The sequence below is a fragment of the Halopolyspora algeriensis genome, from assembly GCF_003337235.1.
GTDB lineage: Bacteria > Actinomycetota > Actinomycetes > Mycobacteriales > Pseudonocardiaceae > Haloactinomyces > Haloactinomyces algeriensis.
Genome location: NZ_QPJC01000012.1, coordinates 98,743 through 154,879, shown reverse-complemented (window position 1 = coordinate 154,879; position 56,137 = coordinate 98,743). Strand labels below are relative to the sequence as shown.

Genomic DNA, 56,137 nt, shown 5'->3' with positions numbered 1-56,137 from the left:
CCGACCTATGTGGGCCGGGTGCGGCAGGCGCTGGACTTCCCGAACACGCTGGAGTTCTTCGTCTGCGGCGACAACCTGCGCAAGGGGGCGGCGCTGAACACCTACGAGATCGCCGAGACGCTCGTGCAGGACTGAACTTTCCGCGAAGGGGTGCTTGCCTTCGGAGGGCAAGCCCCTTCACTTGCACCGAACGGACGTTCGTGGCGCAGGGCACTGGGAAATCGGGCGTGGTCCGGGCATACTGCACTCATGACGGTGATTCCCGATGATCAGCGCCCGCTCTCGGAGGTGGTGGCCGAACTTCCCTCTTCCGAGGGGCGTATCGACGTGACCCACAACGGTGAGCCGGTGGCCACCGTGGTTTCGACCGAATATCTGGAGTCCCTGGAGGAGACGCTGGCCGTCGCCTCGGATCCTGAACTTGTGACAGCCATTGCCGAGGGGACAGCCGAGCTGGACCGTGGCGAAACGGTTCCTCTGGACGAGGTTATGGCCGAGTTCGGGGTCGAACGGCGGTGATCCGGCGCTACGAGGTCGTGCTGACAAAGCGTGCCCGGAAAGATCCGAGTTCGGCTCCGGAGAAGATCGCGCACGCCTGATGCCTGTTTTCCTCGGCGCCCATCCGCACTGCGGGTGGGCGCCGAGTCTTTTTCGTGCTCGGGCCTTGCCAGCACTGCTAATGGTGCTAGTATCACTATCACCATGTTGATGACGTTGGACCTGAACGATCCGCGAGCCCTGCACGTGCAGGTCGCCGACGCGATCCGCCGCGCGGTCGCGTCCGGCGAGATGGGGCCGGGGGATCGACTGCCTCCGGCCAAGGAGATCGCCGGAGCGCTGGAGGTCAACGTGAACACCGTGCTGCGGGCACTGCGCGAACTGCGCGACGAGCAGCTGCTGGAGTTCCGCCGGGGGCGTGGCGTGTCCGTGCGGGCGCGTCCCGACATGCGCGGCGCATTGCAGGGCAGGGTGCGGGAGCTGCTGGACGAGGCCCGGAGGTACGGCTACCGGCCCGAGGACGTCATCGAGCTGATCAAGGAGTCGTCATGACCTTCCGGACGCGGTTCTTCCTGTTCGCCGGCCTGTGGACGACTCTGGTGACAGGGTTTCTGGCGGGGCTTCCCCTGGCGCTGCGGGAACGGTTGCCCGCACCGATCGCAGTCCACTGGGGGGTCTCCGGCGAGCCCGACAATGCGATGCCCCTGTGGGGACTGATCCTGCTGAGCGTGGCCCTGTGGCTGCTGCTCGCCGGGGCGGCGGTGGCCGCGGTGCGTGGCGGAGTGCGGCAGCGGCAGCGGCGAGCATGGCTGGGTGCCTCCCTGGTCTGGGGTGGGGTGTTCGTCGCCTGCCTGATGCTGCTGACCGTGTGGGCCAATCTCGATGCCGGTTCCTGGTCGCAGGCGCGGTCGGTGACGTGGCAGGCGGCCCCGCTCATCGCGACGCCGTTGCTTGCGGGCTGGCTCGGCTGGTTGCTGGCGCGGCGGGGACCGGACGAGAGTTCCGAGAGCGACCGCCCTGCTCCGACGTTGCGGCTTCGCCCCGATGAGAAGGCAGTGTGGGTGTCCTCGTCGGGAACGGGCACAGGTCTCGTGTCGGCGGCCCTGGCGTGCCTGTCGGTGGCCGTGGTCGTGGCCGTGCTGATGGGACTGGGGATGGTCTCTTCGTGGGCCACCCTGCTCGTCTTCGCGCTGGTCGGCCTGGTTTGCCTGGCCGTGTCCACGGTGCGCGTGCGGATCACCGAGCAGGGACTGAGCATCGCCTTCGGCCCGCTGGGTCGGCCGGTCCGACGGATTCCGCTGCACAAGATCGACAGTGCCCGGATGGAGACCCGGCGGCCCTCCGAGGTCGGTGGTTGGGGCATTCGGGGGTTGCCCGGTCGCTCGACGATCATGATCCGCGCCGGTGAATGCCTCGTGGTGCGCTACACCTCCGGCGGCGAGCTCGGTATCAGCGTGGACGACGCCGAGCGGGGTGCCGCCCTGCTCAACACCCTGGTCGGTCGCACCCGTACCACCGAGCCGCAGGAGAACGCATGATCCGCCGGGACGCCGACGTGGTCGTGTTCTTCGCCGCCGCGCTCGGCAATGCGGTTCCGGTAGTCGAAAACGTGTGCGGGGAAGGCTCTCATGGAGTACGTCACGTGTCCGGCCTCCCGGCCAGATAGGTTGGAGGTATGACTGCAGGTGCAAGCGAGGCGGTCGTACTCGGTATCGACCTGGGAACCACGGCGACGAAGGTGGTGGCCGCGACTCGTGAGGGTGCGGTACTGCACTGGACGGAACGCGACAACGAGCTGCGTACCGACGAGCCGAGCGAGGCCGTGCAGGATGCCGAGGCCGTGCGCGACGCGGCGATCGCGGCGGTGACCGAGTGCGTCTCGTGGGCACGGGACAACGGGTGCCGTGTCGAGGCTCTGTCGTTCAGTGCCGCCATGCACACCCTGCTGGGGTTGGATTCGACCGGCAAACCCGCGACCCCCGCCTTCAACTGGGCCGACACCCGCGCGGCCGATGTGGCCCGGCACCTGCGCAGCGACGGGGACACGGCGGCGAGATTGCACCGCACGACCGGAACACCGGTGCACACGCAGTCGGTGATGGTCAAGCTGGCCTGGCTGACGTCCGAACGCGCGGACCTCGCGCACGACGTCGTCTCCTGGTGCGCGCTCAAGGATTTCGTGGTCGGTGCCTTCGTGGGTGAGTTCGTCACCGAGCACTCGATGGCATCGGGCAGCGGCCTGCAGGACATGCAGCGCCTGGAGTGGTGCGACGAGGCGTTGCAGGTGGCGGGCGTTCGTGCCGATCAGCTTCCCGGCATCAGGGCACCGACCGACATCCTGCCGTTGACCGGCCGGGCGGCTGCGACCACGGGTCTGCCCGAGGGACTGCCGGTGGTGCTCGGTGGCGGAGACGGGCCGCTCGGCAATCTGGGCGTGGGAGCGGTCAAACCGGGTGTGGCCGGCTTGTCCCTGGGGACCAGTGGTGCGCTGCGCGTGGTTTCCGAACAGCCGAGTATCGACAAGCGCTGCCGGACCTTCAGCTATGCGCTCGGTGACGGTCTCTGGGTCATCGGTGGTGCGGTGAGCAATGGTGCCGTGGTCGGGCAGTGGGCGGCCGAGACGTTCGGCATGGATCTGTCGACGCTGCTGGACGAGGCGCTGCAGGTGGCACCGGGCGCTGACGGTCTGCTCGCGCTCCCGTACCTGCTCGGGGAGCGTGCCCCGTGGTGGGAGCCCGGGCTGACGGCCTCGCTGATCGGTTTGCGCAAGTTCCACGGCCGGGCCGAGATCACCCGGGCCATCGTGGAGGGTGTGGCTCAGCAGCTCGCGCTCGTGCGGGACGCGGTGCAGGACACGGGTGCGCAGGTGCATGCGGTGCGCGCCACCGGTGGAGGCTTCCGCAGTCGCGTGTGGTCCGAGGTCGTTGCCGCAGCGCTGGACATCGATCTGGAGCTCGCCGAGGACAGGAACGGTTCCGGTCTCGGTGCGGTCCTGCTGGGCTGGCGTGCTCTGGGCGAAATGGACTCGCTCGGTGATGCCGCTTCCCTGGTGCAGCCCAGCCGTACCGTGTCGCCGGACCATGCTGCCGCCCGGCTGATGGCGCAGCGACGTCCCCGAATCGAACAGGTACACGAGGCCCTGCGTGATCTGGAGTAGGTCGCCACTCGTGCGGGTGTTGTGCCGGGTTCCGGTGCGAGTGGCTCATGCCGGAGCCGCCGAGGAACCGTAGTGTCCTCCCCGCGGGTGGATTTCTCGCGTTTTCTTGACTGGTTCCAGATTATGCGTGGCATACTGGTTCTCGCTATGGCACCCAGCACGACTTCCGACAGCACCAGCCTGCGCCAGGGCGAACCGAGCTTCCCCGACCCGGGCGGGCAACTGCGTGATGTCGGGCTTCGAGCCACCCGACCACGGATCGCCGTGCTCAGGTGGCTGTGGGACAACCCGCACTCGACCGCCGAGGCGGTGGCCGGTGCGGTACGGGACGAGCTCGGCTCGGTGTCCACGCAGGCCATCTACGACGTGCTGCACGCGTGCACCGCCGCAGGGCTGCTGCGCCGAATCGAGCCGGCCGGGCACCCGGCTCGTTTCGAGACTCGTATCGACGACAACCATCATCATCTGGTGTGCCGGGCATGCGGACGGGCCGAGGACGTGGACTGCGTCCACGGCACCGCTCCGTGCCTGGCCCCCTCGTCCACAGCGGGCTACGTCGTGGACGAGGCGGAGGTCGTTTTCTGGGGCCTGTGCCCAGATTGCCGGTCCGCCCACACCCAGGACCGGAGCCACCATCACGAGGAGGGACGATCGTGAGTTCGCCACGACCCACGACCACGAACGCCGGTATCCCGGTCGCCAGCGATGATCACTCGCTGACCGCCGGGAGCAACGGGCCGATCCTGCTGCAGGATCACTACCTGATCGAGAAGAACGCGCAGTTCAACCGTGAGCGCGTGCCCGAACGCGTCGTGCACGCCAAGGGTGGCGGCGCTTTCGGCTTCTTCGAGGTCACCGAGGACGTCAGCCAGTACACCAAGGCCGCGGTGTTCCAGCCGGGCGCCAAGACCGAGACCCTCATCCGGTTCTCCTCGGTCGCGGGCGAGCTGGGGTCCCCCGACACCTGGCGCGACCCGCGCGGCACGGCGATCAAGTTCTACACCTCCGAGGGCAACTACGACCTCGTGGGCAACAACACCCCGGTGTTCTTCATCCGCGACGCGATCAAGTTCCCGGACTTCATCCACTCGCAGAAGCGCCGCGCCGACAACCACCTGCGCGACAACGACATGCAGTGGGACTTCTGGTCGCTGACTCCCGAGTCGGCGCACCAGGTGACCTGGTTGATGGGTGACCGCGGTATCCCCAAGACCTGGCGCCACATGAACCTCTACGGTTCGCACACCTTCATGTGGACCAACGCCGCCGGCGAGAAGTTCTGGGTGAAGTACCACTTCAAGACCGACCAGGGCCACGACTACCTGCCGCAGGACGAGGCCGACCGGCTGGCCGGTGCCGACGGTGACTACTACATCCGCGACCTGTGGAACACCATCAAGGGCGGCGAGCACCCGAGCTGGACGCTCTACGTGCAGGTCATGCCGTTCACCGACGCCGCGGACTACCGGTTCAACCCGTTCGACCTGACCAAGGTGTGGCCGCACGCCGACTACCCGCTGATCAAGGTCGGCCGGTTCGTGCTCAACCGCAACCCGGAGAACTACTTCGCGCAGATCGAGCAGGCCGCGTTCGAGCCCGCCAACATGCCCCCCGGCATCGGTGCCTCGCCGGACAAGATGCTGCAGGGCCGCCTGTTCGCCTACCCGGACGCGCACCGCTACCGGATCGGCGCGAACTACATGGACCTGCCGGTCAACCGTCCGATCAACGAGGTGAACTCGTACTCCAAGGACGGGCAGATGCGCTACAGCTTCGGCGGGCAGGACCCGGTGTACGCGCCGAACTCCAAGGGCGGCCCGCACGCCGACCGTGCGAAGTCCGGTGAGGACGACGCGGCCACCGGCATCGAGCAGGAGGTCATCCGCTCGGCCTACCAGCTGCACTCCGAGGACGACGACTTCGGGCAGCCGGGCACGCTGGTGCGCGAGGTGTTCGACGACGCCGAGCGCGCCCGGTTCGTCGACAACGTCGCCGGACACCTGCTCGGCGGCGTGCAGCAGCCGGTGCTGGACCGCGCGCTGGACTACTGGCGCAACGTCGACAAGGACACCGGCGACAAGATCGCCGAGAAGGTCAAGGGCAGCGGTAACTGACGACGGTCTTGTTCGGGCTGAGGTCCGTCCGGAACGGATCCGGCCCGAAGCCGCCGACCGCGGCTTCCACCACACCGCCGGGCCTGGGAACGTGCTTCCCGGGCCCGGCGGTTTTTCGCCGGAGTCGGGTGGTTTTCGCGCGAACCGTCCTCAGCCCGCGGTGTCGCGCACCGACGTGTCCGCGATGAGGCGCTCGCAGCTGCGCAGTACCGTCCGCGCCGCTTCCCGGTGCACGTGGTCCCGCATCGGGTCCATCGCCAGAGTTCGCCATTGGAGCAGGGCGTCGCTGGCCCGGTTGGACAATTCGGACTCCGGGGCGTCCGGCCGCCGGCCGAGTCGGATGTGCCGCTGATTGCCGAACGCCCCCAGCAGCCGTTCCGCCGCCTCCCGCTCATGCGGTGGCAGACGCACCTGTCCGGAACGCAGCGCCGACAGCAGGCGCAGCTCGTCCCATTCGTGCGCATTCGCCAGCAGCCGCTCGAACTCCCCCCGCAACTGGCGTCCACCGGAACGTGGATTGGCCCGAAGCACCATCTCCACGGCCATCAGCACGGACCGCGCCCGCAGGGCCTCCTGGCGTTCGACGAACTGCTGATGTAAGGATTCCTGCAGGTCGTTGAGGCGGCTGTCGGCCAGCAGCGCCGAGCGGAGTTTCTTGAGATCTCCCGCGCCCCGGGTGATCAGCGTGACCGCGTGCTCGACACCGAAGCGGCCGAACCGCTGGAGCAGGTCCTGGCGGGTGGTGGTGGACACGGTCTCCGGTGTTGTGCTGTTGACGAATCGGTCTGCGGACAGCAGCAGGTTCTCGAACTCCGCCGAGGACAGGCGTGCCAGGGCGGCCAGCGCATCGAAATCGTCCGCGTCGAGTGTCGCCGCGGCCTGGCCGAGCAGACCGATCACCGGCAGCACGTATTGCGCGAAGGACCGTACTCGTGGCTCGTTCCGATACAGTTCCGCGACCCTGTCCGCCGAGGGCATGGCATCACTGCCGCCGCTGCCGACCTCGTCGGCGCGGGAGAACGCGAGAATCGTGTTGATCGGTGCGCGGCGGGCGACCTCGAGTTCGTGTGCCGACTGCAGGAACTGTATGTCGGTCTGGTGCGGATGCCGCGTGAGGTAGAGCATGGCATCGGCTTCGGACAGGATCTGCGCCAGTGCCGAGCGGCCGGTTTCCTTCACCGCCGAGGAGGACACTCCGGGCGTTTCGATCAGCGTGATGGCCTGCAGTCCCGGTGACGGGGAGTCGATCACCAGCCGAGAGATCTCGTCGGGCCGCCAGCGCTGCAGGTCCCGGATCGTGCCGGGGTCCAGTGTGGTGACGGGGACGTTCTGCGCCGCACCGTGCGGGGTGTAGGCGGTGATTCTCGGCTCCGGCCCGTACTGGTAGACGGTGTTGACCTGGGTGCGCTCCTCGGCATCGGTCGGGGCGAGTTCCGCGCCCACCAGCGCGTTGATGAGCGTCGACTTGCCCGACTTGACCCGCCCGGTGACGGCGATCCGCAGCGGTGCCTCGATCCGCTCGAGACGCTCGCGCAGCCAGCTTGCCGTTCTGGGATCGTCCCGGTAGAAGGTCATCGTCCGGATCAGCAGGGCACGAGCCTGCTGGAGCAGACCGGCGGGCGCCTCGGCGGTGCTGGTGGAGGCGGTCATGCGGCGGCGATGCGGTTCGAGGCCAGCATGGCGGCACGCTTGCGTAGAACGGTCAGTTCCTCCAGCTTCCGCTTGATCTCCCGCGCGCGTTCGTCACGGTCGACGGCACTGCGCTCGGCTTCCCGCTTGATGTCCTGAATGGTTCGGCTGACCTGGGCCTGGGCCTGCTCGGTGACTCGGTTGCAGTGGTCGTACAACTGCTGGTGCAGGTTCCGAATGGTATCCCGGCCTTCCTTGTTCACCTGGAACGTTACGTGGTCCACGTAGCGGTGGACGGCCGCGCGTGCCTCGGCCTGCCTGCGCTTGAGCCGCGAGTCCTTTTCCTCGTTGAGGCTCTTGGTGCCCAGCAGCAAGCCGGCCGAGATCGACACGACGTTCATCAGGGGAAGACCGGCCATGCTGGTGATCAGCCCGAACATGAGCACGCCGGCGTAGGAGCCCCGCAGCCCGGTCAGGATCTGGTCCTTGCGGGGGTAGTTCGCGTTCTTCGGCGGGGTCGGCTCCGGCACGCGGTCCAGCGGGTCGGGTGCTTGGATCCGTTCCACGTTGGGCAGTGTCCGGATGTGCTCGCGCAGAAGCTCGTCACAGACCTGCTCGGTGAGTCGCTCGCGGCGCTCGTCCAGCCATCCGAAGGTGTCGGCGATGGATTCGGAGAGACTGGTCGACAGCCACTCGGCGAACTCCTCCCACGTCGTGTTCGGGTCCGCCTCGTCGAAGATCTCGCCGACCTGGTGCTGAATCGTCCAGCTGCGTTCCCGGAAGTCGTGCTCGATGTCGGAATACAGCTCCTGGATGCCCTCGGACAGCGTTTTCTGCCACCGGCCGACGGCCCGCTTGAGGTCCTCGGCCCGGCGCTGGGCGCTTTCCAGCTCGAGCAGTGTCTCGGTGGCGGTGCGGGGGTTCTGGTTGCTGAGTTCCTCCCGCAGAGCCGTCATGAGCTGATCGACGACGTCGGTGATGTTGTGGGACACCAGCTTGCGCGTGAATTCCTCGTGCTTGCCCGCCAGCTCGTTGCGCAGGTAGTCCAGCAGCGGGGGGAAGCCGGACTCGGTGTTGAGGTCGGGATCCTTGGCGCTGGTCGCGCGGACCCGGATCTTCGCCGAGACCGGAAAGATCTTGGCCGAGATGCCTGCGTTCGACAGGTGCTTGCGGTTGAGCTCGACGACCTGCCGCCACTGCGGGACGATGTCGGTTTTGGGCTGCACGAGCGCCACGTTCGGGCACAGCGCGGTGGCCTGGCGCAGGAAGCTGATCTCGTTGGTGGTCAGTTCCTGTGTGGCGTCGGAGACCATGAGCAGCGCGTCGGCTTCGGCCACCACTGCCTGTGTGGTGGCGGTCAGTGAGGCGGAGACGCTGCCGACTCCGGGCGTGTCCATGAGCACCAGGCCGTTTTTGAGGATCGCCCGCGGCAGGCTGATTTCGGTGCGGGTGACGGGACGGCCGTGGGAGACGGCTTGGTCGAGCTCGTTGTGGACCCGTTCGATGGGGACCGGCAGCCGGTCGAGCGCGGCGGGATCGGGGGAGGGTTCCTGCTGGACGAGCTGCGCGGAGGGCTCCTCGGAGTAGCGCACGATCGTCGGCACGGCCGTGGTGGTCTCCTCACCGGCACTGCAGACCGCCGCGTTGACCACGGAGTTGACGAGCTCGCTCTTGCCCTGCTTCGGCTCACCGACCACCAGGACGAGCTGGGCGGGATCCAGAACCCGGTTGCGGATCTGCCGCATCCGGTGGTGGAGATCGGGGCGCTGCTGCCCGACACACTCGGCCGTTGTCCGGTCGATCAGTTCCACGAGAGCCGTTTCGATCACAGTCCGATTGTGACGGTCCCGCTCTCGGGGGAAAACCCGGATGGGTGAAAGCTCGCAGTGCATGCCCGGTTCGTCGGATTTTCCGGTACTGCGAGTACGGGCGGTGACACAGACATCGGGCCGGGTCCGTCGAGGGGAGAACGGACCCGGCCCGATAGTGCACCTACCGGAAGGTGATCACTCGATTCGGTCGTTGCGCGACCCTCGAGGGGCTCGCAAGGGGTACCGAGGAGTGCTCCGGTGTGTGAGTGCTCGTGGAATCAGAGCACGTCCAGGCCGAGGCCGCTGGTCACGCCGTCGACCGTGCCGCCGACGTTGCCGACCAGGCCGGCGTTGGCCTCGGCGTCGCCGCCGTAGGTCTGGACGTCACCCGCGCCGGTCACGCCGCCGACGACGCCACCCACGGCGCCGGTGACGTTGCCCACAACGTCCTCCACGGCCACGTTGGCGACGCCGCCCACGACGTTGTTGACACCGACGGCGTCGACCGTGCTGCTCACGGAGTTGACGGTGTTGTTGACGGTGTCACCCACGGAGTCGACGGTGTTGCCCACGCCGGCGAGGGAGTTGTCGCTGAGCACGTCGTGCACGCTGACCACGTTGTGCGAGTCGGTGTGCTCGACGCTGTGGTTGACCTCGACGTTGTTGCCGGCCTCGGCGTTGCCGCCGCCGTTGTTGCCGTTGTCGGCCGGCATCTGCTCGTCGGCGTCGCCGTTGGAGGAGGTGTCCTGGGAGTTCTGCAGCATGCTTGGTTCCGTCGCTTCCTGATGCTCGTGTTCTTGTGCGGGATGCAGTTGGTTGATCGCGACGTGCTGAGTGCTCGCGGCGAACGTGTCGACGCTGCTCTGCAGCGAACGACCGTACTCCTGCACGACCTCGGCCGGTGCGTAGTCGAGTACCAGCGACGCGCCCTGGAGCACGTCTGTCGCGGTCATGTCTCCGAGGCCGGCGCCGTCCAACGAGGCTCGAGGATCAGCCTCGAATGCCGACCGGGCCTGCGGGTTGCTGACGAGCTGCGTGAGGAACTCGTACAGCGTCGGCTGGTCGGCCTGGGCGGCTTGGGTCCCGGAGTTGGAAGTGGGGGCACCTGCCGAGGTCGAGTGCATCGACCCCGGATCCTGCTCCGATTGAGAATGCAGCATCGCTGATCTCCTCTGCGAACTCAGTGAGTTGGTGAAGCCGGGCGAGGGTGGTGCCGTTCCCCGTGCTCCCGATTACTCAAGCTACCGAGCGTTCGCGCCCCGTCCATCGGGAAGCACTCCTAGTCATTGAAACCTCTATTAGGGGATCATTCGTGTAACCCGTTAGGGGGTTGATAGGGGTATCCCACGTCCTTGTGTAACCAAGCTCGCGCTAAGTTGGGTGCCTGCATCTGTGCTCGATCAGGTGAACCGGAAGGGGTGACATGCCTTACGTCCTGGGAATTCACCTGGGGGCCACTGCGACGTCGGCCGCGGTCGTTCGGCGTGACGAGAACCAGGCTGTACCGGCTTCCCCGTTCCCGCTGGGCAGTGCGGCACCCGCCGTTCCCACCATGCTGTGCAAGGTGCAGGACGGCTCGTTCGTGGCCGGGGAGGTCGCCCAACGGCAGGAGCCGGCTCACCACGAGTGGGTGGTGCGGTCCTTCACTCGACAGGTGGGGGACGACTGCCCGCTGCTGGTGGGCAGCGAGTTCGTCACCGCGCACCGCCTCGCCGCGGTCATGATCGAATGGGTGGCCGACCAGGTCGCACACCGCCAGGGTGCTCCCCCGGATCACATCGCCGTCGCGCACCACGCTGCCTGGGGCCCGCATCGCACCCATCTCGTGTACCGGGAGCTGGCCCAGCTCGGCCTGAACGAGGTGACCCTGCTTCCCGAGTCGGTGGCGGTCGGGCTGGACTACGCGAGCCGGACACGGGTGGAGGAGAACGACACGATCGCCGTCGCCAATATCGGCGGCAGCGGCTGCGATGCCACGGTGCTGCGCAAATCGCAGGACGGCGAGCTCCCCGGCTTCGAAGTGCTCGGTTCCCCGCTGGACTCCGAACATCCGAGCGGTCAGGCACTCGACGACGAGGTCCTCGGGTACCTCCGCAAGGAGCTCGGTGAGTCCTCGCCCGCACTCGACCCCGCCGATCCGCGCGATCGGGTGGCCGCGTTCCAGTTGCGCGCCGAGTGCATCCGAGGCAGGGAAGCCCTGTCGCACCAGCCCGGGATCGCGCTGCGGGTGGAGTTGCCGCAGGTCCGTACACAGGTGGCGCTCTCCCGAGCGAAGTACGAACAACTCGCCCGTAACCACCTCGAATACGTGCCCGACCTGCTCCAGCAGGCCGTGCAGTCCGCGCCGATCGGCTCGACCGAACCCGGCGCGCTCGTGCTGGCGGGTGGTACGGCCAGGACCCCGCTGGTGCAGCAGCTCGTTTCCCGGCGCTTCGAGCAGCAGGCGCAAGTGGACGGTGCTCCCGAGTTGGTGGCCGCGAGGGGAGCGGCCTGTGCCGCACGCACCGTGCTCCTGCCCGGACGCAGCCGGCCCGTGGCGGCCGAGGAGACGAGCCTGCTGATGCGTGTGGAGCACGACCCCGAGAGCCTGCCGATCGTCGAGGAGGAGAGCGAAGCGCCGGAGCGCCCCGAGGTGCCGCGTCCGCCGGTCGAGATCGAACCGTTGTCCCTCGAACCCCCTGAGACCAACCGCACATTCAAGATCATCAAACTGGTCCTGGCCGCGGCGCTGATCATCTTCGGGCTTGTCCTGACCTATATGCAGGGTTGGGGTGGGCCGCAGCAACCGAGTCTGGGCATTCTGTCGCGATAACCGGAGACCACCGACCAGCACCGCCGCATCGAACGAACACTGCTCACCGATTGGGACGGCCAGTGAATCACCCGACAGTCGCACCTCCCGCCCCCGGCACGGCTGTGTCCGCAACAGCGTTGCGCCGGCTGGTCGCCACGGATCCGGCAGCACCGGTCATCGCCGGAGTCCAGGGGGCGGGCGGCTACGGTAAGACGACACTGCTCGGCGAGCTGGCCCGGATCTACCGGGACGCGGGGATCACGGTGTGCGACTCCACGTCGATACCGGTCGACCCTTCCGGTGCGGCCGTGCTCGTCGATGATGCCCACCGGCTCGACGAGGCGACGTTGCACGCGCTTCGGGAACTCGCGCAGAACACCTCCGCGCGGTTGATCGTCACCTACCGCCCGTGGCCGCGCCCGACCGCGCTGGCCGCACTCGTCGGCGCACTCGGGCAGCACACCCGCCCGATCCTGCTGGATGGGCTGAGCAGACAGGAGATCGTCGAGCAGGCCGAGACCGCACTCGGAGACCGGGCCACCTCGGAACTGGTGGAATATCTGCACTCGTGGACCGCAGGCGTTCCCCGGTTGGTCTCCCGGTTGTTGAGCACGGGCAATCCCGCAGGGCTCGGTCCGGACGGGAAGCCCGGCACGCCCCGTGCCGCATTCGACCTGTTTCACCACGATCTGGACCAGTTCGACGAGCCCGTGCGGGACTGCCTGACCGCCATGGCCGTCGGTGCCGCTCCGCATCCCGCGCTGCTCGCCTCGACCCTCGGTGTCACATCGACGGCCGTTGCCGAGGCGATGCCGGCGATACGCGCGAGCGGGCTGGTGGACGCCCACGACGGTCTGCTGCCGGTGGCGCGGGAGGCGGTGCTCGCGCTGACCCCGTGGGAGCAGCGGTTCGACATGCTGCGGCAGTTGGTCCACATCCAGCTCGATCGGGGCGGCCCGGTGCTCGAGTTGGTCCGGCCGCTGCTGAACGCGGAGCTCGCACCGCTGCCGGAACCCGCGCTGGCGACGGCGTTCGAGAAGGCGGGTGACGAAGCGTGGCCGGACTCGCCGAAGCTGGCGGTGCGGCTGTTCGATGCCGCCGTGTCGGCGGGGGCCACGGTGACGTCGGTGTCCGCTCGGCGTGCTCGCGCGGCCGCGGCGGCCGGGAATCTCGACGAGGCCCTCCGCACCGCCGACCGGGTGATCGTGGACGACACCACCGACGACCGCGCTCTCGGCATCCAGGTTGCCGCGACCGTGCTGGCCCACCGTGGGCAGCTCGCGCGCTCCACGGAGCTGTGCCGGTGGTCGATGGAGCATGTCCGCTGGTCCGGTGATGCCGCCTTCGCCGTGGTCGGACTGCTCGGGACCGGGAGACCGGAGGAAGCGGGGCAGCTGCTGCGCTCGTCCGCCGACACCGGCCCGCCGACAACACTGTCCGGTACGGCCACGCAGCTCGCCGAGGGGATGTACGAATCGGTCGGCGGTTCGGCCGCGGCTGCGCTGTCCACACTGGTCCGCTCGGCCTCGCTGGCGGAACCGGTCGGGCCTGCGGTGCTCCTGCCCGACACGCCCGCCGCTGTGGCCGCCGTGGTGGCCTTGCACTGTGGAGAGTTCGACGTCGCCGAGTCGATGACCGACCGCGCGATCGAGTCCGGAATCGGTGGACCGTTGCTGCGGTCCCGGCATCGCCTGCTCTCGGCGTGGGTCCCGCTGCTGCGGGGAGACACCATGGCGGCGCGCACCAAGCTGGCCGACGTGTACCAGGAGGTGGATGCCCTCGCCACGAGAGACCGCCTCACGGCGATCGCGATCGAGGCGGGGATCGCCAACCGGGACAACGACATGGCTGCGCTGGCCGACGTGCGCGGCCGCGCCCGCAAGATCGTCGCCGAACATCCCGTGGACCTGTTCACCCTGTTGCCGCTCGGTGAGCTCGTGAGCGCCGCTGCGCGATTGCGCGACCGGGAGTGGCTGGCGCCGTATCTGCGGCAGGCGCAGGATCTGCTCACCGGGCTGGACACGCCGCCACTGTGGAGTGCCATGCTGCACTGGAAGTGCCTGCAGGCGGCGATCGTGATGGAGCAGCCGGAGCAGGCACGGGAGCACGCCGGCACTCTGGAGGGCATGGCCCAGCACAACTCGCTGTCCGCGGCGATGGCCGATGGTGCGCGTGTGTGGCTGGAGATCCTGGCCGGGGAGATCGATCAGGACACCACCGAGCGCACTGCTCGTGCCCTGCACGCGGTGGGTCTGCCCTGGGACGGCGCCAATCTGGCCGGGCAGGCCGCGGTCCGCACGACCGATCGACGGGTGATGCTGGCGTTGCTGGAGTGCGCGCGATCCCTGCAGGGCAAGGCTCCGCGGCCGCAGAAGCACCCCGCAGGCGATCGGAACGGTCACGCGGCCGATGCCGGCGGGATGGGCCTGCTCAGTGGCCGGGAGAAGGAAGTCGCCGAACTGGTCCTGGCCGGATACACCTACAAGCAGGTCGGCAAGCGGCTGTTCATTTCCGCCAAGACCGTCGAGCACCACATCGGACGGATCAAGCAGCGTCTCGGCTGCACCACCCGCGAGGAGCTACTGACCCAACTCCGCACGCTCCTCGGCTGACGGAGGCTCCCGCTGCGCCTGCGTCGCCCCGCAGCCCTCAGCTGCGCAGCGCCAGACTCGCACGGATCGACCCGATGATCTCGAACAGCACCTCCTGGAAGCGCCCTCCGGCGGCGTACAGGTTCAGGAACCCGTGCATCAGGTCCGGGAATCGCCGGGCGGCCACCGGCACTCCCGCCTGGCGGAGGCGGCGCACGTACTCCTCTCCCTCGTCGCGCAGCGGATCGAAACCGGCGGTGACCACGTAGGCCGGTGGGAGATCGCTCAGGTCCTCGGCCAGCAGTACGGACAGGCGCGGGTCGCCACGCAGATCCGGGTCCGGCTGGTAGTGGTCCATGAACCAGTCCATGTCCGTGTCGGTGAGCAGGAATCCCTCGCCGAACAGTTCCCGCGAGCGGCGCCGCACACTGGCGTCGACGGCCGGGTACAGCAGGGCCTGCAACACGGGCTTCTTCGTGCCGGACGCGGTCGCATGCTGGGCGACCGCCGCCGCGAGATTACCGCCGGCGCTGTCGCCGCCCACGAGCAGCGAATCCGGCGTGCTCCCGAGCTCCTCGGCGTGGTCGAGGGCGTAGCGGTACCCGTCGATGGCGTCGTCGACCGCTGCGGGGAAGGGATGTTCGGGGGCGAGCCGGTAATCCACGGACAGCACCCGGATACCGATGTGCTCGGCCAGCATCCGGCACAGCCCGTCGTGGCTGTCGAGGTCGCCGATGACCCACCCACCACCGTGGTAGAAGACCATCAGCTCGCTCGGCTCGGTCAGCGTTTCCGGCCGGTACAGGCGCGCGTCGAGGCCGCCGCTCGCCGTGGGAATGCGCTCGGACCTCGCCTCCACCTCGGCCACGGGTGCGTTGCCGATGATCTCCGCCGCCTCACGCATGCCCGCCCGCGCCTTCTCCGCGGTGTCGGCCGACAGTTGGGTGCGGCCGGCCAGCGCCTGCAGCCGGAGCAGGGCCTGAGCCTCGAGCGCCAGTTCCTGCCCGTCGATCCGGATCGGTTCGCCCGCGATCCGGCGCAATACCGGGCGCGGCAGGGTGAGCACCCGGCGGAGTGCGGCTCCTTGCACACGCGTCTGCAGGTGCGACGGGATCAGATCGAGGGGTTTGGACACGGTGAACCTCCCGGTGAAATAGTGCTGATCAGACGCTACCCGTAAGTAGCTTGTGATACGAGACATGTGCCCGTGATTGACCTCGAGTTCACGTGAACTCGTAACGTGGCGTGTGCGTACGCCTGGTCGAGCACCACACGAATCGGCAAGGGCGACGAAAAGCGGGTGATATCACAGAAGGGATCATGGCGATGACGGTGACCGTGGTGGGGATCGGTGGGTCGGTGCGTTCCGATTCGCAGTCCGAGCGTGCCCTGCACGCGGTACTCGCGGGTGCGCGCGACGCCGGCGCCAAGGTCCACGCGATCACCGGCAGCAGCCTGGTCCTGCCTTTCTTCGACCCGACGGTCACCGAGCGCACGGACAGTGCGCACGAACTCGTGGAGGCGCTTCGTGCCGCGGACGGTGTCGTGATCTCGTCTCCCGGCTACCACGGCACCTTCTCGGGGTTGATCAAGAACGCTCTGGACTATGTCGAGGACCTTCGCCAGGACGATCGGCCGTACCTCGACGGCCGGGCCGTGGGGTGCGTCGGCACCGCCTATGGCTGGCAGGCCACGGTGACCACTCTGCAACAGCTGCGTTCGGTGGTGCACGCGCTGCGCGGCTGGCCGACCCCGCTGGGAGCCGCGGTCAACTCGGCCGAGACCAGGCTCGGACCCGACGGTGACGTTCCGGACCCGAAGGTGAGCTCGACCCTGCACACGATCGGTCAGCAGGTGGTGGACTTCGCGCTCCGGCAACCGTGAGTTCCTGCCGGTCACACGCGAGTGAATATCCGGCCGGATCACGGGTACCCACTCGGAAGAGCACGCGTGAACCGAGGCGTGCTTGTCGAATCCGAGGAGGTACGACGATGGTCGAGAAGGACCCGATCACCAGCCCGCTGAACAACTCCGAGCGCGACATCACGGGCAAGGCACTGCAGGGCACCTTGGTCGACCTCGTGGATCTGCATCTGGTCGCCAAACAGGCTCACTGGAACGTCGTGGGCAGTCACTTCCGCGAAGTCCACCTGCATCTCGACGAACTCGTCGACAGCGCCAGGGGCTTCGCCGACGACGTGGCCGAGCGGGCCGCCACGATCGGTATCTCACCGGACGCCCGAGCCGCGACGGTCGCCGAGAACTCCGGTGTACCGAAGGTGGATGCGGGGTGGAAGAACGACCGCGAGGTCGTCGAGTTCGTCGCGGAGGCATTGAGCAAGGTGATCGGCCGCTTGCGGCCACGCGTCGACGAGACGGGTAAGACCGACGCGGTCACGCAGGACCTGCTGATCTCGATCGCTGCGAAGCTGGAGGAAACCCACTGGATGTGGCAGGCGAAGCTCGTCGAGTCCTGAAGCGACCGGGTTCCTGCCCGATTCCGCCACCCCTGGGGACGGGTAGCTGGTGGCGGCTTTGCGTGAAACCGCCACCAGCTGCTGCATCCGGGACCTCTCTCGAAGTGCGACACGCCCCGGGGAGGTCCCGGATGCTCGCCCGACCGGGCCATCTCCCTGCTGAGTCGAGTCAGCGCCGAGCGGCCCGCTCGTACTGACGCGGCCACAGCGAACCCCCGCTCGGGGATCCTCTGCGCAACCGATCGGCGGCATGCAGCGGCCAGTGCGGGTTGCGCAGCAGCTCGCGGGCGAGCAGGACCGCATCCGCGGATCCGGAGGAGATGATCTCCTCGGCCTGCTCGGCAGAGGTGATCAACCCGACCGCTCCGGTGGGCACACCCGCCTCGGCGCGCACCCGACGCGCGAAGCGCACCTGGTAGCCGGAGCCGACCGGGATGTCGGCGTACGGGACGGCCCCTCCGGTGGAAGCGTCGACCAGGTCGATCCCGCGCTCGGCCAGCAGGCGTGCCAACCGCACCGAGTCGTCCCCGGTCCATCCGCCCTCCACCCAGTCGGTGGCCGAGATGCGCGCGAACAGCGGCCGCTCCTGCGGCCACACCGCGCGCACGGCGTCGGTGATCTCCAGCAGGAGCCGCACCCGGCTGTCGAAGTCGCCGCCATAGCGATCGGTCCGGTCGTTGACCAGCGGGGAGTAGAACTGGTGAGCGAGGTAACCGTGCGCGAAGTGGAGTTCGATCACGTCGAACCCCGCTTCCTCGGCCCGGCGCGCGGCCTGCGCGAACTGCTCGGGCAGCGCGGCGACTTCCTGCTCACCGAGCGCCCGCGGAGCGGCGAGGTCGCCGAAGGCCGTGTCGGTCGAGCTGACGGTCCGCCAACCTCCCTCCGAGTCGGAAATGCTGCCGCCGCCCTCCCACGGCGCCTGCACGGACGCCTTGCGTCCGGCATGCGCGAGCTGGATACCGGCCGCCGAGCCGTGGTCGTGCAGGAAGCGGGTGATCCGCTGCCAGGCCGCGGTCTGCTCGTCGTTCCACAGGCCGGTGTCGGCAGGGCTGATCCGACCCGGGGGCGCCACAGCCGTGGCTTCGGTGAAGACCAGGCCGGCACCGCCGGTGGCGAACTGACCGAGGTGCACCAGATGCCAGTCGTCGGGCACACCGTCGGTAGCCGAGTACTGGCACATGGGCGAGACCCAGGCCCGGTTGCGGATGTCGATATCGCGGAACTTGACGGGTTCGAACAGGTGGCTCACGTCCCGTGGCAACCACGGGAGACGGACGCGGTATTCCGGCGCGCCGGGCTGTGCGCACTGCGGCCCGCTGCTGACGAGCTGCGCATCGGTGAGATCGAAAACCCGGTGAGCCGCGCCGGTCGCGGTCTCCGTGCCGCAGAGCCGATCTCCTGCTCACCGGAGAGCACCGGCGTACTCTCGGCTACCTCGACGGGGGTCCGCGGGCCCAACCGGTTCCTCTCCACGGAAAAATCGGGATGCCGTGATGAGCGTCGATGTCGAGGTGGCCGCCTCGCTCGCGCGGAGTGAGCTCTCGGGTCTTCCGCACGAGCTGCTCGATCGTGTTCTCGGACGCTCCGTCGATTTCCACGTCCGGGCAGGCGGGGCACTGGTGACCACCGGCCGGACCGACGTCTTCTGCTACCTCCTGGTCAGCGGACTGATCCGCAGCTACCTGATCTCCTCTGCCGGGAGGCAGGTGACGCTGCGCTACTCCCGGCCGGGCTCCCTGCTCGGTGTCGCGACACTGTTCGCCTCCGGCACCGCGCCTGCCGGTCTGCAAGCGGTCACCGACGCCCGGGTACTGTCTCTGAACCCGGAGACGCTGCGGGCGCTGGCACGCAGTGATGTGCGGGTCAGCCATGCCCTGCTGACCGAACTCAGCGACCGGGCCATCACCTACATGAACGCGATCGGCGATGCGGTGTTCTCCTCCCTGCACGACCGCGTGCTCAGTCACCTGTGCGACATCGCCACCTTCGGACAGCGGGACTCGGAGCTGTCGGCCCGGATCAGTCAACAGGAACTCGCCGACCAGGTCGGCACCGTACGCGAGGTCGTGGTGCGCATCCTGCGGGAGCTGCGGTCGGCGGGGCTGGTCCGCACCGAGCGGGACCGCATCGTGCTCCTGGACTCCGCGCGGGAGCACGCCCAGGGCAGTGGCACCGATCGGCGTATCGGGCTCGACTGGAACCGAAGTTCCTGACAGGGCGCCTTGCGCTGCTCGATTCTCGCGGTACGGAGTTCCGACACGACGTGAGGAGACCGTCATGGCCAGGAAGGTCGCGGACTGCCGCAAGCTGCCGAGCGAGATGAACTGCACGCTGACGATCACCGGTGAGGAGGAGGAAGTGGTCCGCGCGGCGGCCGAGCACGCGGCCTCGGTGCACGGCCACGTCGACAGCCCGGAAATGCGTGCGGAGATCCGCAGGAGTCTCGAGGACGAGATCGCCGCATCACCCACGGCCTGACCGGCAACGGTACGACACAAGGAGCACAGAACATGCGATTCGTGCAGTTGATCGAATATCACACCGAGCAGGCCGACGAGGCCGACCGGATCATGGACGAGTGGGCTGCGGCCACCAACGGCAAGCGGACCGCGACTCGGATCATGGTCACCGCCGACAGGGACGATCCCGGAGGCTACGTCGAGATCGTCGAGTTCCCCTCGTACGAGGAGGCCATGCGCAACTCCGAGCTGCCCGAGACCAACGAGATCGCACGCAAGATGCGGCGGATCTGCGACGGGGAACCCCGGTTCCACAACCTGGATGTCCGGCGCGAGGAAGCTTTGTAGCAGGAGCCTGCAGGGCCGAGTGAACGGGTCCTGCGGAGTCGCCGGACCCGTTCCGACCGTCAGGACATCCCGACGGCGCGACGAGCGAAGTGGATCTCCGTGGCGACTTGATCGAGCGTCTCGGCGATCACCAACGAGCCGTGCCCGGCGTCGTAGCGGTAGAACTCGAACGGCATTTCCCGCTGCTGCAGCCGGTCCAGGTAGTTCAGGATCTGGCGGATCGGGCAGCGCGGATCGTTGTCGCCCGCCAGCACCAGCAGCGGCGCGCGTACCTGGTCGACGTAGGTGATCGGCGAGCACTTCCGATAGACCTCGGGCACCTGTTCCGGTGCTCCGCCGAACATGGCGCGGTCGAAGGCACGCAGTGGTTCCATCTCGTCGGCATAGGCCGACACGTAGTCGGCGACCGGTACGCCCGCGACACCACCGGCCCACCGATCCGGCTGCGTGCCCAGTGCCAGCAGCGTCAGGTAGCCCCCCCACGAAGCACCCGCCACCACGCTGAGGGCCGGAGTGGTCAGACCCTGCTCGATCGCCCAGTCCTGTACGTGCGCGACGTCGGCCAGTTCGGTCAGGCCGGGGCGGCCCTCGATCGCGTCCCGCCACTGCGAGCCGTAGCCCGTCGATCCCCGGTAGTTGACCTCCACCACGGCAAAACCCGCATCCAGCCATGCCGCGCGATAGGAGGAGAAGCGGTCCTCGTCGGCGGCGTGCGGGCCACCGTGCAGGTTGAACACCGTCGGAAGCGGGCCGTGGCCCGCGTCGGCGGGTCGCGCGATCAGGGCGTGCACGGTGTCGTTCGGCCCGTGGGGCACCTCGATGAAGGCATCGTCGACCGGCAACGATTCGGGGGCACGGTTCTCCCCCGGAGTGAGCAGTACGCGGTCGTCACCGCGCGGGGACAGGGTGCGCACGAGACCGGGCTCGGCCGCCGACGACCACGAGTACTCCACGGCGTGATCCGGCCGGACCGAGGCGGTGCCGACGGTACCGACCGGCGTCGACAACGCGGTCACGGTGCCGGAGTCGAGGTCGTAGCGATGCATCGTGGTCCGCGCCCGATGGGTGTGGGTGATCAGCAGTGCTCGCCCGTCCGGGTACCAGTCGGCATCGACCTCACCCGGTAGACCCAGGTCGAGTTCGGTTTCGGTGTCGGTCTCGACATCCCAGATCAACGGTTCTTCCCGCCCGCGACGTTCATGCAGGACCAGCAACCGTGGATCTCCCGCTATCGGCGCGAAGTCCAGCGCGGCCAGCCCCTTGCCCGGGCCGTCCCACTTCTCGACGACCGTGGACCCGTCCGCCACGCGCAGCACCCGCAGCGCGGGGTGCCTGCTGTCGCCGTGCTCGGAATGCGCGATCACCAGCAGGCTCTCGTCCCGGGAAAGCGTGGCCAGTCCGCCGTCCTGCTCGTGCTGGTAGACGACCTCCGGAGTGCCGCCGTCGCGCGCGACCCACACGGTCACACCGTCGTCGGTGGACATGCCCGCCGCGATCACCCGAGCACCCAGCTCCAGCCCTGCCGGGTACCCGGGGTGAGTGCCGGGCAGGGCCTGCTCGGGGCGCGTGTCGTGCGCGCCGAACGGCTCGCTGACCCAGCTTCCGAACTCGTCACCGTCGGTGTCGTCGAACCACCAGACCCGCTCGCCGTCGGCGGGCAGGGTGCCGTGGAACGTGCCGTTCGGACGATCGGTGACCTGCCGATGGGTGCCGGTGGAGCGATCCCACGCGTAGAGCTCCCAGGTGCCGCTGACGTTCGACACGTACAGGCTGCGTTGTGGTGCGTCGCGTGCCCAGTCCGGTACCGACACCCGCGGGGCGCTGAAACGTGCCCGCCAGCGTGCTTCCTTCTCCGGATCGTCGAACAGCGTCTTCGGGACCGTCGCGCTGGGATAGGTGCTCACGAGTACCGATCCTGCCCGATCCCGGGAGCCGGAGCGAGCACGGGGTGATTCAAGGGCCTGGCCACAACCCTGCTGAGGCTGTGGCCAGGCCCTTTCCTGTCGGGGTGGCGGGATTTGAACCCACGACCTCCTCGACCCGAACGAGGCGCGCTCCCAAACTGCGCTACACCCCGGAGCAAAGACGGTGTATCGGGTGCTTGCTCACCGTCGCGGCAAAGTCTATCGGACGTTCGTGTCCGTCCCGAAACGGGGCCCACCGACTGCGTCCGCATGCTGCTGTGGCGCTTCCTGCGAGCGCGGAACCAGCGTCAACAGGGTTGCCTCCGGCGGGCAGGCGAACCGGAAGGGGGCGTACGGCGAGGTCCCCAGCCCGGCCGAGACGTGCAACCGCATGTGATGCCCCCACGTCGAGGCGCCACGCGCTCGCGAGCGATCCAGCTCGCAGTTGGTGACGATCGCACCGTAGCCCGGTACGCGCAGCTGGCCGCCGTGCGTGTGGCCGGCCATGACCAGGTCGTATCCGTCCTCGGCGAATGCGTCCAGAACCCGTGGCTCGGGCGAGTGCGTCACCCCGAGGCCGAGTTGGGCGCCCTCGGGAACGGCACCCGCGATCCGCGAATAGCGATCGCGTTTGAGGTGCGGGTCGTCCACCCCCGCGGCGTGCACGGTGATTCCGGACACCGTGAGCTCGTGGCGCTGATGGGTGAGGTCCTGCCAGCCGCGCTCGGTCATCGCCGCACGGAGATCGCCCCACGGCAGCCGAGCGCCGCGGATGCGCTTCATCCGGGCGGAGGGCAGCAGGTAGCGGGCGGGATTCTTCGGTTTCGGTGCGTAGTAGTCGTTGCTGCCGAAGACGAACACTCCGGGCCGGTCCAGCAGCGGGCCCAGGGCACGCAGCACGGCCGGTACTGCCTGCGGGTGGGCGAGATTGTCGCCGGTGTTGACGACCAGGTCGGGTTCGAGCTCGTCGAGGGCGGCCACCCAGCGCTGCTTCGAGCGCTGGTTCGGCGTCATGTGCAGGTCCGAGATGTGCAACACCCGCAGCTCGCGACTGCTTTCGCCGAGCACCGGCAGCGTGGCGCGCCGCAACGTCCAGTGCCTGCGCTCGACCCCGGCCGAGTAGGCGAGTGTGGCGGCGCCGAATGCACCGGTGGCAAGCAGGGTCCGACCGAGCGTGTTCACACCGTCCACTCTACGGTGATTCGCGGGGCAGGCACTGTCTCCCCCGAGATCGACCTCGCGTGGAGCACCGGCGGTGACGGGCGGGATAATCGAGCCATGGCCGAACTGAAGGAAAAGCTGCGGGCGGACCTGACCGCGGCGATCAAGGAACGCGATACCGTCGCCACCGGCGTTCTGCGGATGGCGCTGTCCGCCGTCGGTACGGAGGAAGTCGCAGGCAAGCAGGCGCGGGAACTCACCGACGAGGAAGTGCAGCGCGTCCTGTCCAAGGAGGCCAAGAAACGCGAGGAGTCGGCGGCCGCGTTCGACACCGCGGGCCGTCCGGAGCAGGCCGCGGCCGAGCGGTCGGAGGGCGAGGTCTTGCGCCGCTACCTTCCCGCCCAGCTCGGCGAGGAGGAACTGGGCGAGCTCGTACGGGCGGCGGTGTCCGAGGTCGCAGCCGATCTCGGCGAGCAGCCCGGTCCGAAGCAGATGGGGCAGGTCATGAAGGTCGCGAACGCGAAGGTGGCCGGCCGCGCCGAGGGCGGTCGGGTCGCGGCGGCGGTCAAGGCCGAACTCGCGGGCTGAGAACCTGCCTCGGACCTGCGCATCCTGCCCACGCTGATCACGTGAGCGAAAGAGCGGGTTCGAAGCCGGGTGCTGAGCGATACGGTTTAGCGCGATGGGTCAGCGCTCGGCGCGGTCACGGCGCCAGTAAGCCAGCGCGTACACCCGCCGACGCTGCCACCCCAGTACATCCTGGAAGTGTGCGCGCAGCTCGCGAACCGTGTCGGATTCCGCACCGATCCACACGTGCGGGTGCGTCCCGAGCTCGGCTGTGCGGACGGCTTCGGTGAGCAGGCTCGACCGGCCTGCCGGTATCCCGTCACGGTGCAGCCAGGTCCACTCGACATCGGCGACGGTGGCGATCTCCTGCTGCTCTTCGCCGTCGGCGATCTCGACGAACACGCGCACGGGTGTGGCACGGGGAAGTTGCTCCACGATCGCCGAGATGGCGGGCAGGGCGGTCTCGTCACCCGCGAGGACCAGTGGGTTCGCTTCCGGACTCGGTTGGTACGACGGGCTCGGGCCGACCGTGACGATCCGGTCGCCGGGCCGTACGTTCGCCGCCCAGCTCGCCCCCGGACCGATGTGGTCGTGCAGTACCAGGTCGACCATCAGCTCCCGGCGATGCGCGTCGACATGGCGGACCGTGTAGGTGCGCTGGCGTGGCTGCTGTTCGCGAGGGAGCGCGAACACTTCCGCGCGGGTCCGGCCCAGCGGGGCCGGGCGACCCGGTTCCGGCAGGCACAGCTTGATCCGCTGGTCGGTTCCCTTGTCGGTGAAGTCCGCCAATTCCTCACCGCCCAGGGTCACTCGCACCATGCGCGGGGTGATCCGCTCGACGGCGCGGACATCCAGCAGTCGGTACCGGGCCTGCACGCTTCGCGTGCCGGAATGCGTGCTCGTCACAGCAGTCGAGTGTAGGCAAGCAGTGCAGGCAGGCGCTGTCTGCCGCTCTCGGGCCGGTAGCCGCCCTCACCCGCCGGGTGTGGGCGATGTGGACGGGGACGGAGCCGGGGACTGCCCACTCGGAGGCTTCCGGGACGTGTCCTGCGGCGGCCGGGCCTGCTCGGGTGACGGTTTCCTCGTGTGGGTCTGCGGCGGCGGGATGTAGCCGGTACTCACCGAGATCGTGATGGCCTTGCCCTGAGGGACGGAACCGCGCGGGCTCTGGCTGATCACGAGTCCCCGGGAGCGCGAGCTGCTCACCGACTGCCTGTTGATCTTGTATCCGGCGTCGCGCAGCTTCTTCGTCGCCTGCTTGGCGTTCATACCGACGACGTTGGGGACCTCCGAGTCGGAACCGCCGTCGGCGTAGCGCGGTGTCACGGGGGGCAGCGGGACGGTCGGCAGCCCCTCGTGGACGGGTTTCATCGCGCCCATCCAGGTGTGTGCGGGGATCGTGCCGCCGTAGATGTTGCCGCCGCCGCACAACCGCGGGGGGTTGCCGAGACAGATGCCCTGCTGTCCGGGCCCGTGGGCGAAGGTCAGCACCGATCCGGCGAGGTGCGCGGTCGCACCGATGAACGCGGCGGACTCGTAGCTTTCGGTCGTTCCGGTCTTGGCCGCCACCTTCCGGGTCCAGTCCGCGTCCTTGGCCGCGGCGACGGCGGTGCCGTCGGTGGTGTCCTTGCTCATGCCGACGAACAGGGCGTTGGCCAGTTCCTCGTCCACGGCCTGCTCGCACGGTGACTCCGTGATCGAGACCGGGTTGCCGTGCCGGTCAACGATGCTCTTGATCGGCGTGGGTGGGCACCACACCCCGCCACTGCTGATCGTGGCGGAGACGTTGGCCAGTTCCAGCGGGCTGGTCGGCGTGAACCCGAGCGTGAACGGGCCGAAGTTGTTCTGCTTGATCGTCTCGGCCTGGGAGAGCTCGTCTCCGGCCGGACTCAGCGGCTGGCCGCCGAAGTCGCTGCGGAGCAGGGTCTTGCGCATCCCCAGGCGCGCGGCCATGTCCACCGTGTTGTCGAGACCGACCCGTTCCTGCAGGGCGACGAACGCCGTGTTCGGGGAGGTGGCCAGGGCCATCTGCAGTGTCCGGGGCCCGGCATCGACGCCCTCGGCGTTGCTCACCGTGTACGGGTCTCTGCCGTTCGTGTACACCCGTGAGGTGTAGCTGGCCGGGGAGGGGATGACGTTGTTGATCCCCATCCCCTCCTCCAGGGCCGCGGCGGCGACGAACGTCTTGTACACCGACCCCGCACCCTGGGGAATCATCGAGCTCGGCCAGGCGTAGGCGGTCTCGCCCTTGCTCTTGTCGAAACCGAAGTTCCGGTTGGTCACCAGCGCCCGGACCGCGTGTTTCTTCGTGCCCGGTTCGACCACCGTCATCACATTGGTGATGCCTTCGCTCTCCTTGGGTGGGACCTGCTCCTGCGCTGATTTGTGCGCTGCTGCCGTGATCTTCTGGTCCAGCGTGGTGCGGATGGTGTAACCACCGCGCTCGAGCTGCTCCCTGGAGAAGCCGGCCCGTTCCAGGTACTCGATCACGTACTTGCAGAAGAACCCGTTCTCGGGACCCGCACCGACACAGCCGTTCGGCAGGCTGTTGAGCGGCTGCACGATGCCCAGCGGCGCTTCCCGCGCCTTCTGCGCCGCCTCCGGGGTGATCCGCTGCTGGCGGGCCATGGCGTCGATGACGAGGTTGCGCCGGAACAGCGCGTCCTCGGGATGGGTCACCGGGTTCAGCGCGCCGGGCTTGTTGACGATCCCGGCCAGGAGCGCGGCCTGGGGGATCGTGAGCTTGTCGGGCGTGGTTTCGAAGTACGTCCGCGCGGCGGCGGCCACCCCGTAGGTCCGGCTGCCGAACGGCACCACGTTGAGGTAGCGGGTGAGGATCTCCTCCTTGCTCAGCCGCTTCTCCAGTTGCAGGGCGATGCGGATCTCGCGCAGCTTGCGCGCGATGGTCTGTTCCGTGGCTTCGGCCTGCTCGACCGGGTTGTCCGCGGCGGCCACGTGCACCAGGTAGTTCTTCACGTACTGCTGGGTGATCGTCGAGGCGCCCTGGGTGATCTTCCCCGCGAACTGGTTGCTGAGAGCGGCCCGCACGGTGCCCGGCCAATCCACACCCTCGTGCTCGAAGAACCGCTGGTCCTCGATCGCCACCATCGCGGCCTTCATCGTGTCGGCGATCTGGTCGGAGGTGACAGGCGTGCGGTTCTGCTTGAACAGGTACGCGATGGGGTTGCCCGCTCGGTCCGTGACCGTGGTCACCAACGGCGCCTGCTCGGTCACGAGCTTCGCGGAGAGGTTGCTCACGGTGTCGCCGGCGCGGTTGGAGATGACGCCGAGTGCCCCCGCGGCGGGGAAAAGCAAGCCTGCCACCAGGACTCCGGCCAGCACGCACAGACCGAACAACTTCAGCAGGCCATCCCGGACTCGCACAGGACCAACCCTAGGACGGAGCGGGGAGGCGCCAGGCCTTCACGGACGAAGAAACCCCCGATGGGATGAGTGTGAGCCGGCCAACGCACGAATGGCGGTTGGCGATGGAACCGGACATCTCTACAGTGCGTCCACGTTCGGCGACAGTCGGGAACCATCTCCCCGTATCGGGTGGTTCCGGCGTCCGGTGCCGGGGGCTCCGGACGGAGAAGGTCGCCGACGATCCAGGAAGGAGCTGGGGGAACGTGAGGTCCGATCAGGGGGATTGGCGAGTTCGTGCCGCTTGCCGTGACGAGAGCCCGGACCGGTTGTTCGTGCGGGGTGCCGAGCAGCGCAAGGCGCGCATGGTCTGCTTCGGTTGCCAGGTCCGTACGGAATGCCTGGCCGAGGCGCTCGACAAGGGGATCGAGTTCGGTGTGTGGGGCGGTATGACGGAACGGGAGCGGCGTGCTCTGCTGCGCAGGCGTCCCGGTGTCCGCAACTGGCGTGCCCTGCTGGAAGCGGCCCGCCGGGAATCCGTTCGGCCGGACGGGTACCGGGTGGGCTGAGCGCTCCGCCGTGACAAGGCCGTTTGCGCGGCCTTTCAGGCTTGCCCCAGTCGATGACCGATCTCCCGCAACCCTTCCATGTCGTGCACGTCGGAGGACAGTGCCGGGACGTCGACGAGGGGCACCTCGGGGTGGGCGCGGGTGAAGCGGGCCAGCAGCCGCTTCTCCCGCTCGGCCACCGCCACCCGGTCGGCGTGCAGCCGCAGCACCGCTGCGGCCAGCGGGGAGGAGCCCGCCGCTTCGAGTTCCTCGGCTGCCGACAGGGCCCGCGCCGCGGGGAGGTCGGCCAGCACCGGGTGGGTGCGGTTGGCGATCAGCCCGGCCAGCGGGATGGAATCCCCGGCGAGGCGTTCGACGAAGTGGGACGCCTCGCGCAGGGAGTCCGGTTCCGGTGCGGCCACCACCAGAAACGACGTGTTCGGGGAGCGCAGCAGGCGGTAGGTGTAGTCGGCGCGTTCCCGGAAACCGCCGAAGGTGGAATCGAAGGCCTGCACGAACGCCGAGGCGTCGGCCAGCAACTGGCCACCGATGATCGTGGAGACGACCTTGGAGAACATCCCGAAGCCCGCCCCGACGATCTTGCGCAGCCCCTTCCCGCCTGCCCGCGCGGGGCTGGAGAGCATCCGGATCAGGCGGCCGTCGAGCACCGTGGACAGCCGTTGCGGAGCATCGAGGAAGTCCAGGGCCGACCGGCTCGGTGGGGTGTCCACGATGATCAGGTCCCAGACGTCCTCGGCGGCGAGCTGCCCGAGACGTTCCATCGCCATGTACTCCTGCGTGCCGGAGAACGACGTGGAGATCGTCTGGTAGAAGGGGTTGTCCAGGATCTGCTGCGCGCGCTCCCGCCCGGCGTGTGCGAGCACCATGTCGTCGAACGTCCGGCGCATGTCCAGCATCATCGCGCTGAGGTCGGCTCCGGGGTCCGTGCCGTCCAGCTCCACCGGCCGCGGCTGGTTGTCCAGCTCGCGCAAGCCCAGTGCCTGGGCCAGCCGCCTGGCGGGGTCGATGGTCAGCACCACGGTCTTGCGTCCGCGCTCGGCGGCACGGATCGCGAGTGCGGCGGCCGTGGTGGTCTTGCCCACGCCGCCCGAACCGCAGCACACGACGATCCGGTTGGCGGGGTCGTCCAGGAATCCGTCGACGTCCAGGGGATCGGGACGCGCGGCAGGCTCGGTCATCGTGCACCTCCGATCCCGTGTGCGGTGAGTTCTTCGGCGAGTTCGTAGAGGGCGGCCACGTCGATACCGCCGGTGAACTCGGACAGCGCGATCGAGGGCAGGTCCGTGGCGGCCAGCCGCTTGCGTGCCTCGTCCTCGGCGCGAGCGCGGGTCGCGTGCTCCACGGTCTCGGCGACCAGGCCGTCGAGCACTCCGGCATCCCGGTCCAGGCCGGCTGCCTCCAGTCCGGCGCGGATGCGGGAGGCATCGACGCGCCCGCCTGCGGCCGCGGTGATCGATCGCGTGGGCAGCCGTGGTGGCCGGACCCGGTTGAGCAGGATCGCTCCGGGGCGCAGGTCGGCCGCGTCGAGCTCCTCGACGGTCTCCAGCGCTTCCCGCACCGGGAGCTCTTCGAGCAGGGTGACCAGGTGCACGACGCTGTCGCCGGAATGCAGCAGCCGCACGACCCCTTCGCTCTGGGTGCGGATCGGCCCGACCTTGGCCAGGTCCGCCATGGCCTTGGTCACGTCGAGGAACTTGACCACCCTGCCGGTCGGCGGCGCGTCGACCACGACAGCGTCGTAGACGTGGCGGCCACGGTCGTCGGTGCGCCCGACGCACTCCTTGATCTTGCCGGTGAACAGGACATCGCGCAGCCCCGGAGCCAGGGTGGTCGCGAACTCGATCGCACCCATCCGGTGCAGTGTGCGACCGGCGAAGCCGAGGTTGTAGAACATGTCCAGGTACTCGAGCAGGGCCGGTTCCGCGTCGATGGCCAGCGCTCGCAGTTCCCCGCCGCCGGGTGCCGCCGCGAGCCATTCCTCGGAGTAGGGCAGCGGTGCGGTGTCGAAGAGCTGGGCGATGCCCTGCCTGCCCTCCACCTCGACCAGCAGCACCCTGCGTCCTCCGGTCGCCAGCGCAAGTGCCAGCGCGGCGGCGGCCGTGGTCTTTCCCACCCCGCCCTTGCCGCTGACCCAGTGCAGCCGGGCACGATTCGGTTCCCCGTCCCAGTCAGAGATGGTCACGCACTCAGCGTAAGTGTGTGACGGCTGTCGTGTCTGCCGAGCCGAGCCCGCGACCGCACAGGTTTTAGGGTGGCGGGCATGACCAAGTGGGAATACTCGACCGTGCCGCTGCTCAGCCACGCGACCAAGCAGATCCTCGACCAGTGGGGGGAGGACGGCTGGGAACTCGTCGCCGTCCTGCCCGGGCCGACCGGTGAGCAGATGGTCGCGTACATGAAGCGGCCGAAGGAATGACTGGCATGGGCACGTGGACGGAGCGGCTCACCCGGCTCGGGATCGAGCTGCCGGAGGTTGTCACACCGGTGGCGGCATACGCGCCCGCCGTGCGTACCGGTGCCCACGTGTACACGGCCGGACAGCTGCCGATCGTGGACGGGAAGCTGGCAGTCACCGGCAAGGTCGGTGATGCGGTGAGCCCGGAGGATGCTCAGCGCCACGCCCGCACCTGCACGCTCAATGCGTTGGCTGCTGTCCACGGCCTGGTCGGCGTGGACTCCATCGTGCGAGTGGTCAAGGTCGTCGGTTTCGTGGCTTCTGCGCCGGAATTTCACGGCCAGCCTGCCGTGATCAACGGCGCTTCCGAGTTGCTCGGTGAGGTCTTCGGCGAGGCCGGGCAGCACGCCCGTTCGGCGGTCGGTGTGGCCGAGTTGCCGATGGGGGCGCCGGTCGAGGTGGAGATGATCGTCGAGGTCGCCTGAGTGCCTGGTTCGGCGGCCCGCCGAGGTCGCCGTTTTCGGGTGTCCGTGGCGGTGCCACCCGGCTTGTGGCCGGGTGGCACCGCACGCCGCCACGGTGGGATCTTTTCGTGGTCGGTGCCGAAGTAGTGGGAATTTTTCTTGCGGTAGCACGCACCATGTGTAGCGATCAGGAAGTACCCTGCTCCCATCTCCTGCTGAATTACGCCCGATCAGGTCAAATCGGTGAGGTATTCACTCCGGAGAGTAGCTGAAATGGCAGGTTCGAACCTGAGGGAGCGAGGCGTGTCCGAGCACGAGACAAGCCTGTTGTGTCACGAGCTGCTGCTTCGGCTGGCCGGCAGGCTGCCCGACGAGCAGTTGTGGCGCTACCGCGACTGGCTGGCCGGTGATGCGGCCGAGGTGGTCGCTCGTTCCTTGCCGAGGGATCTCGTTCGGGAGCGGATCATGCTCACCGATGCCGACCACCGGTTGCTGTCCGACGCCGTGCTCCCACTCGGTGCCGACCCCGCGGTCGTGGATGCCGTCCTGCCCGGGGACGAGCCTCGCTGGGACGACTGCACCTTCGCCGCCGAATCTCCCGCAGGCGGCACGGGCGACTCGGAGGTGCTGGTCCTCGGAGCGACCCTGCGTGGCCGCCAGGGGATCCACGAGGTGCGCAGCGCCTGGCGAAGCCGGGCGGGCGGTGCCGTGGCCGCCGGACTCGAACGCGTCGTGGTCGTCACCGCCTCGGCCGACTTCGCCGAACTCGCCGGGGAGATTCAACGCATCCTCCGGGCGCTCGGGGAGCAGGAACCTCGCGTCGAGGTACTGACCCCGGAGATGGAACCGACCGTCTACCACCGGGCGGCGCTGGCCGAGTCGGTTCCGATCTGTGCGGGCGCGGAGGAACTCGTGGGGCATCGGGCATACGAATGATGAATCCACGGCCGGCAAGCATTGCGGTCGACAGTCGCTCGAAGGCGTGAAGGAGGCGTGCGTGGTGGATGTCGCTGAGGGGTCCGGGCCGGTGAGCTTGTTGCACAACCTCGTGCTGGACATGACCGGCCGCGTGGACGATGACGCCGTGAACTCGGCGCGCAGGATGCTCGGTGCCGGACGGCTCGAAGCCGCTGCCGAACTGCTCACCGGCTGCCTGGTCGCGGGACGCATCCCCGTCGCCCCGGAAGAGCAGCGTTGCCTGAAAGAGGGGCTCGAGCAGGTTCACTCGCGGCCCGCACTGGCCGACCGGTTGCACGTCGTCGAGAGCCCACCGGCCGAGGAACACCGGTTCGCGGCGCCGGAGCTGCCGGACGACGACATCGCCGAAGCACTGCGCCCGTCCGCCGGGCGGCTCACGAGCCTGCGAGGGCTGTGGTGCACCTCGCGGAAAACTCCCGCGGGGATGGCTTACAGCGCCGTTCCCCGACGGGTGCTGCTGGCCGAGGTCGATTCCGAAGAGGCCACGATCGCGGTGGGGTACCAGATCCTGGAAGCTCTCGACCGCGCGGGCCTCAGCTGCTCCGTGGACGTCTTCAGCTCCGGCACCGACCTGCCGGAGTACCACCGCAGCGCACTGACGTCGGCACGCTCGCTCCTGCCGGACACGGTCACGACAGGCGGCTCCGGCCGCACGCGGGCTCCACGCCGCAACACCGGCGGTGACCCGGCGGGAAACACGGTCGGTGAGCCGGCTGCCGAATCCCCGGCGCCGGCATTCGCGGCCGCCCCCGAGTCGCCGGTTGCCGAGGTCGTCTCCGTTCCGGACCGCCAAGGCCCGGATTCCCTGACCGAGCTGCCCATCGTCAACGTCGCCCCCACGGACTCCGCGCCGTACGTCCCCGGGGGAGACACCGGACAGGACACCGTTGTCGGGCTCGAGACGGCGGGCGGATACGCGGTTCGGGACGACGCGGTACAGGTGGGCATGGCGACCGGAGGCGGCCCGGAGAGGCGCTATCCGGCTCCCGGTTCGGACAACCCTCGTGTTCCGGCGGCCGTGGATGCCAAGCTCACCGACCGGGAACGCAATCTCCTGCACAAGCTGCACGAAGAACTGGCGCAGCGCGAACAGGACAGGGAGGCTCCGGCGGCCGGCCCCACCGGGCAGGCGGCCCCCGACGAGGTCTCCGACGAGCAGGCGGATTCGCTGTCGGCGGGGCGTCAGGATCCGCGCATGGCGACCATGCCCGGTACCGGCGGTTTCCCACCGATGGGCGCGGCATCGACTCCGGCTCCCGGTAGCCAGGAACCCTCCTCTCCGCCGCAGTGAGACCGGTGGCCGGCAACCGGGGCTGCCTGCAGGGAACCCCCGGTCGGGGGCGGGCCGTTCCGGTACGAAAGCGACTTCGTGCGCGTATGGCTGGGAACACGGTTCGCCGTTTAGGGTGATCGGCATGGGACTGCCCGATGACCTGGCCCTGCCCGAGGACTTCGTTCCCCGGGTACCACCCGAAGTGCCGGCCGAGCCCCGGGACGCGGCCACGGTCGTGTTGCTGCGCGACGGTTCGGCGGGGCCGGAGGTGTTCCTGCAGCGCAGGGTCGACGGGATGCCGTTCGCCGGGGGGATGACCGTCTTCCCCGGTGGCGGTGTGGATCAGCGGGACGCCGACACGTCGGTGTCGTGGAACGGGCCGCAACCCTCGTGGTGGGCGGAGCAGTTCGACTGCACACCAAAGCTGGCCAGGGCACTCGTGTGCGCGGCTGTTCGGGAGACCTTCGAGGAGTCCGGTGTTCTGCTCGCCGGGCACAGTGCGGAAACCGTGGTCGCCGACACCTCCCCGTACGCCGATGCGCGGCAGGCGCTGGTCTCGCGCGAGCTGTCCTTCGCCCGGTTCCTGTCCGAGGCGGGATTGGTGCTGCGGGCCGACCTGCTGCGGCCGTGGTCGAACTGGGTGACCCCGGAGGTCGAGACCCGCCGCTACGACACGCGGTTCTTCCTCGCCGCGATGCCGCGCGGACAGCGTGCCGATGCCGTCACCACGGAGGCCGCCGACGCGTACTGGCGCACTCCACAGGGTGCGCTGGAGGACTGGAAGGGCGGTCACTGCGGTCTGCTCCCACCGACCTGGATGACCTTGACCGAGCTCGCCACGTGCGGCAGCGTGGCCAACGCCCTGGAGACCGATCGAGCGGTCGGTAAGGTCGTTCCGCGCGTGGTGCGCCGCGAGGGGAGATGGCGGGTCGTGCTGCCGGGAGAACCGGGATACGACGAGACGTGATCGTTTCGTGTTTCGTGCTGCGGCGGAGACTCGCCGCGCGGCCCCGCAGGCACGGGCCGCTGGATGAGGGGAGAGGCGAGTGAGCCCACTGTCCCTGGAGCATCCCGCCTACGGTGCGCTGCGGCAGGTGACCCCGTATGCGTCGGTGCTGCTGGCCGACAATCCGACGCCGATGACCCTGGACGGTACGAACACCTGGATCGTACGGGCACCGGGGTCGCGCGAGTGCGTCGTGATCGACCCCGGCCCCGATGACGGTGAGCACCTGCGGCGCGTGGCCGGCCACGGCCCCGTGGCACTGATATTGCTCACGCATCACCATCCGGATCACACCGCGGGTGTGCAGGAGTTCGTCGAGCTCACCGGCGCGCCCGTGCGGGCGTTCGATCCGGCGCTGTGTGTCGGTGCGGAGGCACTCGGTGTCGACGAGCTGCTCTCCGTGGCGAGCCTGCGGCTGCGAGTGCTGGCCACCCCGGGACACACCGGCGACTCGGTGTGCTTCGCGGTCGAGCACGACGGTGTGTCCGCACTGTTCGCCGGGGACAGCCTCCTCGGCAGGGGAACGACCGTGGTCGCCGACCCGGACGGGCATCTGGGTTCCTACCTCGACTCGCTGCGGCGCCTGGCCGAGTTGCCCGAAGGTACTCGCGTGCTGCCGGGACACGGCCCCGAGCTTGCCGACGTCCGTGCCGTGGCGTCGGCGTATCTGGCTCATCGCGAGCAGCGGCTCGAACAGGTCAGGCAGGTGGTGCGGGAGCACGGTCCCGAGGTCACCGCGCAGCAGGTCGTCGAGGTCGTCTACGCCGACGTCGACCGGTCCGTCCGGGCTGCGGCCGAGAGCACCGTGCGGGCCCAGCTGACCTACCTGCACGAGACCGGCGAGCTGTGAGGCGCCGAGGTGTCTGCCGGGCAGGGTAGATCCGGGACTTCTCCGTCCCGGTGGATCCGCTACGGCAGTCAACGCTCGCGGATCGTCGCGGCCAGTGGCGGGGAGTGGTGAGCCGAGGAGCGTTCTCGCAGCGGGCTTTCGAGGTGGGACACCGTCTTGCCGTGCTTCTTTTCTTCCTTTTTCCTGTCAAAATGGCTGCTATGGCGCGCAAGAAGACCACCGTGTACATCGATGAGGAGCTGCTGACCGCTGCGAAGGTTGCCGCGGCTCGCTCCCGTAAACACGAGTACGAGGTTTTCGAGGAAGCGCTGCGCAGCCATTTGGGTTTACGAGAAGCCGTGGAGGGGATCCGGGACAGCGCCGAAGACAACGCGGTGGACGAGCAAGAGGCGCTCCGCATTGCTTATGCGGAGCTGGACGCAGCCCGGGAAGGTCATTACCACGCGAGGTCGGTCGGCTGCCGGGCGGATTGACCGAGCCGGCTCACACGGCAGCGAAGGTTGTTTCCGGAGGTGTGGCCGAGGGCAGCAGCGTGGTGCGGCGCAGCCACAGTGCCGGAGCGAGCAGCGCCCCGATCGCCCCGGCCGTGACGAAGGCCTGCGGCGGGCCGGCGAGTTCGACGATCCAGCCGCTGAGCGACTGCCCCGCAGCGGCTCCCAGGGTTACCGCCGTGATCACCCAGCCGAACGCCTCGGTTGCGGTACCGGACGGTGCCGCAATGTCGAGCGCGACCGAGTGAGCGGTGGATTGCGGGGTGATCAGACTGCCCGCCACCAGCAGGGCCAGGCTCAGGCCCCACAGGGTTTCCGGCAACGCCAGCAGGGCGATCAGTGCGGCAAAGCCCAGCAGCAGTGCGGGCAGACGCAGATGCATGGGCCGCGGCCACGGTCGCATCCCGTACAGCACGCCCACGATCACCGAACTGATCGACAGCACACTGAGCATCAGCCCGCCCAGGGCCGGCCTGCCCGCGTGTTCGGCAGTTGCGGGAACGGCCACTTCCACCATCCCGAGCAGGGTGCCGAAGCCGAGCGCGGCCAGAGCCACCGTGCGCATCCCCGGGGTTCCGAGCGCGCCGAGCATGCTGTCGGATGATCGCTCCTGCGGCAGGGGCCGCCGATGACGCGCGGCGCGGGTGCACGCGAAACCGACGCTGCCGACGACCATGCAGACCGCGCCGACGACCACACCGGTTCCCGGCCAGGGCAGTGCGACCAGCAGCCCGGCCAGACCGGGCCCGAGAATGAAGAACACCTCCATGCTGATCGCCTCGTAGGAGTAGGCGGCATCCCGCACGGTTCCCGGTGGCAGCAGCCGACTCCACAGCGCACGCGAGGCCGGTGCGGTCATGGGCTCGGTGATGCCGATGGCGAAGGCCAGCGTGGTGAGCACGGCGACCGGTGCCGTCGACTCGATGGCCAGTACCTCGGCTGCGACGAACGCCGTGAAAACGGCGGAGGCCACGCACAGCGGTGCGGTCGGTCCCAGCCGGTCCATGATCCTGCCCTGCAGGACCGAACCGAACGCCACTCCCGCCAGGTTGGCGGCCGATACCAGTCCCGCCGTGGCGAAGGAGCCGGTCGTGCGCTCGACGTAGAGCAACAGTGCGAGCCCGATCATGGCAATCGGCAGCCGGGCCAGCAGTGAGGTGAGTACGGGTGCGGTGGCTCCGGGAGTGCTGAGGGCGCTGCGGTAGTCGCGCGGGGACAAGGATGCGGTCACGCGGGCCAGTATCGGATATACTGGTACGGCAGTACCAATGACTCCCGTGTCATTCACCGCGCTGGGACGAGGCCGAGCGGGAGCGGCAGGCCCTCCTGAGGCTCTACGCGGCGTGGGCGAAAAATCCGGCGAAGAAATTCTGGATGAGGATGCAACCCCACGCCCGTTCGGCACGTCTTCCTGGGTGAAAGGGCTTGGCAAGGGCGCCGTGGAGAGCGCATCGTAGAGGTGTGGTTCACGCACGGTTGCCAAGGCCGAGTAACCGCGGACGAAGCGGAGCTGTTGCCTGTACAACTGCTTCGCCGCACAAACAACCTCCGGTGCCATGGTTCGGGGCCGACGCATCGGAGGCTCGGGGAGCGTGGTTGGTCGGGGGACGAACCACGCAGCGAGAAGGGACCGGAACGCCGCGTCGGGGGTGGCGTCCGGTCCCTTCTCGCTTATCGGATGCCGTTGGCGGGGCAGGCCGTATCGAGGCACGGCCTGCCCCGCCAACGCTGCTCGCGAATCGGGCGACCGGAAGAGCGCTAAATCGATTCAGGTCATGACGAGTCGACGCAATACAGCGCACCGACCGGGCGAAGCTGTCTCCGGGGAGCTGTCTTTCGACATTCCCGGCCGGCGCGCTACGAGACCACCCGCTGGAGGCGGGGTCTCACCGGTCAGCGAGCGCGCTTGGCCAGCCGTTCCGGATCGAGAATCAGCACGCTCTTGCCTTCGAGCCGGAGCCAACCACGGTGTGCGAAGTCGGCCAGTGCCTTGTTCACGGTCTCCCGCGATGCGCCGACGTACTGCGCGATCTCTTCCTGCGTGAGGTCGTGGGTGACCCGCAGCAGGCCGGCCTCCTGACTGCCGAATCGCTGCGCGAGCTGCAGCAGCGCCTTGGCAACGCGGCCGGGCACGTCGGTGAAGATGAGATCAGCGAGCATGCCGTTGGTCCTGCGCAGGCGCCGTGCGATGACCCGGAGCAACTGTTCGGCGATCTCGGGGCGGGTAGCGATCCACTGCCGCAGCGCACCGCGGTCCATGGTCAGCGTACGCACCTCGGTCACCGTCGTTGCCGTCGATGTCCTGGGACCCGGATCGAAGATGGACAGCTCGCCGAACATGTCCGACGGTCCCATGATCGCCAGCAGGTTCTCCCTGCCGTCCGGGGACTTGCGTCCCAGCTTCACCTTGCCGGATTGAATGATGTACAGCCGGTCACCCGGCTCGCCTTCGGCGAAGATTACGTGTCCACGCGGGAACTCGGCCGGTTCCAGCGATTGGGTCAGTGCCTCCGCGGCTGCCGGCTCCACTCCCTGGAAGATGCCGGCCCGCGACAGGGTTTCGTCCACCTCGTCCCTCCATGTTGAGACGCGGCGGCTGCTTTCGATGCCGGCCCCGCGACGAACACGGTGGCCGGGCTGTGCCGCCTATCACCACCAGCCAGTCTAAGACCGGTCGCGGGAACGGCGCGTTCGTAGTCTACCGGCGCGTCCCACTCTGCGTAGCTGGAACAGCTCCAGCGCACGTCCAATTCCTTGCCGGAACAACGCTCGGATCTCGTCCGGCCGGGCGTTCTCCAGCAACTCTTCCACCTCGTTCTCCTGTACCGCGACGTGCCGAAGTCGCGCCTCCACCCGTTCCATGAACAGGGTGAAAAACATGATCACGAGCGGTACGACGATCACGAACCAGGCAGTCATGATGGTTAGATCCTCGCTTATGCCTTCACGGGGGCTGCAACCGGGGGGCGTTGGTCGGTTTGCGCGGGCAGGGTGGGTCGCACTTTCGTGCCGACTGGATCCGTAGGCTAGTGGGGTGTCCGATCGAGCGCGAGTGAGTCCCACCGGGAAGTCCGCAGCGACCGGGAACTCCGGAGAGGGAAGCAATCCCGGACCCGAGAAGACCAGGCTCGGGCTCGTACGCCGTGCCCGCCGGATGATGCGCTCCCTGGCCCAAGCCTACCCCGACGCGCACTGCGAGCTGGATTTCACCACACCACTGCAACTGGCCGTGGCCACGATCCTGTCCGCGCAATGCACCGACAAGCGGGTCAACGAGGTCACACCGAAGCTGTTCGCGCGTTATGCGACGGCGGAGGACTATGCCGGCGCCGACCGTGCCGAACTGGAGGAGCTGATCCGGCCCACGGGGTTCTACCGGAACAAGGCCTCCTCGCTGATGGGGTTGGGCGCGGCATTGCTGGAGCGTCATGGCGGTGAGGTACCCGCGCGGCAGGACGAGCTGGTCAAGCTGCCCGGCATCGGCCGCAAGACGGCCAACGTCATCCTCGGCAACGCCTTCGACGTGCCCGGTATCACAGTGGACACGCATTTCGGCCGGGTGGTTCGGCGGTGGGGCTGGACGGCCCAGCAGGACCCGGTCAAGGTCGAGCACGCTGTGGGCGATCTCATCCCGCGCAAAGAGTGGACGATGCTGTCCCACAGGGTGATCTTCCACGGGCGCCGCGTGTGCCACGCGCGCAAGCCCGCGTGCGGGGCCTGCCCGCTCGCACGGGACTGCCCCTCGTTCGGAGCCGGGCCGACGGATCCGAACGCCGCCGCCGAACTCGTTCGGGGTCCGGAGGCCCCGTGGCTGCTCGAGCTGGCCGGTGTCGCGGGCGAGGTCCCGCAGAGGACCGTGCAGCAGGCCGCGTCGAAGGACCCCGCGCAATGAACCGTTTCGTCGCCTTCGCCGGCGAGTTCCGCAACGAGATCCGCTGGACGATCGTGGTGGTCGTGCTGGCCGTGCTGGCCGCCGTCGCGCTGTGGCCCCGGGATGCCCAGCGGGATACGGCCGAAGCCGGGACCCCGCCCGCATCCGCGCCGGAACGGCAGGTGGCCGGGCCCGAGCGCTTGGCCGAGTTGCGTGCACGAGCGGACCTGGCGGCGTGTCCCACCGGGGGTGACCGGCCCGCTCCCGCACAGCTCGCCGGAGCCACCGGCACGTGCCTGGCGGATGGTTCGACCGTCGATGTCGGAAAGGCCACGGCCGGGCGCGCCACCCTGATCAACGTGTGGGCGACCTGGTGCCCCCCGTGCCGCAAGGAGCTGCCCGTCCTGCAGGAGTACTCGCAGCAGCCGGGGTCCGTACGGGTCCTGGGGCTTCAGGTGAAGAGCGAGCAGGCCGACGGGCTCGAACTGCTCGACAGGCTGGGAGTCACCTTCCCGTCGGTGCACGATCGGAACCGCCGGATCTCGGCAGCTCTGCAGGTGCCGAGCGCCCTTCCCGCCAGCTATGTGGTCACCCCCTCCGGGCGGGTGCACCGCTTGAATCCGGAGGTGTTCGAGTCGCCGGACGAGGTACGGGCAGCTGTGCAGCGTGTCCTGGGAGGTGCCCGATGAACCGGCACATCCCCGGGCCGCTGGTCGATGTGGCCGCTCTTCCCGAGTGGCTGCGCCCGCTGGTCGAACGCACCGCCGACATCGACATCGAGCACTTCGGCAGGGCCCACACCTCACCTCCGGACGGCGCCCGGAAAGCCGCGGTGCTGATCCTGTTCGGTCAGGGCTCCTCGGGTGACGGTGGTGCCGCCGAGCCGGATGTGCTGCTGCTCCGCCGGGCCGATGAGCTCAGTTCGCACCCCGGGCAGGTGGCCTTTCCCGGCGGCGCAGTCGATGCTCAGGACCGCGATGCGGTGGATGCGGCACTGCGCGAAGCGGTGGAGGAGGTGGGGGTGCTGCCGTCGGGGATTCACCCGGTCGCCACTCTGCCCGAACTGTACGTCCCTCACAGTGGTTTCCGGGTCATCCCCGTGCTGGCGTACTGGCGGGAGCCCTCGCCGGTGGCACCGGTGGATCCCGCCGAGACCGCGGCCGTGGCCAGGGTGCCGATCTCCTGGCTGGCCGATCCCGCGAACCGGATTCACGTGTCCCTGAACAACGGCCACAAAACTCCCGCCTTCCTGGTGCCCGGGATGCTGGTCTGGGGATTCACCGGGGGGCTGTTGTCGGGAGTGCTGGACCTCGCAGGATGGTCGCGAAACTGGAACCGCCGGGACATCCGCGGTCTGGACGAGGCGTGGCGGGCCGCAGAAGAGGCCGACGATGTCGGATTCGGCCGTTGATGCGGTTGTCCCCGGACCGTTTCGAACGAGTCCATGATTCCGGTGCGCGCGAGTGAGGTGACAGGGTGAACTGGGTCGACCTGCTGGTGGTGCTGCTGGCACTGCTTGCCGGGGTGTCGGGAGCACGCAACGGCATGGTCAGCGCTCTGTTCTCACTCGTCGGAGTGATATCCGGAGCCGTGGTCGGGCTCAAGGTGGCTCCCCTGCTGCTCGATCGGCTCGACAACGACCTCGCCAAGATCGGTGTCGGGGTCGGCATCGTGGTGCTCCTGGTCTCGCTCGGCGAGGCCCTGGGCATGTGGGCGGGCCGTGAGCTCCGGGACCGCATCACCTCCACCAAGCTGACCGGTGTCGACAACGTTCTGGGTGCGCTGCTGCAGGGAGTTGCGGTGTTCGTTGTGGCGTGGCTGGTGGCGCTGCCGTTCACCTCCGCCTCGGCGGCACCGGGACTGGCCTCGGCGCTCAGCAGGTCCAAGGTGCTGAGTACGGTCGATTCGATGATGCCCGCGGCGGCCAGGAGCCTGCCCGACGAGCTGCGCGAGATGCTCGGCGTGGCCGGTTTCCCGGAGACGCTGGCGCCGTTCTCGCAGACACCTGTCGCCCGGATCTCCCCCCCGAATCCCGCGCTGGCGCACAGCGAGATCGTGCGCGAGGTGCGGTCCAGTGTCGTGAAAATCCGTGGCCGGGCTCCCGACTGTGGCCGTGCGCTGGAAGGGAGCGGTTTCGTCATCGCCCCGGACCGGATCATGACGAATGCGCACGTGGTGGCAGGCACCGAGGAGGTGTTCATCGAGACCGGGTCCGACCGGCTCGCGGCCGAGGTGGTGCTGTTCGATCCGCGTGAGGACGTTGCCGTGCTGTCGGTGCCCGCGCTGGATGCCGAGGCGATGGACTTCATCCGGCAGCCGGCGAACTCCGGTCAGAGCGTGATCGCCCTCGGCTATCCCCTGGACGGTCCCTACACGGCGTCGGCGGGACGTGTCCGCGAGCGGATCAACCTCCGAGGCCCCGACATCTACGGGGACAGCACGGTGCTCCGCGACGTCTACACGGTGCGCGCGAAGGTGCAGAGCGGCAATTCGGGAGGGCCGCTGATCAACCCGGAGGGCGATGTCGTGGGCGTCGTGTTCGGCGCTGCCGTGGACGACCCCGACACGGGCTTCGCCCTGACGGCCCAGCAGGTTGCCGACGAGGTGGCGGCAGCACCGACGTTGACCGAGCCCGTCGCGACCGGCCGGTGCACGAACTGACGTCTCCGGTGGTTACCGTGTTTCGCCCCTGGCGGGCTCCTGGCTGTGCCGGTGCGTGAGCTGCTTGGTGTCCTTCAGGGAGGCGATGGTGCGTTCCGGTGCCCGGATCTTGCGCACGCGCCGGTAGCCGAGGAAACCGAGCACTCCCGCGGTCAGCAGCATCACCAGGAAGACGATGCCGAAGGCCGCCCATCGCCACAGGCCCAGTTGCGCCAGCCCTTCGGCGAGGGTGAAGAACAGGAAGAACGTGCTGAACGCGAGCACGGTCAGCGCGAGGACGAAGTAGACGCTGCCTTTGACGCCCTTGCGCACCTCCCCGGCGAGCTCGGCCTTGGCCAGTTCCAGCTCGGCACGGACCAGTGTGGACAGGTGCGTCGTGGCGTCCTTGGCGAGGGTCCCGATCGACTGCTCGCTGCCCGCACCCGTGCCCTCTTCGGACAGCGGGATGGAGGTGGCGGACGATCCCCCGGCCGTGCCGGGCGCGGCGCCGTCACGGTTGCCGTTGTTGCTCGCTCGGGTGCTGTCTGCAGGCTCGTTCACAGCAACATCGTGCCACGTGTGTGCATTCGCGACCCAGTGACTCGCGGAGGAAGTCTGCGGGCGGGACTCCACCGGGGGAAGAGCCCCGCCCGTACGTCACTACAGGTCCGCGGTGCCGGCTTGCCTGTGCCTGCGGCCCCGCACCAGCAACATCAGCACGGCGACCAGCGACGCGATCAGCGACGCGATCAGTACCGCCGCCTTGGCGATCTCGGCGGCTTCCTCGGGCAGGGAGAGTTCGGCGATCAGCAGGCTGACGGTGAACCCGATACCGCCCAGCATTCCGAGGGCGGCGATATCGGGCCAGCGCACTCCCTGCGGAGGGGAGCCGAAGCCGAGCTTGACCGCCAGGAACGAGGCACCGAAGATCCCGAGGACCTTGCCGAGTACCAGGCCCACGATCACGCTGATCGCGATGCGGTCCTGGAAGAGTTCGCTCAGCGCTTCCGCCCCGATCGGCACCCCGGCTGCGAACAGGGCGAACACCGGCACGACGAGCCCGGCCGACCACGGCTGCAGCCGGTGCTCCAGGCGTTCCGAGGGGGAGGCGCGTTCGCCGGGGTCGCAGCGCACCCGGGTCAGCAGGCCCAGGGCCACCCCGGCGACGGTCGCGTGGACCCCGCTGCTGTGCACCGCCACCCAGACCGCCAGCGCGAGCGGCACGTAGAGGAACGGGGTGGTGATGCGCTTGTGCTGGGCGTACCAGTAGCCGGCACAGAGCACGACCGCGGCCAGCAGGGCGAGCATGTTCAGGCCGCTGGTGAACAGCACCGCGATGACGATGATCGCACCGAGATCGTCGACGACGGCGAGACTGAGCAGGAAGACTCTCGCGGTACTGGGGATCGACGAGCCGGTCAGGGACAGGATGCCGAGCGCGAAGGCGATGTCGGTGGCGACCGGAATGGCCCATGCCTGGGCGGCTCCCGGGGCGCCGTGCGCGACCGAGTAGGCGAGGACGGCGGGAACGATCATCCCGCCGAGGGCGGCCACGACCGGAAGGGTCGCTCTCTTGCGGTCGGCGAGCTCCCCGACGACCAGCTCCCGCTTGAGCTCGAGCCCGGCCACGAAGAAGAAGATCGCCAGCAGGCCGTCCTTGGCCCAGTCGCCCACGCTCAGGTTGAGATGCAGGAAGTCCGGGCCGATGTGGAAGTCGCGGACGGCATTGTAGAGCGGGGACGCCGGCGTGTTGGCGAGAATCAGTGCCACGGCGGTGGCGAACACCAGCGCGATCCCGCCAACGGTCTCGTTGCGCAGGAACTCCGCCAGGTTGAAGTCTCGCGTGTTCGCGCCGGAGTCACCGGATTCGGGCGTGTTGGGGGAGGACTCTGACAATGCACGGCTCCTGCCTGTGGCCAGCAAGTACTGCGGACGCCGACCAGTCTTCCCGGCTCACCCTGCTGCAGCAGCCTAACACCCACGCTGCCGGTCTCCCGGCGACAAAAGAGGTGTGAATACTCACCGCGGAACGATCGGCGACCGCTGGGACACGCTGTGTGTCGACGAGCCGGGCAGAGGCCGAGGAGCCCCGGTCACAGCATTGGCGGGCCACCGCGGGGTGCCCGCCGGGCACCCCGCGGTGATCTCGTTCACTCGTCGGCGCTGCTGGTGTTGAGGCCGGCCGAGATCTGATCCATCACGCTGGAGTCGGCCAGGGTGGACACGTCGCCGATTTCGCGGTTCTCGGCGACGTCGCGCAGCAGCCGGCGCATGATCTTGCCCGAGCGGGTCTTGGGCAGCTCGGGCACGACCATGATCTGCCGGGGCTTGGCGATGGGGCCGATCTCGCGGGCGACGTGCTCGCGCAGGGCGGTGACGGCCTGGTCGCCGCCTGCTTGTTCGCCGGCCCCGCCACGCAGGATGACGAACGCGACGATGCCTTCTCCGGTGGTGGGGTCACTGGCGCCGACCACGGCGGCCTCGGCGACGGTGTCGTGGGACACCAGCGCGGATTCGACCTCGGTGGTCGAGATCCGGTGGCCGGAGACGTTCATGACGTCGTCGACCCGGCCGAGCAGCCACAGGTCGCCGTCCTCGTCGTACTTGGCGCCGTCGCCGGCGAAGTAGTAGCCCTGTTCGGCGAAGCGCGACCAGTAGGTCTCCCGGTAGCGCTGGTCGTCGCCCCAGATGCCGCGCAGCATCCCCGGCCACGGTTTGTCGAGCACCAGCAGCCCGCCACCGCCGGCTCCGACCTCGGTGCCGTTCTCGTCGACGACCTTGACCGAGATACCGGGCAGTGGGGTCTGGGCCGAGCCGGGCTTGGCCGCGGTCACCCCGGGCAGCGGCGAGATCATGATCGCGCCGGTCTCGGTCTGCCACCAGGTGTCGACGATGGGGGCGGTGCCGCCACCGATGTGCTCGCGGTACCACATCCAGGCCTCGGGGTTGATCGGCTCACCCACCGTGCCCAGCACCCGCAGGGTGGACAGGTCGTACTGGGCGGGGATGTCGGCGCCCCACTTCATGAACGTGCGGATGGTGGTCGGGGCCGTGTAGTACAGCGAGACGCCGTACTTGGCCACGATCTCCCAGTGGCGGCCCTCGTGCGGGGTGTTCGGCGTGCCCTCGTAGATCACCTGCGAGGCACCGTTGGCCAGCGGGCCGTAGACGATGTAGGTGTGGCCGGTCACCCACCCGATGTCGGCGGTGCACCAGTACACGTCCGAGTCCGGTTTGAGGTCGAACACCACGTCGTGGGTGTAGGCGGCCTGGGTCAAAAACCCGCCCGAGGTGTGCAGGATGCCCTTGGGCTTACCCGTCGTGCCCGAGGTGTAGAGGATGAACAGCGGATGCTCGGAGTCGAACGTCTCCGGGGTGTGGTTCTCGGACTGGCGGTCGACGACCTCGTGCCACCACATGTCCAGCCCGGAGTTCCAGGACACGTCCTCGCCGGTGCGCTGCACCACGAGCACGTGCTCCACGCTCGGGGTGTCCTTGACCGCTTCGTCGACGTTGGCTTTCAGCGGCATCGGCTTGCCGCGCCGGTACTGGCCGTCACAGGTGATCACGACCTTGGCCTCGGCGTCGTTGACGCGGCTGCGCAGCGCCTCGGCCGAGAACCCGCCGAAGACGACGCTGTGCAGCGCTCCCAGCCGGGCGCAGGCCAGCATCGAGAACACGGCCTCGGGCAGCATCGGCAGGTAGATCGCCACCCGGTCGCCGGAGCCCACGCCGAGCTCGGCCAGCGCGTTGGCGGTCTTGGAGACCTCGCGCTGCAGGTCGGCGTAGGTGATCCTGCGGGAATCACCCGGTTCGCCCTCCCAGTGGATGGCCACCCGGTCGCCGTGGCCCGCTTCCACGTGCCGGTCCACGCAGTTGTAGGCCACATTCAGCCGCCCGCCGACGAACCACTTCGCGAACGGTGCCTGTGACCAGTCCAGCACCTGGTCCCACTGGGTGTCCCAGTGCAGCCGCGAAGCCTGGTCGGCCCAGAAGGCCTCCCGGTCGGCAGCCGCCTGGTCGTACCACTCCGCCGTGGCGTTCGCCTGCGCGGCGAACTCCGCCGACGGCGGGAACGTCCTGCTCTCCGAAAGGAGATTGTCCAGAGTGTTGTTCTGCCCGTCGGGCTGACTCATCGCTGAGACCTCCGTGGCTGCTGGTGGACGGCTGTGTTGAGTGAAACCGTAGTGCGATTCTGCTCACTGCGACAGGGACGGCTCCCAAGGTGTGGATCGATTCGACCTCCTGGTCAGCAGGGTGATTCGCCGAATCACGCGCCGCGGAGCGAACGAAATAGTGACGTATGTCGCAGCACTGTGCAGGGTGCCCACTCGGCCGGACGAGCCGGGATGGGCGGCCGGTAGCGTCAGGGACGTGAATGCCCAGGAGTCGCTACGCCCGCTCATGGAACTGCCCGGTGTGTCCGAGGCCGTCACGTCCGCCCGTGCGGCGATCGACGAGGTGCACGAGCATCCGGCCAACCGGCGTGGCTGGCCGACGACCGCCGCCGAGGCCTCGGTCCGTGCGGCCCGTGCCTCGGCCGCCGTCGCCGGGGGCGCGGCGGAGATTCCGGAGGGTGGCGAGGTCAGCGACCCGCTGCTCGCCGGGTCGCTGCGGATCGCCGAGGCGGTCGGGCCGCTGCTGCCGACCTGGCAGCGCGCGCCGCTGCAGGCGCTGGCCCGCCTGCACGTGCTGGCGGCGGCCGACCTCGTCGCCGAACACGAGCAGGAGCGGCTCGGCCGTCCCCGTGCCTCCGACGAGGTCTCCACGCGGCTGGACCTGCTCTCCCGGCTCGTCGTCGAGACGGGCGGGAAGTCGCAAGGGGTGGTTCCGGGGCCGGTGCAGGCCGCGGTCGTGCACGGCGAGCTGCTCGCACTCGCTCCTTTCGGCGAGGTCGACGGGGTGGTGGCGCGTGCGGCGTCCCGGCTGAGCGTGATCGGCAGCGGGCTGGACCCGAAGGGGCTCGTGGTGCCGGAGGTCGCCCACTTCCGGCGGCAGGACGAGTACGTGGCAGCCGCCGAGGGATTCGCCTCCGGAGAGCCGGAACGTGTGGGGGAGTGGATCGTGCACTGCTGCAAAGCTCTCGAATCCGGGGCTCGCGAGGCGAGATCCATCGCCGACGCCGTGCAGGCGTAGTGCCCGACCACATCGGGGCGGCAAGCTGCGGGAAACCATCTCCCCGTGCCCGGCGGGGTTCGGTGGTGGTTGCGAAAACCGAGGACAGCGCAAAGGACCAAGGCGGAGAGCGGCGTGTCCAAGAAGATCCTGATCGACTGTGACCCCGGCATCGACGATGCCCTGGCCATCGCGCTCGCGCACGGCAGTCCCGAGGTGGAGGTCGTCGGGCTGACCAGCGTCGGCGGCAATGTGGGCTTGGAGCACACCACCGGCAACGCGCTGTGCCTGTCCGAGTTCTACGGGATGGACGTGCCGGTCGCACGGGGCGCGGACCGTCCCCTGCTCCGTGCCCCGCGCGAGGCCTCGGACGTGCACGGCCCCAACGGGCTCGGCAACGTGCTCCTGCCGGCCGCCGCGGGAAAACCGCTGGACAGGCACGCGGTGGAATTCATCATCGACACGCTGGCCGCCTCTCCCGGAGAGATCAGCCTGACCGCCGTGGGTCCACTGACGAACATCGCCCTGGCGCTGCGCAAGGAACCGCGCATCACGCAGTGGGCGAAGGAGCTCGTCATCATGGGCGGCTCGTACACGCGCGGGAACAACACCCCGGCCGCCGAGTTCAACATCGCCGCCGACCCGGAGGCGGCGGCCGCGGTCTTCAGCGCACCGTGGCAGCCGGTGATGGTCGGACTGGACCTGACTCTGCAGGCCAGGGCCACGGCCGCGGTGCGTTCCCGGTTCGCCGGGCTCGGACGGTTCGAACGGGAGCTGCTGAGCCCGTGCCTGGACTTCTACGGGGAAGCGGTGCAGTACCGGGAAGGGGACGGCCCGCCGATCCACGACGCGTGCGCGGTCGCCTACGTCATCGACCCGGGCCTGATCACCACGGTGACCGCCCGGGTCGACGTGGAAACGCACGGCAGGTTCACCTCGGGGATGACGGTCACCGACTTCACCGGCGACTCCGGACCGCACAACACCCTGGTGGCCACCGGACTGCGTCACGAGGCTTTCTGGGATCTGCTCACCGACGCCTACACCCGGGTCGCGGACCCGCTCGGGTGAAGGGTGTGCGGATCGGCTTGCGTGGCGGTGCGGGTGGCGGAACCTCCGGCTGCGCCTCGCTGCGGGAGCCGGCACCTCGAGTAGCCACCTACACCACGTGCCGACTGTCCTCGCGAGGCTGTGCCGGAGAACCCGCGGCGGTGCCGGCTGCATACGTGACAAGGAAGCGGCTGACGCCGCTTGCCGAAACGACCGCACACAGCCGGTCGGCCGCACCCGATCCGCGCGGTCACCAAGGAGTGCTCCAAGGGTCTGCGCAGGGGTTGCTTCAGTCGGCATCTCAGGCGGTCGCGTTCTGCGCGGCGATGTCGAGGAACGAGCGCAGCACGGGCGACTCGGTGCCGTGGCGCCAGGCCATCGCCGTCTGCGCCTTCGCGGTGACGTCGGTCAGCGGCAGGAAGGTGGCCCCGGCCCGGGGAAGCTGCTGTGCCGAGGCCGGCACCACGGCGATGCCGATTCCGCCCGCCACCAGGCCGATGATCGTCTGCATGAGCCAGACGTCGCGCTGCACGGCGCGCGGGGTGAAGCCCGCCCGTTCGCACTCCTCGGTCACGATCGCGTACAGGCCGGGCATGTTGCCGTGCCGGGCGGGCAGGATGAACGGCTCGTCGGCGACCGCGGACAGGGGTACTTCCGAGCGGTTCGCCAGCGGATGTGTGGCGGGCAGGGCCAACACCAGCGAGTCCTCGGCCACGCAGCGCATGCGCAGCGAGGGGTCGTCGAACGGAAGGTAGAAGAACCCGGCGTCGACCCGGCGGTCGTGCAGCCGTTCGACGATCTCGTCCGGCCGCATTTCCTGCAGGTGCAGGGAGACGTCCGGGTATTCCGCCTTGAACTGCCGCAGGATCGGTGGGAGCACGAGGGGGGAGGCCGACGGGATGAATCCCAGGGCGAGCCGCCCGACGAGCCCGCTGCCTGCTTCCCGGGTCATTCGTTCGGCCTGCTCGACGTCGTGCAGAATCCGCCGCGCTTCCTCCAGCAGAAGCCGCCCGGCCTCGGTGAGTTGAATGCCGCGGGCGTTGCGCTGCACGAGTGCGACGCCCAGCTCGGATTCGAGCTTGCGGAGCTGGACGCTCAGTGGTGGCTGTGCGATGTGCAGGCGCTCGGCTGCGCGCGTGAGGTTCTGCTCCTCCGCGATCGTCACGAAGTACCGCAGGTGTCTGAGTTCCACCGTGCTCCGTCCCCCTGTGCGCTCCGAGATATATCTTCCTCGTATAACTGGTACCACAAGGTGGTATTGGACATATGACATACGTCAAAGGCACGCTGACTTACCAGCGGGTAGGGGCCCGATGGTTGCTGGTGGCCGAACGGCGTTGCCTCGGCTGTGCACCGGCTTCGGTGGTCCGTGCAGGCCGGTGATCATCGCTGAGCCGGCAAACGATCGGGGAGCCGCCATACCTTCGTAATCTTTCGGTGAAAGGCCGATCGACGTGCAAAGAATCAAGGGAGGGTGCTGTGTCGGGTGCTGAGACGCTCAACCGCACGGGTGCCCAGTGGGTGCTGCCACTGTGCTGGGCGGCGGTCCTGCTCGATGGTTTCGACCTGGTCGTTCTCGGCTCGGTGCTACCGGTCATGCTCGACGAGGGCGTATGGGGTCTGAACCCGGCGAGCGCCTCGCTGGCCTCGACCGCCGGTCTGGTCGGCATGATGATCGGCGCGCTGGTGATCGGCACGATCACCGACCTCATCGGGCGGCGAAAGGTGATGGTGCTCGCGGTGGCGAGCTTCTCGGTGTTCACCGCGTTGTGCGCGGTGGCGCCGTCGGTGTTCGTGTTCGGCCTGTTGCGCTTCCTGGCCGGTGTGGGGCTCGGTGGCTGCCTGCCCACCGCCATCACGTTGGTGACCGAGTTCGCGCGGGGCAACAGGAGCAGCAGCGCGACGACGATCATCATGACCGGCTACCACGTCGGTGCGGTGCTCACCGCGCTGCTCGGGCTGGTGTTGATCTCCCCGCTGGGGTGGCGGGCGATGTTCGTCGCCGGTGCCCTGCCCGCGCTGGTGCTGGTGCCGCTGATGGTGCGGTACCTGCCGGAGTCGCAGATCTTCCAGGAGAAGGCGCAGCGCAACGCCGAGACGTCCGGGGCGAGCTCCGCGCGGGAGAGCATCGCGGCCCTGTTCCGCGACGGGATGGGGCGTTCCACCATCGCGTTCTGGGTGGCCTCGTTCCTGGGGTTGATCCTGGTCTACGGGCTCAACACCTGGCTGCCCGAGATCATGCGTGAGGCGGGCTACCCCCTCGGTGCGTCGCTGGGGCTGCTGCTGACGCTGAACGTGGGTGCCGTGCTCGGCCTGTTCGTGGCAGGCAGGGTCGCCGACCGCACGGGCGTGAAGCGCTCGACGGTGCTGTGGTTCGTCGCGGCGGCGGTGATGCTGGCCCTGCTCAGCATCCGACTGCCCGCGGTCGGTCTCTACGTGGCCGTGCTGCTGGCCGGGTTCTTCGTCTTCAGCGCGCAGGTGCTGGTCTACGCCTTCGTGGGCCGGGCCTACCCGGTTCACAGCAGGGCCACCGGACTCGGCTGGACCACCGGTGTCGGGCGCATCGGCGCGATCAGCGGGCCGCTGCTCGGTGGCGCGCTGCTCACGGCGGGCCTCGCGTACCCGTGGGGTTTCTACGCCTTCGCCGGGATCGGTGCTCTCGCCGCGCTCGCGATCGCGGCGGCGGCACGCCCGGCGGCGCAGCCCGCCGCACCGGCCGCCGCTTCGGACGAGCCGTCCGAAGCGGCCCTGCAGAGCTCCGTCCGGTGAATTGACGAGGCCGTGAGCTCGTCGGGGCCGCGGGCCCTTCGGCACTGCCCGAAGGGCCCGCGGCTCGTTCATGTCTCGATGCACTCGCCCCATTCGGCGTCGGTGTCCAGCTGCTCGTGGGGCTGGTTGAGGCTGTACCAGTTGCCGGAGTCGTCGCGCAGCAGCGCCTCGATGCCGTAGGGGCGGTTGGTGGGTTCCTGGAGGAACGTGACTCCTCTGGCGGACAGCTCGCGGTAGGTGGCGTGGCAGTCGTCGGTGGAGAACACGCCGGCCCCGAGGACTCCCTTGGCGACCAGGGCTCTGACCTGCTCGGCGGATTCGGGATCCAGCGACGGCGGCTTGGGTTCCATGAGGGTGAGTTCCAGGTCGGGCTGGTTCTTCGCGCCGACCGTGAGCCAGCGGAAGTCGCCCACGGTGGTGTCCGTGCGGACCTCGAATCCGAGTTTCTCGGTGTAGAAGCGCTTGGCCGATTCCTGGTCGAGGACCCATGCGGTGGCGATGGTCATTCCGGTGATCATGGTTTCTCCAATCGGTGATCCGCTCGGGGATTTCCCGTGCCGTCGATGCTGGCACGCGGCACCGACAGTCCACTCTCCCGAGAATTCCGTGAGCTGGGCTGATCCACTTTTTGTGGGTACGGGTGTGACAGCTGCGGCTGTGTCGGACACGGAAGTGGGTGAGGCGAAGGGAGCGGGATGGGTGACGGGCAGACCCGGTTCGGTCACATCTACCGCCGGCATTACGGCGACATACGGCGGTTCGTCGGCAGGCGGGTGGCCGAGGGGGACGTCGACGACGTCACGGCGGAGGTGTTCGTGGTGGTGTGGCGCAGGCTTTCCGAGTCCCCGGCGGGGGACCGTTTGCTGCCGTGGTTGTACGGGATCGCCCGGCGCGTGCTGTCCAACGAGTTCCGCCGGGTGCGGCGAGCCCACGCGCTGGCCGAGCATGTCGCTGCCCAACCGGCCGAGCCTGCCGGTACCGACCATGCTGCGGCGGTTGCCGACCGGTTGGCCATGGCCGCGGCGTTCGACCGCCTGCGCGAGGACGATCGGGAAGTCCTGCGGCTGGTGGCCTGGGAGAACCTGACCAGCGCCGAGGTGGCCACTGTTCTCGGCTGCGCTCGCACCACGGCCGCGATGCGCATCAACCGCGCTCGCCGCCGATTACTCGACGCTCTGCGCCGGGGCGCCTCCCGGGAGCTGCGCGGGGGCAGCGCCGTTGCCGCAGCGGAAGGAGCGAAGCGATGAAGCACACCGAGCAGCACATCCGGGAGCTGATGGGGCCGCTGGACCCCATGCGCGACGACGAGCGCGCGGCGGTCCCGCCGCCGCACCCCACCGGCATCATCGACACGGAGCAGCCCGCCGCTCGGCGACACAGGCCTCGGGCACGCACCCGTCGGGCGGTGCTGGCCGGGGCCGCGGCGACGGTGTTGGTGGCCGGTGGTCTGGTCTGGACCACGGCCGGGCCTAACGCCCCCGAGGGGTATGCCGCCACACCCCCGTTGCTGGAGATCACCCCGCCGCAGCGGGACCTGCCTGCCGCCGAGAGGCTGCACGCCATCGCCGACCGGGCCGAGGTCTCCGGGGTGCCGAAGGGCGCACCCGGCCAGACCGAATACATCAAGATGGAGAACTGGTATCTGCACAGCCAGATCGACAACAGCGGCACCGTGTCGGTAATTCAGCCCTCGACGTTCCGGCTCTGGCGGCATGCCGACGGCTCGGGACGCAGCGTCATTCGTGCGCAACCCCCGCAGTTCCGGTCCGAGGCCGGCCGCGAGAAGTGGGCCGGAGACACGTCCGGTAGCGAGCGGGTGCACCGGTGGGGCGCCGGGGAGCGCACCTACTACTGGGACGAGCGCCCGCCGGTGGACGCCGATGCCCTGCGTCGGTGGCTGCGGCAGCGTCCTTCCGGCCAAACCGAACCTCTCCGGACCTTCAGCGCCATCACCGATCTGCTGCGGAATCGGGTGTTGCTGCCTCAGGAGCGTGCCGCGGTACTGCGTGTGCTCGCCGAATTGCCCGGCATGCGCTACAACGGCACCACCCGCGACCGGGCAGGCCGCCCCGGTCGGGCCTTTTCCCTGGAATCCGACGGTAGCGGACTGCCCACCCGCTACACCTTCATCCTCGGCCCGGACAACGGCCGTTTCCTCGGCTACGAGGAAATGCTGACCACCTCGGCGGGCAAACTCAACGTGCCCATCCCCTCCGTGATCAGCTACAGCATCTTCCTGGAGCGGAAGTTCGTCGAGCGGTGATGGGACGCAGTGCGGGTACTGCGTTCGGCGGTGTCTCGGGCGACGCGTTGGTCGATCGGTGCGGACCGGCTGGGTAGTGAACTCGGCGGGCCGCCACTCGATCGGCGGGCAGCGTGTTCGCGGTGGTGTGCGGCATGATCGATACCGATGCGAGCACCGGACAGGCAGGAGTGGCGCCCGGCGGACGTGGTGCCGCTGGTGTTTCCGATGTTCCCACCCCGAGCGCGGGCGGTGGCGATGGTGCCTGCGGTGGTCGTCCTGCTCGCGTGCTGGGTCACGGCGTATCTCGGATCGGGCCTGCCTGTGCTGGGGGTGCCCTCGGCCACGCTGTGGGTGCTGGCGGGGATCGGGGGATTGGCGGTGCTGCGCGTGCTGCATCGGGCCTTGGTGCGGTTGTTCGTGACCGAGGAAGGCGCGACTCCCGCTCTGCTCGGGATCGTGATGCTGACCCTGGCGGGCGCGCCACTGGTGACGATGCTGCTCACCGGCGGCCGTGCTCTGCAGCCGCAGTCGTCGCCGCTGCACGCCGCGGTCGTGGTCGGCGTTGCACTGTGGATGGTGCACGAGCTGGTCCACTGCCATGACCGCTACCTGCGGCTGCAGCCTGCCGACTGAGCCGGGAAGCATTCCGGCGAAGTTCGTCGTGTGGCCGGCTGTCCCTTCGTGCGGGAGAGCGGTGCACGGTGCAGCGGCTGCGCCTGCGTTCCGTGGAGGGTGGCCGGGCGCGGTCGGGGGAGAACTCGCGCCCGGCCACCGGGCAGTCCGGCACCGGAGTGGGCACGGCACCGGACCGGGTTCGTGGGGGCCAATTTTTACGGACTGTGTGCGATTGTGGCTCTACTGTGACCAGTGTCGGTCCTTGACCGTGTACCGGCAGTGTGGAATGCCCGGGAAATGCCGTGGTGGGTGATTCTGCCGTGGACGGTGCCGGATCGTCAGGCCTGTGGGCGGAGTTCTCACTCGCCGTATCGGGGCGGGGCTGTACCGGCGGGCGAGTCCGGCCCGTGCTCTGCCCCGAATCCCTGCAGTCGTCGCAGGATTCTGGGCTGCGTGCCGAGGTCGCGGGGATCGGTGAAGCGCAGGAAGTGCGGGGACACGTCCTGGGGCGCGGGGCCGGCGGGTGGGGGTTCGGCCGGGTCGGGCGTGCCGAACCACCCGAACCGGTGCTCGGGGGTGCCGGTGGTTTCCGGTGTGCGGGGCCGGTCGGAGAATTCGATGTGGGCGGTGTTCACGTCGTTGCTTTCTGCTCGATGAGGGTGGGAGGCACCGGGCCGGTTTTCGGTTCTACGCGGCCGGGTGCAGCGCTTTCGCGGCGATCGCGCGCTCGTCGGGCTGCTCGTTGCCGGGCGGTGGTGTGTGCTCGATGATCGTGGCCAGCGCCAGGTTCAGAGCGGGTCTGCGTCCGGTGGTCTCCGCGTCGGAGTCCTCGTCCGGCCAGTCGATGTCCGGGTCTCGGGCGGGCCAGGCGATGCGGGGTGAGACGCGCGGTAATCGGGGTGGCACCACCCCGGCGAGCTGGGCGCAGGGTGCGCAGACCGTGCGCACCGTGTCCTGCGGGGGTTCGTCGCCGAGCCTGCGATGCACCGGCCCGTGCAGCCGGTGCCCGCACGCGGTGATCACGGATCCGCCGCAGGAGCAGCGGGCCACGGCGTGCCAGCCGGACTCGTGGACACTGGCCATCCAGGCGCGCTCGCCCGGGTCGGCCACACCCGGGGCGCTCGTGCTTTTCCCGCCGGTGGCTGCGGCGCCCGGCCGTCGGGTACGTGTGTGGGATTTCGCTCGGGAGTGTGTTCGCGGCCGGGTTCGGTGCGCGGGGACCAGGCGAGGATGCCGAGCAGGAGCGTCAGCACCGCCAGCGCGATCGCGGCTTCGGCCATCACCGGACCTCCTCGCCGGTTTCGCCGCCGGACTCGCCGCCGGGCAGCGGGATGCCGGAGGAGTGGCCGGTTCCGGGTTCGCCGTGGTTCTCGTGTTCGGTGGCGGTCTCGCGCAGGGCCGTGGACAGTTCGTCCAGCGCGCTCGCCAGCACCCGCCGCTGCTCGGGGGCGCAGCGACCGCCGCCCACCGCGAAGGCCGCGTCGTCGAGCATCCACTGCGCCTTGCGCAGCAGCACCGCCAGCGCCGTCTCCCGGCCCGCCATCACCGCACCGCCCGCACGCAGTCCGGGCAGCGGTGCCGCCGCGTGGCCGGGTGATCGGGTTCGGCCCACATCACCTCCGCACCGCAGGCCGCCCGCGCGTTGAGCTCCGGCGCCCAGTGCACCTCCCGATCCCGCAGCGTCGTACCGGGCAGCCATCGGGGCCACACCTCCGGCCGCAACTCGGGCACCGACGTGAACGGCGCCTGGCTGTAGTGAGTCATCAAAATCCTGCCCTTCGCTTCAGCGTGACCATCCGCGACTGAGTCCCATACCTATTCAGTCGATCTACTTCGAAGAACATAGTTTGTAGAACTACTATTAGCGATGACCCAATCGGGTGATCAATCTGGAAGGGTTACGCTCAGGGCATGGCGAGCCCGATCATGCGACGCAAGGCTCTTGGTCGTGAGCTGCGTAAACTTCGCGCCGAGTCAGCGCAGAGTCTTGAAGAGATCGCGAAGCTGCTCGGTTGCTCTGTCGCCAAGGTTGGGCACATCGAGACGGGGCGGAACTCTCCGAGCAAGCCTGAGCTCATGGTCTTGATGGATCACTTCAACCTCAGCAACCAGGACCGAGCGCTGTTCGAGGAGATCAGGCAGGAGGCATCGCGACGCGGTTGGTGGTCCACCTATCGGCTGCCGACGTGGTTTTCCAACTACGTCGGTATGGAGACCGATGCGCTCCGGCTGCGTAACTTCGAGCTCGAACTGATACCCGGCCTGCTGCAGACTGAGGACTACGCTCGTGCGGTGACGACTCTCGCTCGCCACATGACCGAACCGCAGGAGGTCGAGCGAAAGGTCGAGCTGCGTATGCAGCGGCAGCAGCGGCTCTTCGAGGACGAGCCGCTCGAGTTGATCACCATCATCTCGGAAGCTGCTTTGCACAGGTGTGCCAAGGCAAGCAGCGTGTCTACCGATCAGCTCACTCACTTGCTCGAGATGGGCGAACGTCCGAACGTGACCATCCACATCCTGCCGTACGACCTCGGCCTGCACGAGTCGATGTCCGGGTCGTTCCATTTACTGGACTTCCCACCCGACACGTGGCCGTCCACTGCTTACCAGGAGTACGCCGTCGGCGGTCACCTTGTGGACGACGAAGACATTGTTTCCGAACTGGATACCCTGTTCACCGGTCTTCGAGGGCAGGCGTTGAGTGAACAGGACAGCGCCTATCGCATCTCGGAATTTTTACACGGATGAAGGGCACGACTATGGATCTCTCTCCTACAGGCTGGCGCAAGTCCACCCGTAGCGGAGGTGGCAACGCTTGCGTCGAGGTCGGCCGTATCGCGGGCGGTGCGGCCGTGCGGGACACCAAGGACCGTGCGGCCGGATACTTCACCACCACCGGCGAGCAGTGGTCGGCGTTCGTGGCCGCGATCAAG

The 56,137-nt window shown here is 68.8% G+C and carries 58 protein-coding genes and 1 tRNA gene (1 of these 59 cut by a window edge); 35 read left to right on the top strand and 24 right to left on the bottom strand.

What is annotated here, in order from left to right; genetic code table 11:
* From DFQ14_RS17400 to DFQ14_RS17370, 7 genes are all read left to right on the top strand, one after another.
* Nucleotides 1–135 carry the 3' portion of an aspartate-semialdehyde dehydrogenase gene (locus DFQ14_RS17400; protein ID WP_114454358.1) on the top strand. Its footprint begins 927 nt before the window's first position, so the window shows 135 of its 1,062 coding nt (coding positions 928–1,062); its start codon lies beyond the left edge, outside the window; its stop codon occupies nt 133–135.
* Between the two features lie 114 nt (nt 136–249).
* Nucleotides 250–519 carry a type II toxin-antitoxin system Phd/YefM family antitoxin gene (locus DFQ14_RS17395; RefSeq protein WP_114454357.1) on the top strand — a complete coding sequence of 90 codons (270 nt, stop codon included), beginning with the start codon at nt 250–252 and terminating at the stop codon, nt 517–519.
* A 183-nt stretch (nt 520–702) separates the two neighbouring features.
* Nucleotides 703–1,050, top strand: a complete 348-nt coding sequence (locus DFQ14_RS17390) for a GntR family transcriptional regulator (RefSeq protein WP_179951604.1) — start codon at nt 703–705, stop codon at nt 1,048–1,050.
* Entirely contained in the window at nt 1,047–2,036 is a 990-nt protein-coding gene (locus tag DFQ14_RS17385) for a DUF1648 domain-containing protein (protein WP_114454356.1), read from the top strand. Before DFQ14_RS17390 ends, DFQ14_RS17385 begins: the two co-directional genes overlap by 4 nt.
* A 137-nt stretch (nt 2,037–2,173) precedes the next feature.
* Nucleotides 2,174–3,655: a gluconokinase gene (locus DFQ14_RS17380; protein WP_114454355.1), complete on the top strand. Its 1,482-nt coding sequence runs from the start codon at nt 2,174–2,176 to the stop codon at nt 3,653–3,655.
* Nucleotides 3,656–3,802: 147 nt separating this feature from the next.
* On the top strand, nt 3,803–4,312 hold the full coding sequence (locus DFQ14_RS17375) for a transcriptional repressor (protein ID WP_114454354.1): 510 nt from the start codon (nt 3,803–3,805) through the stop codon (nt 4,310–4,312).
* Nucleotides 4,309–5,769: a catalase gene (locus DFQ14_RS17370; protein WP_114454353.1), complete on the top strand. Its 1,461-nt coding sequence runs from the start codon at nt 4,309–4,311 to the stop codon at nt 5,767–5,769. The genes DFQ14_RS17375 and DFQ14_RS17370 overlap by 4 nt, the downstream gene beginning before the upstream one ends.
* Nucleotides 5,770–5,919: 150 nt before the next feature.
* Here the strand turns inward: DFQ14_RS17370 and DFQ14_RS17365 are convergent, their stop codons facing one another.
* From DFQ14_RS17365 to DFQ14_RS21710, 3 genes are all read right to left on the bottom strand, one after another.
* A complete protein-coding gene (locus DFQ14_RS17365) occupies nt 5,920–7,419 on the bottom strand; it encodes a dynamin family protein (protein ID WP_114454352.1) in 1,500 nt (499 codons plus the stop codon).
* Nucleotides 7,416–9,227 (bottom strand): dynamin family protein, encoded by a 1,812-nt coding sequence (locus DFQ14_RS17360; RefSeq protein WP_114454351.1) that lies wholly within the window; start codon nt 9,225–9,227, stop codon nt 7,416–7,418. The genes DFQ14_RS17365 and DFQ14_RS17360 overlap by 4 nt, the downstream gene beginning before the upstream one ends.
* 260 nt (nt 9,228–9,487) lie before the next feature.
* A complete protein-coding gene (locus DFQ14_RS21710; RefSeq protein WP_141921411.1) occupies nt 9,488–10,369 on the bottom strand; it encodes an IniB N-terminal domain-containing protein in 882 nt (293 codons plus the stop codon).
* A 263-nt stretch (nt 10,370–10,632) separates the two neighbouring features.
* Here DFQ14_RS21710 and DFQ14_RS17350 point away from each other — a divergent pair, with 263 nt between their 5' ends.
* Together DFQ14_RS17350 and DFQ14_RS22515 are read left to right on the top strand one after the other, a co-directional pair.
* The gene (locus DFQ14_RS17350; protein ID WP_114454349.1) at nt 10,633–12,021 is read left to right on the top strand and encodes an Hsp70 family protein; all 1,389 of its coding nucleotides are present in this window, start codon (nt 10,633–10,635) and stop codon (nt 12,019–12,021) included.
* Nucleotides 12,022–12,125: 104 nt separating this feature from the next.
* Nucleotides 12,126–14,615, top strand: a complete 2,490-nt coding sequence (locus DFQ14_RS22515) for a helix-turn-helix transcriptional regulator (RefSeq protein ID WP_276513335.1) — start codon at nt 12,126–12,128, stop codon at nt 14,613–14,615.
* 37 nt (nt 14,616–14,652) lie between these two features.
* Here the strand turns inward: DFQ14_RS22515 and DFQ14_RS17340 are convergent, their stop codons facing one another.
* Nucleotides 14,653–15,729: an alpha/beta hydrolase gene (locus DFQ14_RS17340; protein ID WP_246195844.1), complete on the bottom strand. Its 1,077-nt coding sequence runs from the start codon at nt 15,727–15,729 to the stop codon at nt 14,653–14,655.
* A gap of 191 nt (nt 15,730–15,920) precedes the next feature.
* Here DFQ14_RS17340 and DFQ14_RS17335 point away from each other — a divergent pair, with 191 nt between their 5' ends.
* Together DFQ14_RS17335 and DFQ14_RS17330 are read left to right on the top strand one after the other, a co-directional pair.
* The gene (locus DFQ14_RS17335) at nt 15,921–16,478 is read left to right on the top strand and encodes an NADPH-dependent FMN reductase (RefSeq protein WP_114454390.1); all 558 of its coding nucleotides are present in this window, start codon (nt 15,921–15,923) and stop codon (nt 16,476–16,478) included.
* A gap of 107 nt (nt 16,479–16,585) precedes the next feature.
* Nucleotides 16,586–17,071, top strand: a complete 486-nt coding sequence (locus tag DFQ14_RS17330) for a Dps family protein (RefSeq protein ID WP_114454346.1) — start codon at nt 16,586–16,588, stop codon at nt 17,069–17,071.
* Between the two features lie 169 nt (nt 17,072–17,240).
* Here DFQ14_RS17330 and DFQ14_RS17325 read toward each other — a convergent pair whose 3' ends face one another.
* Nucleotides 17,241–18,320 carry an NADH:flavin oxidoreductase/NADH oxidase gene (locus DFQ14_RS17325; protein ID WP_114454345.1) on the bottom strand — a complete coding sequence of 360 codons (1,080 nt, stop codon included), beginning with the start codon at nt 18,318–18,320 and terminating at the stop codon, nt 17,241–17,243.
* A 244-nt stretch (nt 18,321–18,564) separates the two neighbouring features.
* Between DFQ14_RS17325 and DFQ14_RS17320 the strand changes: the two genes are divergently transcribed.
* The 3 genes from DFQ14_RS17320 to DFQ14_RS17310 all read left to right on the top strand — a co-directional run bounded on the left by DFQ14_RS17320 (nt 18,565) and on the right by DFQ14_RS17310 (nt 19,878).
* On the top strand, nt 18,565–19,284 hold the full coding sequence (locus DFQ14_RS17320) for a Crp/Fnr family transcriptional regulator (protein WP_114454344.1): 720 nt from the start codon (nt 18,565–18,567) through the stop codon (nt 19,282–19,284).
* 64 nt (nt 19,285–19,348) lie between these two features.
* The gene (locus tag DFQ14_RS17315) at nt 19,349–19,549 is read left to right on the top strand and encodes a DUF1059 domain-containing protein (RefSeq protein ID WP_114454343.1); all 201 of its coding nucleotides are present in this window, start codon (nt 19,349–19,351) and stop codon (nt 19,547–19,549) included.
* A gap of 32 nt (nt 19,550–19,581) precedes the next feature.
* Nucleotides 19,582–19,878, top strand: coding sequence for a hypothetical protein (locus DFQ14_RS17310; RefSeq protein WP_114454342.1), 297 nt, complete (start codon nt 19,582–19,584; stop codon nt 19,876–19,878).
* A 59-nt stretch (nt 19,879–19,937) separates the two neighbouring features.
* Here DFQ14_RS17310 and DFQ14_RS17305 read toward each other — a convergent pair whose 3' ends face one another.
* From DFQ14_RS17305 to DFQ14_RS17295, 3 genes are all read right to left on the bottom strand, one after another.
* Nucleotides 19,938–21,782, bottom strand: a complete 1,845-nt coding sequence (locus tag DFQ14_RS17305; RefSeq protein WP_114454341.1) for a prolyl oligopeptidase family serine peptidase — start codon at nt 21,780–21,782, stop codon at nt 19,938–19,940.
* Between the two features lie 99 nt (nt 21,783–21,881).
* A tRNA-Pro gene (locus DFQ14_RS17300) sits at nt 21,882–21,955 on the bottom strand.
* A gap of 46 nt (nt 21,956–22,001) precedes the next feature.
* Nucleotides 22,002–22,964 carry a metallophosphoesterase gene (locus DFQ14_RS17295; RefSeq protein WP_114454389.1) on the bottom strand — a complete coding sequence of 321 codons (963 nt, stop codon included), beginning with the start codon at nt 22,962–22,964 and terminating at the stop codon, nt 22,002–22,004.
* Between the two features lie 96 nt (nt 22,965–23,060).
* Here DFQ14_RS17295 and DFQ14_RS17290 point away from each other — a divergent pair, with 96 nt between their 5' ends.
* Nucleotides 23,061–23,531 carry a GatB/YqeY domain-containing protein gene (locus DFQ14_RS17290; protein ID WP_114454340.1) on the top strand — a complete coding sequence of 157 codons (471 nt, stop codon included), beginning with the start codon at nt 23,061–23,063 and terminating at the stop codon, nt 23,529–23,531.
* Nucleotides 23,532–23,630: 99 nt separating this feature from the next.
* Here the strand turns inward: DFQ14_RS17290 and DFQ14_RS17285 are convergent, their stop codons facing one another.
* Together DFQ14_RS17285 and DFQ14_RS17280 are read right to left on the bottom strand one after the other, a co-directional pair.
* A complete protein-coding gene (locus DFQ14_RS17285; RefSeq protein WP_246195845.1) occupies nt 23,631–24,416 on the bottom strand; it encodes a siderophore-interacting protein in 786 nt (261 codons plus the stop codon).
* A gap of 66 nt (nt 24,417–24,482) precedes the next feature.
* On the bottom strand, nt 24,483–26,894 hold the full coding sequence (locus DFQ14_RS17280; protein ID WP_114454338.1) for a penicillin-binding protein: 2,412 nt from the start codon (nt 26,892–26,894) through the stop codon (nt 24,483–24,485).
* A gap of 245 nt (nt 26,895–27,139) precedes the next feature.
* On the opposite strand from DFQ14_RS17280, the gene DFQ14_RS17275 reads away from it, so the two are divergent.
* Entirely contained in the window at nt 27,140–27,442 is a 303-nt protein-coding gene (locus DFQ14_RS17275; protein ID WP_114454337.1) for a WhiB family transcriptional regulator, read from the top strand.
* Nucleotides 27,443–27,477: 35 nt separating this feature from the next.
* On the opposite strand, the gene bagB is transcribed toward DFQ14_RS17275, so the two are convergent.
* Together bagB and bagA are read right to left on the bottom strand one after the other, a co-directional pair.
* Entirely contained in the window at nt 27,478–28,620 is a 1,143-nt protein-coding gene (bagB, locus tag DFQ14_RS17270; protein WP_114454336.1) for an ATPase BagB, read from the bottom strand.
* Nucleotides 28,617–29,618, bottom strand: a complete 1,002-nt coding sequence (gene bagA, locus DFQ14_RS17265; protein WP_114454388.1) for an ATPase BagA — start codon at nt 29,616–29,618, stop codon at nt 28,617–28,619. Before bagA ends, bagB begins: the two co-directional genes overlap by 4 nt.
* A gap of 84 nt (nt 29,619–29,702) precedes the next feature.
* Between bagA and DFQ14_RS17260 the strand changes: the two genes are divergently transcribed.
* The 7 genes from DFQ14_RS17260 to DFQ14_RS17230 all read left to right on the top strand — a co-directional run bounded on the left by DFQ14_RS17260 (nt 29,703) and on the right by DFQ14_RS17230 (nt 34,881).
* Entirely contained in the window at nt 29,703–29,858 is a 156-nt protein-coding gene (locus tag DFQ14_RS17260) for a Sp36 family protein (RefSeq protein ID WP_019855875.1), read from the top strand.
* Nucleotides 29,859–29,863: 5 nt separating this feature from the next.
* Nucleotides 29,864–30,322, top strand: coding sequence for a RidA family protein (locus DFQ14_RS17255; protein WP_114454334.1), 459 nt, complete (start codon nt 29,864–29,866; stop codon nt 30,320–30,322).
* Between the two features lie 282 nt (nt 30,323–30,604).
* Entirely contained in the window at nt 30,605–31,237 is a 633-nt protein-coding gene (locus DFQ14_RS17250; protein WP_114454333.1) for a hypothetical protein, read from the top strand.
* Between the two features lie 61 nt (nt 31,238–31,298).
* Nucleotides 31,299–32,570, top strand: coding sequence for a hypothetical protein (locus DFQ14_RS17245; protein WP_246195846.1), 1,272 nt, complete (start codon nt 31,299–31,301; stop codon nt 32,568–32,570).
* 124 nt (nt 32,571–32,694) lie between these two features.
* Nucleotides 32,695–33,519, top strand: a complete 825-nt coding sequence (locus DFQ14_RS17240) for an NUDIX hydrolase (protein WP_114454386.1) — start codon at nt 32,695–32,697, stop codon at nt 33,517–33,519.
* 94 nt (nt 33,520–33,613) lie between these two features.
* Entirely contained in the window at nt 33,614–34,408 is a 795-nt protein-coding gene (locus DFQ14_RS17235; protein ID WP_114454385.1) for an MBL fold metallo-hydrolase, read from the top strand.
* 200 nt (nt 34,409–34,608) lie between these two features.
* Entirely contained in the window at nt 34,609–34,881 is a 273-nt protein-coding gene (locus tag DFQ14_RS17230; RefSeq protein WP_114454384.1) for a hypothetical protein, read from the top strand.
* A 10-nt stretch (nt 34,882–34,891) separates the two neighbouring features.
* On the opposite strand, the gene DFQ14_RS17225 is transcribed toward DFQ14_RS17230, so the two are convergent.
* The 3 genes from DFQ14_RS17225 to DFQ14_RS17215 form a co-directional block, all read right to left on the bottom strand.
* Complete coding sequence (locus tag DFQ14_RS17225) at nt 34,892–36,139, bottom strand: MFS transporter (RefSeq protein ID WP_420810190.1); 1,248 nt, start codon at nt 36,137–36,139, stop codon at nt 34,892–34,894.
* A 653-nt stretch (nt 36,140–36,792) separates the two neighbouring features.
* On the bottom strand, nt 36,793–37,467 hold the full coding sequence (locus DFQ14_RS17220; RefSeq protein ID WP_114454331.1) for a Crp/Fnr family transcriptional regulator: 675 nt from the start codon (nt 37,465–37,467) through the stop codon (nt 36,793–36,795).
* A gap of 96 nt (nt 37,468–37,563) precedes the next feature.
* A complete protein-coding gene (locus tag DFQ14_RS17215) occupies nt 37,564–37,818 on the bottom strand; it encodes a hypothetical protein (protein ID WP_114454330.1) in 255 nt (84 codons plus the stop codon).
* A gap of 235 nt (nt 37,819–38,053) precedes the next feature.
* On the opposite strand from DFQ14_RS17215, the gene nth reads away from it, so the two are divergent.
* The 4 genes from nth (at nt 38,054) to DFQ14_RS17195 (ending at nt 41,431) form a co-directional block, all read left to right on the top strand.
* A complete protein-coding gene (nth, locus tag DFQ14_RS17210) occupies nt 38,054–38,791 on the top strand; it encodes an endonuclease III (RefSeq protein WP_114454383.1) in 738 nt (245 codons plus the stop codon).
* Nucleotides 38,788–39,459, top strand: a complete 672-nt coding sequence (locus DFQ14_RS17205; RefSeq protein ID WP_114454329.1) for a TlpA family protein disulfide reductase — start codon at nt 38,788–38,790, stop codon at nt 39,457–39,459. Before nth ends, DFQ14_RS17205 begins: the two co-directional genes overlap by 4 nt.
* Nucleotides 39,456–40,181 (top strand): NUDIX hydrolase, encoded by a 726-nt coding sequence (locus DFQ14_RS17200; RefSeq protein WP_179951603.1) that lies wholly within the window; start codon nt 39,456–39,458, stop codon nt 40,179–40,181. Before DFQ14_RS17205 ends, DFQ14_RS17200 begins: the two co-directional genes overlap by 4 nt.
* Before the next feature lie 65 nt (nt 40,182–40,246).
* On the top strand, nt 40,247–41,431 hold the full coding sequence (locus DFQ14_RS17195; RefSeq protein WP_114454328.1) for a MarP family serine protease: 1,185 nt from the start codon (nt 40,247–40,249) through the stop codon (nt 41,429–41,431).
* A 12-nt stretch (nt 41,432–41,443) separates the two neighbouring features.
* On the opposite strand, the gene DFQ14_RS17190 is transcribed toward DFQ14_RS17195, so the two are convergent.
* The 3 genes from DFQ14_RS17190 to acs all read right to left on the bottom strand — a co-directional run bounded on the left by DFQ14_RS17190 (nt 41,444) and on the right by acs (nt 45,546).
* Nucleotides 41,444–41,971 (bottom strand): phage holin family protein, encoded by a 528-nt coding sequence (locus DFQ14_RS17190; RefSeq protein ID WP_114454327.1) that lies wholly within the window; start codon nt 41,969–41,971, stop codon nt 41,444–41,446.
* A gap of 99 nt (nt 41,972–42,070) precedes the next feature.
* Nucleotides 42,071–43,306, bottom strand: a complete 1,236-nt coding sequence (nhaA, locus tag DFQ14_RS17185) for a Na+/H+ antiporter NhaA (protein WP_114454326.1) — start codon at nt 43,304–43,306, stop codon at nt 42,071–42,073.
* Between the two features lie 254 nt (nt 43,307–43,560).
* Entirely contained in the window at nt 43,561–45,546 is a 1,986-nt protein-coding gene (gene acs, locus DFQ14_RS17180; RefSeq protein ID WP_114454325.1) for an acetate--CoA ligase, read from the bottom strand.
* Between the two features lie 238 nt (nt 45,547–45,784).
* On the opposite strand from acs, the gene DFQ14_RS17175 reads away from it, so the two are divergent.
* Nucleotides 45,785–46,546 carry a Fic family protein gene (locus DFQ14_RS17175; protein ID WP_114454324.1) on the top strand — a complete coding sequence of 254 codons (762 nt, stop codon included), beginning with the start codon at nt 45,785–45,787 and terminating at the stop codon, nt 46,544–46,546.
* A gap of 114 nt (nt 46,547–46,660) precedes the next feature.
* On the top strand, nt 46,661–47,596 hold the full coding sequence (locus DFQ14_RS17170; protein ID WP_114454323.1) for a nucleoside hydrolase: 936 nt from the start codon (nt 46,661–46,663) through the stop codon (nt 47,594–47,596).
* Between the two features lie 280 nt (nt 47,597–47,876).
* On the opposite strand, the gene DFQ14_RS17165 is transcribed toward DFQ14_RS17170, so the two are convergent.
* Nucleotides 47,877–48,767 (bottom strand): LysR family transcriptional regulator, encoded by an 891-nt coding sequence (locus DFQ14_RS17165; RefSeq protein ID WP_114454322.1) that lies wholly within the window; start codon nt 48,765–48,767, stop codon nt 47,877–47,879.
* A gap of 287 nt (nt 48,768–49,054) precedes the next feature.
* On the opposite strand from DFQ14_RS17165, the gene DFQ14_RS17160 reads away from it, so the two are divergent.
* Nucleotides 49,055–50,344 carry an MFS transporter gene (locus tag DFQ14_RS17160; protein WP_114454321.1) on the top strand — a complete coding sequence of 430 codons (1,290 nt, stop codon included), beginning with the start codon at nt 49,055–49,057 and terminating at the stop codon, nt 50,342–50,344.
* 68 nt (nt 50,345–50,412) lie between these two features.
* On the opposite strand, the gene DFQ14_RS17155 is transcribed toward DFQ14_RS17160, so the two are convergent.
* Nucleotides 50,413–50,862, bottom strand: coding sequence for a VOC family protein (locus DFQ14_RS17155; protein WP_114454320.1), 450 nt, complete (start codon nt 50,860–50,862; stop codon nt 50,413–50,415).
* A 177-nt stretch (nt 50,863–51,039) separates the two neighbouring features.
* On the opposite strand from DFQ14_RS17155, the gene DFQ14_RS17150 reads away from it, so the two are divergent.
* The 3 genes from DFQ14_RS17150 (at nt 51,040) to DFQ14_RS17140 (ending at nt 53,222) form a co-directional block, all read left to right on the top strand.
* Entirely contained in the window at nt 51,040–51,591 is a 552-nt protein-coding gene (locus DFQ14_RS17150) for an RNA polymerase sigma factor (RefSeq protein ID WP_114454319.1), read from the top strand.
* Nucleotides 51,588–52,607 (top strand): CU044_5270 family protein, encoded by a 1,020-nt coding sequence (locus tag DFQ14_RS17145; protein WP_114454318.1) that lies wholly within the window; start codon nt 51,588–51,590, stop codon nt 52,605–52,607. Before DFQ14_RS17150 ends, DFQ14_RS17145 begins: the two co-directional genes overlap by 4 nt.
* A gap of 147 nt (nt 52,608–52,754) precedes the next feature.
* The gene (locus DFQ14_RS17140) at nt 52,755–53,222 is read left to right on the top strand and encodes a hypothetical protein (protein WP_114454317.1); all 468 of its coding nucleotides are present in this window, start codon (nt 52,755–52,757) and stop codon (nt 53,220–53,222) included.
* 341 nt (nt 53,223–53,563) lie between these two features.
* Here DFQ14_RS17140 and DFQ14_RS17135 read toward each other — a convergent pair whose 3' ends face one another.
* The 4 genes from DFQ14_RS17135 to DFQ14_RS17120 form a co-directional block, all read right to left on the bottom strand.
* A complete protein-coding gene (locus DFQ14_RS17135) occupies nt 53,564–53,839 on the bottom strand; it encodes a hypothetical protein (protein ID WP_114454316.1) in 276 nt (91 codons plus the stop codon).
* A 52-nt stretch (nt 53,840–53,891) separates the two neighbouring features.
* Nucleotides 53,892–54,314: a hypothetical protein gene (locus tag DFQ14_RS17130; RefSeq protein ID WP_114454315.1), complete on the bottom strand. Its 423-nt coding sequence runs from the start codon at nt 54,312–54,314 to the stop codon at nt 53,892–53,894.
* Nucleotides 54,315–54,483: 169 nt separating this feature from the next.
* Nucleotides 54,484–54,747, bottom strand: coding sequence for a hypothetical protein (locus DFQ14_RS17125; protein WP_114454314.1), 264 nt, complete (start codon nt 54,745–54,747; stop codon nt 54,484–54,486).
* Nucleotides 54,747–54,968 (bottom strand): hypothetical protein, encoded by a 222-nt coding sequence (locus tag DFQ14_RS17120; RefSeq protein ID WP_114454313.1) that lies wholly within the window; start codon nt 54,966–54,968, stop codon nt 54,747–54,749. The genes DFQ14_RS17125 and DFQ14_RS17120 overlap by 1 nt, the downstream gene beginning before the upstream one ends.
* Nucleotides 54,969–55,115: 147 nt before the next feature.
* On the opposite strand from DFQ14_RS17120, the gene DFQ14_RS17115 reads away from it, so the two are divergent.
* A complete protein-coding gene (locus tag DFQ14_RS17115; protein WP_114454312.1) occupies nt 55,116–55,952 on the top strand; it encodes a helix-turn-helix domain-containing protein in 837 nt (278 codons plus the stop codon).
* A gap of 11 nt (nt 55,953–55,963) precedes the next feature.
* On the top strand, nt 55,964–56,137 hold a 174-nt coding region (locus DFQ14_RS17110; protein WP_147275575.1), incomplete at its 3' end, for a DUF397 domain-containing protein.

Bases quoted from the DNA above. Each gene is read 5' to 3' on its own strand.
- DFQ14_RS17395 (WP_114454357.1), top strand. From the start codon at position 250: ATGACGGTGATTCCCGATGATCAGCGCCCGCTCTCGGAGGTGGTGGCC.
- DFQ14_RS17390 (WP_179951604.1), top strand. From the start codon at position 703: ATGTTGATGACGTTGGACCTGAACGATCCGCGAGCCCTGCACGTGCAG.
- DFQ14_RS17385 (WP_114454356.1), top strand. From the start codon at position 1,047: ATGACCTTCCGGACGCGGTTCTTCCTGTTCGCCGGCCTGTGGACGACT.
- DFQ14_RS17380 (WP_114454355.1), top strand. From the start codon at position 2,174: ATGACTGCAGGTGCAAGCGAGGCGGTCGTACTCGGTATCGACCTGGGA.
- DFQ14_RS17375 (WP_114454354.1), top strand. From the start codon at position 3,803: ATGGCACCCAGCACGACTTCCGACAGCACCAGCCTGCGCCAGGGCGAA.
- DFQ14_RS17365 (WP_114454352.1), bottom strand. From the start codon at position 7,419: ATGACCGCCTCCACCAGCACCGCCGAGGCGCCCGCCGGTCTGCTCCAG.
- DFQ14_RS21710 (WP_141921411.1), bottom strand. From the start codon at position 10,369: ATGCTGCATTCTCAATCGGAGCAGGATCCGGGGTCGATGCACTCGACC.
- DFQ14_RS17350 (WP_114454349.1), top strand. From the start codon at position 10,633: ATGCCTTACGTCCTGGGAATTCACCTGGGGGCCACTGCGACGTCGGCC.
- DFQ14_RS17335 (WP_114454390.1), top strand. From the start codon at position 15,921: ATGACGGTGACCGTGGTGGGGATCGGTGGGTCGGTGCGTTCCGATTCG.
- DFQ14_RS17330 (WP_114454346.1), top strand. From the start codon at position 16,586: ATGGTCGAGAAGGACCCGATCACCAGCCCGCTGAACAACTCCGAGCGC.
- DFQ14_RS17320 (WP_114454344.1), top strand. From the start codon at position 18,565: ATGAGCGTCGATGTCGAGGTGGCCGCCTCGCTCGCGCGGAGTGAGCTC.
- DFQ14_RS17315 (WP_114454343.1), top strand. From the start codon at position 19,349: ATGGCCAGGAAGGTCGCGGACTGCCGCAAGCTGCCGAGCGAGATGAAC.
- DFQ14_RS17310 (WP_114454342.1), top strand. From the start codon at position 19,582: ATGCGATTCGTGCAGTTGATCGAATATCACACCGAGCAGGCCGACGAG.
- DFQ14_RS17290 (WP_114454340.1), top strand. From the start codon at position 23,061: ATGGCCGAACTGAAGGAAAAGCTGCGGGCGGACCTGACCGCGGCGATC.
- bagB (WP_114454336.1), bottom strand. From the start codon at position 28,620: ATGACCGAGCCTGCCGCGCGTCCCGATCCCCTGGACGTCGACGGATTC.
- DFQ14_RS17260 (WP_019855875.1), top strand. From the start codon at position 29,703: ATGACCAAGTGGGAATACTCGACCGTGCCGCTGCTCAGCCACGCGACC.
- DFQ14_RS17255 (WP_114454334.1), top strand. From the start codon at position 29,864: ATGGGCACGTGGACGGAGCGGCTCACCCGGCTCGGGATCGAGCTGCCG.
- DFQ14_RS17240 (WP_114454386.1), top strand. From the start codon at position 32,695: ATGGGACTGCCCGATGACCTGGCCCTGCCCGAGGACTTCGTTCCCCGG.
- DFQ14_RS17230 (WP_114454384.1), top strand. From the start codon at position 34,609: ATGGCGCGCAAGAAGACCACCGTGTACATCGATGAGGAGCTGCTGACC.
- DFQ14_RS17215 (WP_114454330.1), bottom strand. From the start codon at position 37,818: ATGACTGCCTGGTTCGTGATCGTCGTACCGCTCGTGATCATGTTTTTC.
- nth (WP_114454383.1), top strand. From the start codon at position 38,054: ATGATGCGCTCCCTGGCCCAAGCCTACCCCGACGCGCACTGCGAGCTG.
- DFQ14_RS17205 (WP_114454329.1), top strand. From the start codon at position 38,788: ATGAACCGTTTCGTCGCCTTCGCCGGCGAGTTCCGCAACGAGATCCGC.
- DFQ14_RS17200 (WP_179951603.1), top strand. From the start codon at position 39,456: ATGAACCGGCACATCCCCGGGCCGCTGGTCGATGTGGCCGCTCTTCCC.
- acs (WP_114454325.1), bottom strand. From the start codon at position 45,546: ATGAGTCAGCCCGACGGGCAGAACAACACTCTGGACAATCTCCTTTCG.
- DFQ14_RS17155 (WP_114454320.1), bottom strand. From the start codon at position 50,862: ATGATCACCGGAATGACCATCGCCACCGCATGGGTCCTCGACCAGGAA.
- DFQ14_RS17150 (WP_114454319.1), top strand. From the start codon at position 51,040: ATGGGTGACGGGCAGACCCGGTTCGGTCACATCTACCGCCGGCATTAC.
- DFQ14_RS17145 (WP_114454318.1), top strand. From the start codon at position 51,588: ATGAAGCACACCGAGCAGCACATCCGGGAGCTGATGGGGCCGCTGGAC.
- DFQ14_RS17140 (WP_114454317.1), top strand. From the start codon at position 52,755: ATGCGAGCACCGGACAGGCAGGAGTGGCGCCCGGCGGACGTGGTGCCG.
- DFQ14_RS17125 (WP_114454314.1), bottom strand. From the start codon at position 54,747: ATGGCGGGCCGGGAGACGGCGCTGGCGGTGCTGCTGCGCAAGGCGCAG.
- DFQ14_RS17120 (WP_114454313.1), bottom strand. From the start codon at position 54,968: ATGACTCACTACAGCCAGGCGCCGTTCACGTCGGTGCCCGAGTTGCGG.
- DFQ14_RS17115 (WP_114454312.1), top strand. From the start codon at position 55,116: ATGGCGAGCCCGATCATGCGACGCAAGGCTCTTGGTCGTGAGCTGCGT.